Annotated in this window: 48 protein-coding genes and 2 pseudogenes (1 of these 50 only partly in view); 36 read left to right on the forward strand and 14 right to left on the reverse strand. The window is 54.8% G+C overall.

The window, feature by feature from the left end; all coding sequences use genetic code 11:
* Positions 1-197: 197 nt before the first annotated feature.
* From iscR to sseB, 10 genes are all read left to right on the forward strand, one after another.
* Positions 198-689 carry a Fe-S cluster assembly transcriptional regulator IscR gene (gene iscR, locus OGV67_RS17885; RefSeq protein WP_012131246.1) on the forward strand — a complete coding sequence of 164 codons (492 nt, stop codon included), beginning with the start codon at positions 198-200 and terminating at the stop codon, positions 687-689.
* Positions 690-933: 244 nt separating this feature from the next.
* A complete protein-coding gene (iscS, locus tag OGV67_RS17890; protein WP_115614560.1) occupies positions 934-2,148 on the forward strand; it encodes a cysteine desulfurase in 1,215 nt (404 codons plus the stop codon).
* 27 nt (positions 2,149-2,175) lie between these two features.
* Complete coding sequence (gene iscU / locus OGV67_RS17895) at positions 2,176-2,562, forward strand: Fe-S cluster assembly scaffold IscU (protein WP_002913991.1); 387 nt, start codon at positions 2,176-2,178, stop codon at positions 2,560-2,562.
* Positions 2,563-2,579: 17 nt separating this feature from the next.
* Positions 2,580-2,903, forward strand: a complete 324-nt coding sequence (iscA, locus tag OGV67_RS17900; protein ID WP_004104506.1) for an iron-sulfur cluster assembly protein IscA — start codon at positions 2,580-2,582, stop codon at positions 2,901-2,903.
* A gap of 95 nt (positions 2,904-2,998) precedes the next feature.
* Positions 2,999-3,514: a co-chaperone HscB gene (hscB, locus tag OGV67_RS17905; protein WP_115614561.1), complete on the forward strand. Its 516-nt coding sequence runs from the start codon at positions 2,999-3,001 to the stop codon at positions 3,512-3,514.
* Positions 3,515-3,529: 15 nt separating this feature from the next.
* The gene (gene hscA / locus OGV67_RS17910) at positions 3,530-5,380 is read left to right on the forward strand and encodes a Fe-S protein assembly chaperone HscA (protein ID WP_115614562.1); all 1,851 of its coding nucleotides are present in this window, start codon (positions 3,530-3,532) and stop codon (positions 5,378-5,380) included.
* 1 nt (position 5,381) lies between these two features.
* Positions 5,382-5,717: an ISC system 2Fe-2S type ferredoxin gene (gene fdx / locus OGV67_RS17915; RefSeq protein ID WP_012131251.1), complete on the forward strand. Its 336-nt coding sequence runs from the start codon at positions 5,382-5,384 to the stop codon at positions 5,715-5,717.
* A gap of 11 nt (positions 5,718-5,728) precedes the next feature.
* Positions 5,729-5,929 (forward strand): Fe-S cluster assembly protein IscX, encoded by a 201-nt coding sequence (iscX, locus tag OGV67_RS17920; protein WP_049010617.1) that lies wholly within the window; start codon positions 5,729-5,731, stop codon positions 5,927-5,929.
* Between the two features lie 59 nt (positions 5,930-5,988).
* The gene (gene pepB, locus OGV67_RS17925) at positions 5,989-7,272 is read left to right on the forward strand and encodes an aminopeptidase PepB (RefSeq protein WP_049010618.1); all 1,284 of its coding nucleotides are present in this window, start codon (positions 5,989-5,991) and stop codon (positions 7,270-7,272) included.
* 94 nt (positions 7,273-7,366) lie between these two features.
* Positions 7,367-8,143, forward strand: coding sequence for an enhanced serine sensitivity protein SseB (sseB, locus tag OGV67_RS17930; RefSeq protein WP_012131255.1), 777 nt, complete (start codon positions 7,367-7,369; stop codon positions 8,141-8,143).
* 90 nt (positions 8,144-8,233) lie between these two features.
* On the opposite strand, the gene sseA is transcribed toward sseB, so the two are convergent.
* A complete protein-coding gene (gene sseA / locus OGV67_RS17935) occupies positions 8,234-9,076 on the reverse strand; it encodes a 3-mercaptopyruvate sulfurtransferase (RefSeq protein ID WP_024130118.1) in 843 nt (280 codons plus the stop codon).
* A gap of 210 nt (positions 9,077-9,286) precedes the next feature.
* On the opposite strand from sseA, the gene OGV67_RS17940 reads away from it, so the two are divergent.
* The 12 genes from OGV67_RS17940 to OGV67_RS17995 all read left to right on the forward strand — a co-directional run bounded on the left by OGV67_RS17940 (position 9,287) and on the right by OGV67_RS17995 (position 28,013).
* The gene (locus OGV67_RS17940; protein WP_115614563.1) at positions 9,287-14,221 is read left to right on the forward strand and encodes an alpha-2-macroglobulin family protein; all 4,935 of its coding nucleotides are present in this window, start codon (positions 9,287-9,289) and stop codon (positions 14,219-14,221) included.
* Positions 14,222-16,534, forward strand: a complete 2,313-nt coding sequence (gene pbpC / locus OGV67_RS17945) for a peptidoglycan glycosyltransferase PbpC (RefSeq protein ID WP_115614564.1) — start codon at positions 14,222-14,224, stop codon at positions 16,532-16,534.
* Positions 16,535-16,682: 148 nt separating this feature from the next.
* A complete protein-coding gene (ndk, locus tag OGV67_RS17950; RefSeq protein WP_012131261.1) occupies positions 16,683-17,114 on the forward strand; it encodes a nucleoside-diphosphate kinase in 432 nt (143 codons plus the stop codon).
* A gap of 285 nt (positions 17,115-17,399) precedes the next feature.
* Positions 17,400-18,566 carry a dual-specificity RNA methyltransferase RlmN gene (gene rlmN, locus OGV67_RS17955; protein ID WP_012131263.1) on the forward strand — a complete coding sequence of 389 codons (1,167 nt, stop codon included), beginning with the start codon at positions 17,400-17,402 and terminating at the stop codon, positions 18,564-18,566.
* Positions 18,567-18,856: 290 nt separating this feature from the next.
* Positions 18,857-19,870, forward strand: coding sequence for a cytoskeleton protein RodZ (gene rodZ / locus OGV67_RS17960; protein WP_115608968.1), 1,014 nt, complete (start codon positions 18,857-18,859; stop codon positions 19,868-19,870).
* A 26-nt stretch (positions 19,871-19,896) separates the two neighbouring features.
* Positions 19,897-21,015 carry a flavodoxin-dependent (E)-4-hydroxy-3-methylbut-2-enyl-diphosphate synthase gene (ispG, locus tag OGV67_RS17965; protein WP_012131265.1) on the forward strand — a complete coding sequence of 373 codons (1,119 nt, stop codon included), beginning with the start codon at positions 19,897-19,899 and terminating at the stop codon, positions 21,013-21,015.
* Between the two features lie 109 nt (positions 21,016-21,124).
* Positions 21,125-22,399, forward strand: a complete 1,275-nt coding sequence (gene hisS, locus OGV67_RS17970) for a histidine--tRNA ligase (protein WP_024130119.1) — start codon at positions 21,125-21,127, stop codon at positions 22,397-22,399.
* Between the two features lie 13 nt (positions 22,400-22,412).
* Positions 22,413-23,033: a YfgM family protein gene (locus OGV67_RS17975; RefSeq protein WP_012131267.1), complete on the forward strand. Its 621-nt coding sequence runs from the start codon at positions 22,413-22,415 to the stop codon at positions 23,031-23,033.
* Between the two features lie 10 nt (positions 23,034-23,043).
* The gene (gene bamB / locus OGV67_RS17980) at positions 23,044-24,222 is read left to right on the forward strand and encodes an outer membrane protein assembly factor BamB (RefSeq protein WP_286465848.1); all 1,179 of its coding nucleotides are present in this window, start codon (positions 23,044-23,046) and stop codon (positions 24,220-24,222) included.
* 118 nt (positions 24,223-24,340) lie between these two features.
* The gene (gene der, locus OGV67_RS17985; RefSeq protein WP_047462015.1) at positions 24,341-25,813 is read left to right on the forward strand and encodes a ribosome biogenesis GTPase Der; all 1,473 of its coding nucleotides are present in this window, start codon (positions 24,341-24,343) and stop codon (positions 25,811-25,813) included.
* A 300-nt stretch (positions 25,814-26,113) separates the two neighbouring features.
* Positions 26,114-27,667, forward strand: coding sequence for a peptide MFS transporter (locus OGV67_RS17990; RefSeq protein ID WP_286465849.1), 1,554 nt, complete (start codon positions 26,114-26,116; stop codon positions 27,665-27,667).
* A gap of 130 nt (positions 27,668-27,797) precedes the next feature.
* Complete coding sequence (locus tag OGV67_RS17995) at positions 27,798-28,013, forward strand: zinc ribbon domain-containing protein (RefSeq protein ID WP_058669111.1); 216 nt, start codon at positions 27,798-27,800, stop codon at positions 28,011-28,013.
* Here OGV67_RS17995 and xseA read toward each other — a convergent pair.
* Positions 28,010-29,383, reverse strand: a complete 1,374-nt coding sequence (gene xseA / locus OGV67_RS18000; protein WP_104868347.1) for an exodeoxyribonuclease VII large subunit — start codon at positions 29,381-29,383, stop codon at positions 28,010-28,012. The two genes, OGV67_RS17995 and xseA, sit on opposite strands and share 4 nt — an antisense overlap.
* A 161-nt stretch (positions 29,384-29,544) precedes the next feature.
* Between xseA and guaB the strand changes: the two genes are divergently transcribed.
* Positions 29,545-31,011: an IMP dehydrogenase gene (gene guaB / locus OGV67_RS18005; RefSeq protein WP_012131273.1), complete on the forward strand. Its 1,467-nt coding sequence runs from the start codon at positions 29,545-29,547 to the stop codon at positions 31,009-31,011.
* A gap of 68 nt (positions 31,012-31,079) precedes the next feature.
* Positions 31,080-32,657, forward strand: a complete 1,578-nt coding sequence (gene guaA, locus OGV67_RS18010; RefSeq protein ID WP_058667885.1) for a glutamine-hydrolyzing GMP synthase — start codon at positions 31,080-31,082, stop codon at positions 32,655-32,657.
* Between the two features lie 150 nt (positions 32,658-32,807).
* Here the strand turns inward: guaA and OGV67_RS18015 are convergent, their stop codons facing one another.
* On the reverse strand, positions 32,808-32,999 hold the full coding sequence (locus OGV67_RS18015) for a YfgG family protein (RefSeq protein WP_012131276.1): 192 nt from the start codon (positions 32,997-32,999) through the stop codon (positions 32,808-32,810).
* 119 nt (positions 33,000-33,118) lie between these two features.
* On the opposite strand from OGV67_RS18015, the pseudogene OGV67_RS22200 reads away from it, so the two are divergent.
* A pseudogene (locus OGV67_RS22200) lies at positions 33,119-33,187 on the forward strand (hypothetical protein); the annotation flags it as partial.
* Between the two features lie 164 nt (positions 33,188-33,351).
* Positions 33,352-35,601 (forward strand): annotated as a pseudogene (locus tag OGV67_RS18020) (sensor domain-containing phosphodiesterase).
* Between the two features lie 7 nt (positions 35,602-35,608).
* Here the strand turns inward: OGV67_RS18020 and ppx are convergent.
* The 4 genes from ppx to purM form a co-directional block, all read right to left on the reverse strand.
* Positions 35,609-37,150: an exopolyphosphatase gene (gene ppx / locus OGV67_RS18025; RefSeq protein ID WP_049008620.1), complete on the reverse strand. Its 1,542-nt coding sequence runs from the start codon at positions 37,148-37,150 to the stop codon at positions 35,609-35,611.
* Positions 37,151-37,154: 4 nt separating this feature from the next.
* The gene (gene ppk1, locus OGV67_RS18030; RefSeq protein ID WP_012131280.1) at positions 37,155-39,221 is read right to left on the reverse strand and encodes a polyphosphate kinase 1; all 2,067 of its coding nucleotides are present in this window, start codon (positions 39,219-39,221) and stop codon (positions 37,155-37,157) included.
* 220 nt (positions 39,222-39,441) lie between these two features.
* Positions 39,442-40,077 carry a phosphoribosylglycinamide formyltransferase gene (gene purN / locus OGV67_RS18035; protein WP_104869114.1) on the reverse strand — a complete coding sequence of 212 codons (636 nt, stop codon included), beginning with the start codon at positions 40,075-40,077 and terminating at the stop codon, positions 39,442-39,444.
* Positions 40,077-41,114 carry a phosphoribosylformylglycinamidine cyclo-ligase gene (gene purM / locus OGV67_RS18040; protein ID WP_104868358.1) on the reverse strand — a complete coding sequence of 346 codons (1,038 nt, stop codon included), beginning with the start codon at positions 41,112-41,114 and terminating at the stop codon, positions 40,077-40,079. Before purM ends, purN begins: the two co-directional genes overlap by 1 nt.
* A 292-nt stretch (positions 41,115-41,406) precedes the next feature.
* On the opposite strand from purM, the gene OGV67_RS18045 reads away from it, so the two are divergent.
* From OGV67_RS18045 to OGV67_RS18060, 4 genes are all read left to right on the forward strand, one after another.
* Positions 41,407-42,837 carry a 6-phospho-beta-glucosidase gene (locus OGV67_RS18045; protein ID WP_012131285.1) on the forward strand — a complete coding sequence of 477 codons (1,431 nt, stop codon included), beginning with the start codon at positions 41,407-41,409 and terminating at the stop codon, positions 42,835-42,837.
* Between the two features lie 183 nt (positions 42,838-43,020).
* Positions 43,021-43,647 carry a uracil phosphoribosyltransferase gene (gene upp, locus OGV67_RS18050; RefSeq protein WP_012131286.1) on the forward strand — a complete coding sequence of 209 codons (627 nt, stop codon included), beginning with the start codon at positions 43,021-43,023 and terminating at the stop codon, positions 43,645-43,647.
* Between the two features lie 87 nt (positions 43,648-43,734).
* Positions 43,735-45,024 carry a uracil permease gene (gene uraA / locus OGV67_RS18055; protein ID WP_012131287.1) on the forward strand — a complete coding sequence of 430 codons (1,290 nt, stop codon included), beginning with the start codon at positions 43,735-43,737 and terminating at the stop codon, positions 45,022-45,024.
* Positions 45,025-45,119: 95 nt separating this feature from the next.
* Positions 45,120-45,821: a DnaA inactivator Hda gene (locus OGV67_RS18060; RefSeq protein ID WP_213164963.1), complete on the forward strand. Its 702-nt coding sequence runs from the start codon at positions 45,120-45,122 to the stop codon at positions 45,819-45,821.
* A gap of 35 nt (positions 45,822-45,856) precedes the next feature.
* On the opposite strand, the gene OGV67_RS18065 is transcribed toward OGV67_RS18060, so the two are convergent.
* From OGV67_RS18065 to celB, 3 genes are read right to left on the reverse strand one after another with little or no spacing between them, the layout of a single operon-like run.
* On the reverse strand, positions 45,857-47,287 hold the full coding sequence (locus OGV67_RS18065) for a leucyl aminopeptidase family protein (protein ID WP_115614566.1): 1,431 nt from the start codon (positions 47,285-47,287) through the stop codon (positions 45,857-45,859).
* Positions 47,284-48,243: a glycosylasparaginase gene (locus OGV67_RS18070; RefSeq protein ID WP_012131290.1), complete on the reverse strand. Its 960-nt coding sequence runs from the start codon at positions 48,241-48,243 to the stop codon at positions 47,284-47,286. Before OGV67_RS18070 ends, OGV67_RS18065 begins: the two co-directional genes overlap by 4 nt.
* 3 nt (positions 48,244-48,246) lie before the next feature.
* Positions 48,247-49,566: a PTS cellobiose transporter subunit IIC gene (gene celB, locus OGV67_RS18075; RefSeq protein ID WP_286465851.1), complete on the reverse strand. Its 1,320-nt coding sequence runs from the start codon at positions 49,564-49,566 to the stop codon at positions 48,247-48,249.
* Between the two features lie 159 nt (positions 49,567-49,725).
* On the opposite strand from celB, the gene OGV67_RS18080 reads away from it, so the two are divergent.
* Positions 49,726-50,571 carry a helix-turn-helix domain-containing protein gene (locus tag OGV67_RS18080; RefSeq protein ID WP_115614568.1) on the forward strand — a complete coding sequence of 282 codons (846 nt, stop codon included), beginning with the start codon at positions 49,726-49,728 and terminating at the stop codon, positions 50,569-50,571.
* On the opposite strand, the gene arsC is transcribed toward OGV67_RS18080, so the two are convergent.
* Both arsC and bepA read right to left on the reverse strand, forming a co-directional pair.
* Positions 50,568-50,927 carry an arsenate reductase (glutaredoxin) gene (arsC, locus tag OGV67_RS18085; protein WP_104868362.1) on the reverse strand — a complete coding sequence of 120 codons (360 nt, stop codon included), beginning with the start codon at positions 50,925-50,927 and terminating at the stop codon, positions 50,568-50,570. The genes OGV67_RS18080 and arsC overlap by 4 nt on opposite strands.
* 72 nt (positions 50,928-50,999) lie before the next feature.
* On the reverse strand, positions 51,000-52,463 hold the full coding sequence (bepA, locus tag OGV67_RS18090) for a beta-barrel assembly-enhancing protease (protein WP_104869115.1): 1,464 nt from the start codon (positions 52,461-52,463) through the stop codon (positions 51,000-51,002).
* A gap of 225 nt (positions 52,464-52,688) precedes the next feature.
* On the opposite strand from bepA, the gene OGV67_RS18095 reads away from it, so the two are divergent.
* The 4 genes from OGV67_RS18095 (at position 52,689) to iadA (ending at position 56,223) form a co-directional block, all read left to right on the forward strand.
* Positions 52,689-53,750, forward strand: coding sequence for an AI-2E family transporter (locus tag OGV67_RS18095; protein WP_012131296.1), 1,062 nt, complete (start codon positions 52,689-52,691; stop codon positions 53,748-53,750).
* A gap of 175 nt (positions 53,751-53,925) precedes the next feature.
* Positions 53,926-54,585, forward strand: coding sequence for a nucleoside recognition domain-containing protein (locus tag OGV67_RS18100; RefSeq protein ID WP_024130126.1), 660 nt, complete (start codon positions 53,926-53,928; stop codon positions 54,583-54,585).
* Position 54,586: 1 nt separating this feature from the next.
* Positions 54,587-55,048 carry a YjiG family protein gene (locus OGV67_RS18105; RefSeq protein ID WP_047462074.1) on the forward strand — a complete coding sequence of 154 codons (462 nt, stop codon included), beginning with the start codon at positions 54,587-54,589 and terminating at the stop codon, positions 55,046-55,048.
* Between the two features lie 11 nt (positions 55,049-55,059).
* Positions 55,060-56,223 (forward strand): beta-aspartyl-peptidase, encoded by a 1,164-nt coding sequence (gene iadA / locus OGV67_RS18110; protein WP_115614569.1) that lies wholly within the window; start codon positions 55,060-55,062, stop codon positions 56,221-56,223.
* A gap of 115 nt (positions 56,224-56,338) precedes the next feature.
* On the opposite strand, the gene bcp is transcribed toward iadA, so the two are convergent.
* On the reverse strand, positions 56,339-56,809 hold the full coding sequence (gene bcp / locus OGV67_RS18115; protein ID WP_012131300.1) for a thioredoxin-dependent thiol peroxidase: 471 nt from the start codon (positions 56,807-56,809) through the stop codon (positions 56,339-56,341).
* Positions 56,809-57,381, reverse strand: coding sequence for a glycine cleavage system transcriptional repressor (locus tag OGV67_RS18120; RefSeq protein WP_286465855.1), 573 nt, complete (start codon positions 57,379-57,381; stop codon positions 56,809-56,811). Before OGV67_RS18120 ends, bcp begins: the two co-directional genes overlap by 1 nt.
* Positions 57,382-57,526: 145 nt before the next feature.
* On the opposite strand from OGV67_RS18120, the gene dapA reads away from it, so the two are divergent.
* Positions 57,527-57,671 carry the start of a 4-hydroxy-tetrahydrodipicolinate synthase gene (dapA, locus tag OGV67_RS18125; protein WP_012131302.1) on the forward strand. It continues 734 nt past the right edge of the window, so the window shows 145 of its 879 coding nt (coding positions 1-145); its start codon is at positions 57,527-57,529; its stop codon lies off the right edge, out of view.

Here is a 57,671-nt window from a genome sequence, read left to right on the forward strand (position 1 = left end):
GCCGAATATTGTAGGCCGGATAAGCGAAGCGCCATCCGGCAAACAGAAACGGCACTGAAGGTTAAATACCTGACTAAATTAGTCAAGTAAATAGTTGACTGATTTAGTCGGGAATGTCAGACTTGACCCTGCTATGCAATACCCCCATTTTACAATAAAAAACCCCGGGCAGGGGCGAGTTTGAGGTTAAGTAAGACATGAGACTGACATCTAAAGGGCGTTATGCCGTGACCGCAATGTTGGACGTTGCGCTCAACTCCGAAGCGGGCCCGGTACCGTTGGCTGATATTTCTGAACGTCAGGGAATTTCCCTTTCTTATCTGGAACAGCTGTTTTCACGTTTGCGTAAAAATGGTCTGGTTTCCAGCGTACGTGGCCCAGGCGGTGGTTATCTGTTGGGTAAAGACGCAGGTAGCATCGCGGTTGGCGAAGTGATTAGCGCTGTTGACGAGTCGGTAGATGCGACCCGTTGTCAGGGCAAAGGCGGCTGTCAGGGCGGCGATAAATGCCTGACGCATGCGCTGTGGCGTGATTTGAGTGACCGTCTGACCGGTTTCCTCAACAACATTACCTTAGGCGAACTGGTGAATAACCAGGAAGTTCTGGATGTGTCTGATCGTCAGCACACCCATGACGCGCCACGTAGCACCCGCACGCAAGACGCAATCGACGTCAAACTGCGCGCGTAATTTACCCGCCCTGTTTCGGGGCGCTGCTGCGTTGGCCGCGCTTGTTCATCCCGGTCACTTACTTATGTAAGCGCCTGGGCTTCACAAGCTTGTCGCCTTGCTGCACCGCAAAACAGTTAGGGTAAAAAATTATAATAGATTTCAGAATCAGGCCGGGGCGTTTACTCGCCCCGTGTACTCGGTCGTACATCCAGCCGGTTGCCTGATTCCTTGCATTGAAGCGATGTACGGAGTTTATAGAGCAATGAAATTACCGATCTATCTCGATTACTCCGCAACCACGCCGGTGGACCCGCGTGTTGCCGAGAAAATGATGCAGTTTTTGACCCTGGACGGAACCTTTGGTAACCCGGCCTCTCGTTCACACCGTTTCGGCTGGCAAGCTGAAGAAGCGGTAGATATCGCCCGCAACCAGATCGCAGAACTGGTTGGCGCCGATCCGCGTGAAATCGTCTTTACCTCCGGTGCGACTGAATCCGACAACCTGGCGATTAAAGGTGCGGCCAACTTTTATCAGAAAAAAGGCAAGCACATCATCACCAGCAAAACCGAGCATAAAGCCGTGCTGGATACCTGCCGTCAGCTTGAGCGCGAAGGGTTTGAGGTTACTTACCTGGCGCCGCAGAGCAACGGCATTATCGATCTGAAAGAACTTGAAGCGGCGATGCGTGATGACACCATTCTTGTGTCCATCATGCACGTTAACAACGAAATCGGCGTGGTGCAGGATATCGCGACCATCGGCGAAATGTGCCGTACGCGTGGCATTATCTACCACGTTGACGCCACCCAGAGCGTGGGCAAACTGCCTATCGACCTGAGCCAGCTGAAAGTAGACCTGATGTCCTTCTCCGGCCACAAAATCTATGGCCCGAAAGGGATTGGCGCGCTGTATGTGCGTCGTAAACCGCGTATTCGTATCGAAGCGCAGATGCACGGCGGCGGTCACGAGCGCGGTATGCGTTCCGGTACGCTGCCTGTACACCAGATCGTCGGTATGGGCGAAGCTTACCGTATCGCGAAAGAAGAGATGGAAACCGAGATGGCGCGTCTGCGCACGCTGCGTAACCGTCTGTGGAACGGCATCAACGATATCGAAGAAGTTTACCTGAACGGTGACCTGGAACAGGGCGCGCCGAACATTCTCAACGTCAGCTTTAACTACGTTGAAGGCGAATCCCTGATTATGGCGCTGAAAGATCTGGCGGTGTCTTCAGGTTCCGCCTGTACGTCCGCAAGTCTGGAACCGTCCTATGTGCTGCGCGCACTGGGCATGAATGACGAGCTGGCGCATAGCTCTATCCGTTTCTCTTTAGGTCGTTTCACTACTGAAGAAGAGATCGACTACACCATTGAGCTGGTGCGCAAATCCATCGGTCGTCTGCGTGACCTTTCCCCGCTGTGGGAAATGTTCAAACAGGGCGTGGATTTGAACAGCATCGAATGGGCTCATCATTAATCGGTATCGGAATCAGGAGAATTTATAATGGCTTACAGCGAAAAAGTAATCGATCATTACGAGAATCCACGCAACGTGGGTTCCTTTGACAACAGCGACGAAAACGTAGGCAGCGGCATGGTGGGTGCACCGGCTTGCGGCGACGTGATGAAGTTGCAGATTAAAGTCAACAATGAAGGTATCATTGAAGACGCGCGTTTCAAGACTTACGGCTGCGGTTCCGCTATCGCGTCCAGCTCCCTGGTCACCGAATGGGTGAAAGGGAAGTCTCTGGACGAAGCGCAGGCGATTAAAAATACCGATATCGCAGACGAGCTTGAACTGCCTCCGGTGAAAATTCACTGCTCCATTCTGGCAGAAGACGCAATTAAAGCCGCTATTGCGGATTACAAAAGCAAACGTGAAGCAAAATAAGAAGAGTTGAGGTTGTTATGTCGATTACACTTAGCGACAGTGCTGCAGCGCGAGTAAATACCTTTCTGGCAAACCGTGGTAAAGGGTTTGGCCTGCGCCTGGGGGTGAGAACTTCCGGCTGTTCAGGTATGGCTTATGTACTGGAATTTGTTGATGAACCGGCGGCAGAAGACACCGTGTTTGAAGACAAAGGCGTAAAAGTCGTGATCGACGGTAAGAGCCTGCAATTTCTGGACGGTACGCAGTTAGACTTCGTAAAAGAAGGTCTGAACGAAGGGTTTAAATTCACCAACCCGAACGTAAAAGACGAGTGTGGTTGCGGCGAAAGCTTCAACGTGTAACGTGCTTACCGATAACCCCACCGTGGTCACCTGCGCGTGGGGTTTGTTTTACCTGACTCCCTGAAACATCAGAGAGTCGATGCCCTGAGAATGTTATGGACTACTTCACCCTCTTTGGCTTGCCAGCCCGCTATCAACTCGATACCCAGGCGCTGAGCCTCCGTTTTCAGGATCTTCAACGTCAGTATCACCCTGATAAATTCGCCAGCGGTACACAGGCTGAGCAACTCGCCGCCGTACAACACTCCGCGACCATTAATCAGGCCTGGCAAACGCTGCGTCACCCTTTGACGCGCGCCGAATATTTACTGTCACTACACGGCTTTGATCTGGCCAGCGAGCAGCATACGGTGCGCGATACCGCGTTTTTGATGGAACAGCTGGAACTGCGTGAAGAGCTTGATGAAATAGAACAGGCAAAGGACGAAGCGCGACTGGAAAGTTTCATCAAGCGCGTGAAAACAATGTTTGATACCCGCCATCAGCTGATGGTGGAACAGTTGGACAACGAGACGTGGGACGTGGCGGCGGACACCGTGCGTAAACTGCGTTTTCTCGATAAACTGCGAAGCAGCGCCGAACAACTCGAAGAAAAGCTGCTCGATTTTTAATTCCCGGAAGCGAATATGGCCTTATTACAAATTAGTGAGCCTGGTCTGAGCGCTGCGCCGCACCAGCGTCGTCTGGCGGCAGGCATCGATTTAGGTACTACCAACTCATTGGTTGCGACCGTTCGCAGCGGCCAGGCAGAAACGCTGGCCGATCACGACGGTCGCCATCTGTTGCCGTCAGTCGTTCACTATCAGCAGCAGGGCCACACGGTCGGTTACGCGGCGCGTACGAACGCGGCGCAGGACACGGCTAACACCATCAGCTCGGTAAAACGCATGATGGGCCGCTCGCTGGCGGATATTCAGACGCGCTATCCCCATCTGCCGTATCAGTTCCAGGCCAGTGAAAATGGTCTGCCGATGATTGAAACGGCGGCAGGTCTGCTCAACCCGGTACGTATTTCTGCCGATATCCTGAAAGCGCTGGCGGCGCGGGCGACGGAAGCGTTGTCGGGCGAGCTGGATGGCGTGGTTATTACCGTGCCCGCTTACTTTGACGATGCACAGCGTCAGGGAACGAAAGACGCGGCGCGTCTGGCGGGGCTGCACGTCTTGCGTCTGCTCAATGAACCTACGGCGGCGGCGATCGCCTACGGTCTGGACTCCGGCAAAGAAGGCGTTATCGCGGTTTACGACCTCGGCGGCGGCACCTTCGATATCTCTATTTTGCGCCTGAGTCGCGGCGTGTTTGAAGTGCTGGCGACCGGCGGTGATTCCGCGCTCGGCGGCGACGACTTCGACCATCTGCTGGCCGATTACATCCGTGAGCAGGCGGGCATTGCCGATCGCAGCGATAACCGCGTCCAGCGTGAACTGCTGGATGCCGCCATCGCGGCAAAAATCGCGCTGAGCGATGCCGATTCCGTTAGCGTCAATGTGGCGGGCTGGCAGGGCGACATCACCCGTGAACAGTTTAATGACCTTATCGCCGCTTTAGTTAAACGTACTCTGATGGCCTGTCGCCGCGCATTGAAAGATGCGGGCGTTGAGGCGCAGGAGGTGCTGGAAGTGGTGATGGTCGGCGGCTCCACCCGTGTGCCGCTGGTGCGCGAACGCGTGGGCGAATTTTTTGGTCGTCCGCCGCTGACGGCAATCGACCCGGATAAGGTCGTCGCCATTGGCGCGGCGATTCAGGCGGATATCCTCGTCGGCAACAAGCCGGACAGCGAAATGCTGCTGCTGGACGTGATTCCGCTGTCGCTGGGGCTGGAAACCATGGGTGGCCTGGTGGAGAAAGTGATCCCGCGTAACACCACCATTCCGGTGGCGCGCGCGCAGGACTTTACCACTTTTAAAGATGGTCAGACCGCGATGTCGATCCATGTCATGCAGGGCGAGCGCGAGCTGGTGCAGGATTGCCGTTCGCTGGCGCGCTTCGCGCTGCGCGGGCTCCCGGCGATGCCAGCGGGCGGGGCGCATATCCGCGTCACCTTCCAGGTGGATGCCGATGGCCTGCTGAGCGTCACCGCGATGGAGAAATCCACCGGCGTTGAGGCGTCTATCCAGGTCAAACCGTCTTACGGTCTGACGGACAGCGAAATCGCCACCATGATTCAGGATTCAATGAGCTTTGCCGAGCAGGATGTAAAAGCCCGTATGCTGGCAGAGCAAAAAGTGGAAGCGGCGCGCGTGCTGGAAAGCCTGACCGGCGCGCTCGCTGCTGATGCCGCGCTGCTAAGCGCCGCAGAACGTCAGGTCATTGATGATGCCGCCGCGCACTTGAGCGAGGTTGCGCAGAGCGATGATGTTGACGCGATAGAACAAGCCATTAAAAACGTAGACAAACAAACCCAGGAATTCGCCGCTCGTCGCATGGACAAATCTGTTCGTCGCGCGCTGCAAGGCCATTCCGTGGACGAGGTTTAATATGCCAAAGATTGTTATTCTGCCTCATCAGGATCTCTGTCCCGATGGCGCAGTTCTGGAAGCTGAGACCGGCGAAACCATTCTTGACGTTGCCCTGCGTAACGGTATCGAGATTGAACACGCCTGTGAAAAATCCTGTGCCTGCACGACCTGCCACTGCATCGTGCGTGAAGGTTTCGATTCCCTGCCGGAAAGCACGGAAGACGAAGACGATATGCTGGATAAAGCCTGGGGTCTGGAGCCGGAGAGTCGTTTAGGCTGTCAGGCGCGCGTCACCGATGAAGATTTGGTGGTCGAAATCCCACGTTACACAATCAACCATGCACGCGAGCATTAACAGAGGGTAGTATGGGACTGAAGTGGACTGATAGCCGCGAAATCGGCGAGGCGCTGTACGACACGTTCCCCGATCTCGATCCTAAGACCGTTCGTTTCACCGACCTGCATCAATGGATTTGCGATCTTGAGGATTTTGATGATGACCCGCAGGCATCAAATGAAAAGATCCTTGAGGCTATCCTGCTGGTCTGGCTGGACGAAGCTGAATAAATAAACGGGCTGCCCACGGGTGGCCCGTTTTCCTGTATGCGCGAAGAAGGAAAAGAACAATGACTGAAGCGATGAAAATTACGCTCTCCACCCAACCGGCTGACGCTCGCTGGGGAGACAAAGCCACATACAGCATCAATAACGACGGCATTACCCTGCACCTGAACGGTAAAGATGACTCCGGTTTAATCCAGCGCGCGGCGCGTAAAATTGACGGACTGGGCATTAAACACGTACAACTGACCGGCGCTGGCTGGGATGTGGAGCGTAGCTGGGCATTCTGGCAGGGTTACAAAGGGCCGAAAGGCAGCCGCAAGGTCGAGTGGCCAGATCTTGACGATGAGAAGCAGAAGGAACTGGACAACCGTCTGGCGATCATTGACTGGGTGCGTGACACCATTAACGCGCCGGCGGAAGAGCTGGGGCCGGAACAGCTGGCGCAGCGTGCCGTTGATCTGCTGTGCAGCGTCGCGTGCGATCACGTCTCTTACCGCATTACCAAAGGCGAAGATCTGCGCGAGCAAAACTACATGGGGCTGCATACCGTTGGCCGGGGTTCCGATCGCGCGCCGGTGCTGCTGGCGCTGGATTACAACCCAACCGGCGATAAAGACGCGCCGGTTTACGCCTGTCTGGTGGGCAAAGGCATTACCTTTGACTCCGGCGGTTACAGCATCAAGCAAAGCGCATTTATGGACTCGATGAAGTCCGATATGGGCGGTGCGGCAACGGTAACGGGCGCGCTGGCATTTGCGATTACCCGTGGTCTGAACAAACGCGTGAAGCTGTACCTGTGCTGCGCGGATAACCTGATCAGCGGCAACGCGTTTAAACTGGGCGATATTATTCATTATCGCAACGGTAAGAACGTGGAAGTGATGAACACTGACGCGGAAGGGCGCCTGGTGCTGGCGGATGGCCTGATCGACGCCAGCGCGCAAAAACCAGAGCTGATCATCGATGCGGCGACGCTGACCGGCGCCGCGAAAACCGCGCTGGGTAACGACTACCACGCGTTGTTCAGTTTTGATGACGCGCTGGCGGGGCGTCTGTTGGCGAGTGCGGCAGAAGAAAACGAACCGTTCTGGCGTCTGCCGCTGGCGGAGTTCCACCGCAATCAGTTGCCTTCTAACTTTGCGGAACTGAACAATACCGGTAGCGCGGCGTATCCTGCCGGGGCGAGCACCGCAGCGGGCTTCCTGTCGCACTTTGTCGAAAACTACCAGCAGGGCTGGCTGCACATTGACTGCTCTGCAACCTACCGTAAAGCGCCGGTTGAGCAGTGGTCGGCAGGGGCGACCGGTTTGGGTGTGCGCACCATCGCTAACCTGTTAACAGCATAATTATGTAGGCCGGATAAGCGTTAGCGCTATCCGGCAAGATAACGGCGGGGGCGCTTCGCTTACCCGCCCTACACGCATCTCTATTGTGATCCTTATGTCCGAAACAAAAAACGAATTAGAAACCCTGCTGGAGAAGGCGGCGACTGAACCCGCGCATCGTCCGGCATTTTTCCGTACCTTACTGGAGTCCACCGTCTGGGTGCCAGGCACAGCGGCTGAAGGCGAAGCGATTGTTGACGATAGCGCGCTGGATTTGCAGCACTGGGAAAAAGAAGACGGCACGACGGTCATCCCGTTTTTTACCTCTCTGGAAGCCTTGCAGCAGGCGGTAGAAGACGAGCAGGCATTCGTGGTGATGCCGGTGCGCACGTTATTTGAAATGACGCTCGGCGAAACGCTCTTCCTGAACGCAAAACTGCCTACCGGTAAAGAGTTTATGCCGCGTGAGATCAGCCATCTGATCGGCGAAGAGGGCAATCCGCTGAGTACACAGGAAGTGCTGGAAGGCGGTGAATCGCTGATTCTGTCTGAGGTGGCGGAACCACCTGCGCAGATGATCGACTCCCTGACCACGCTGTTTAAAACCATCAAACTGGTTAAGCGCGCCTTTCTTTGCACTATTAAAGAGAGCAATGACGCTCAGCCGAATCTGTTGATTGGCATCGAAGCGGATGGCGACATCGAAGAGATCATTCATGCGGCGGGCAGCGTGGCGACTGATACCTTGCCCGGCGATGAACCGATTGATATCTGTCAGGTGAAAAAAGGTGAGCAGGGCATCAGCCACTTTATTACCGAGCACATCGCGCCGTTCTACGAGCGCCGCTGGGGCGGGTTCCTGCGCGATTTTAAACAGAATCGGATTATCTGATCCCGGTAGCCGGATGGCGTTAACGTCATCCGGGACAACCCGCACTGTAGGCCGGATAAGCGCAAGCGCCATCCGGCACATTACAAAACGTTAGGCCGGCTCTACCGGTAAATCATTACGCGCGCCCCATTCGCTCCATGCGCCGTCATACAACGCGACATTGGGCACATCCAGCGTGGCGAGCGCCAGCACCACGACCGCCGCGGTGACACCTGAACCGCAGCTGGCGATAATCGGTCTGTCAAAACTGACGCCGTGACTGAAGAAAATGACGTCCAGTTCATCGGTCGTTTTTAATTCCCCTTCACGCACCAGCTCTGTCCAGGGCACGTTCAACGCGCCGGGAATATGGCCACGCTTCAGACCCGGACGCGGTTCATCGGCTTCGGCATTAAACCGTGGCGCCGGGCGGGCATCAACGATTTGCGCGGTTCTTTCATGGCTCGCCAGGAGTACATCGGTCAGACGCACAACCTTCTCCGCCGTGAATTTAACGTCAAATTCCCCTTCCGGGAGTTCCACTTCGCCTTCCTGAAGCGGCAGCTCATCGCGCTGCCAGCCTGCCAGACCACCGGCAAGAATTGAGACGTTTTCTACGCCAAACGTTCGCAGCATCCACCACGCGCGCGGGGCGGAAAACAGGTTGCCTTCATCGTAGACCACCAGATGTCTGTCCTGGTGTACGCCCAGTTCACGCATCGCCACGGCGAAGGCTTCCGGGCGCGGCATCATGTGCGGCAGCGGCGAGGTGTGATCGGAGAGCGCTTCAATATCGAAAAAGAGTGCTCCGGGGATGTGGCCTGAACGATATTCACCCGCAACATCCCTGTCTTCCTGTCCGGGAGGCGCCATGCGGGCGTCGATAATTTGAATTTGCGGATCGTCGATATGCTCTGCCAGCCAGTCGGCGGCGACAAACCAGGAGGTGGACATAGGCGTCTCCATCTTTTGCCATAATAATGCCAAATTGTCGGACGTTTACCGCAAAGGGACAAGTAAAAGAGGCTGATTTGGCTGGTGAAACCACATTTCTGATGAAAAAATCAGAACTTATATAACGAATACTGGCTTTCACAACGGGAAATCTCACGCATAATAGTTACTCTACGTTGCTAACGGGCCACTGTGGCCAGGGATGAAAGAATGAAACACATACGCGTAGCCGCTTGCATGCTTATGCTGGCGTTGGCGGGGTGCGATAACAACGATAACGCGCCAACGGCGGTGAAAAATGATGAGACGCCCGCCGCGCAATCCGCTCCGACGAAAGATCCGGCACAACTGCAAAAGCTGGCGCAACAGAGCGAAGGTAAAGAACTGACGCTGCTGGACGCCTCCGAAGTCCAGTTGGACGGCGCGGCGACGCTGGTGCTGACGTTCTCCATTCCGTTAGATCCTGAACAAGATTTTGCCCGAACCGTGCATGTGGTCGATAAAAAAAGCGGCAAGGTTGATGGCGCCTGGGAGCTGTCGCCGAATCTGAAAGAGCTGCGCTTGCGCCACCTGGAACCCAACCGCGATCTGGTGGTGTCCGTTGAACGTGATTTAACGGCGCTGAATAAAACCGCTTTTGGCCGCGCGTATGAAAAAACCATTACCACGCGGGACGTTCAGCCGAGCGTCGGCTTTGCCAGCCGTGGCTCGCTGCTGCCGGGAAAAGTGGTGGAAGGTTTGCCGGTCATGGCGCTGAACGTGAACGACGTGGATGTAAACTTCTTTCGCGTGAAGCCTGAGTCGCTGGCGGCATTCGTCAGCCAGTGGGAATACCGCAATGCTCTTTCGAACTGGGAATCTGACAACCTGCTCAAAATGGCGGATCTGGTCTATACCGGGCGTTTTGATCTCAATCCTGCGCGTAATACGCGTGAAAAACGCCTGCTGCCGCTGAGTGACATTAAGCCCCTGCAACAGGCGGGCGTGTACATTGCGGTAATGAATCAGGCCGGACATTACAACTACAGTAATCCTGCCACGCTCTTTACCCTCAGCGACATTGGCGTTTCCGCCCACCGTTATCACAATCGCCTTGATATCTTTACGCAGAGTCTGGAAAACGGCGCGGCGCAGCAGGGGGTTGAGGTTGCTCTGCTTGATGAGAAAGGTCAGACGCTGGCGCAAGCCGCCAGCGATGCGCAGGGGCATGTACAGCTGGAAAATAGTCAGCAGGCGGCGCTGTTGCTGGCGCGAAAAGACGGGCAAACCACGCTGTTGGATCTGAAACTGCCCGCGCTGGATCTGGCGGAGTTCGCGATTGCGGGCGCGCCGGGCTACAGCAAGCAGTTCTTTATGTTCGGCCCGCGTGATCTGTATCGTCCTGGGGAAACGGTGATCCTCAACGGACTGCTGCGCGACAGCGACGGTAAAACCTTGCCCGATCAGCCCGTCAAACTGGAAGTGGTAAAGCCGGACGGTCAGGTGCTGCGCACCGTTGTCAGCCAGCCTGAAAACGGGTTATACCGCTTTACGTATCCGCTGGATAGCGGTGCGCCAACCGGCATGTGGCACATCCGCGCGAACACGGGCGATAACCAGCCCCGGATGTGGGATTTCCATGTCGAAGATTTTATGCCGGAGCGAATGGCGCTTAATCTCAGCGCGCAGAAAACGCCGTTAGCCCCGTCGGAGGAAGTGACGTTCTCCGTTGTTGGTTACTACCTGTACGGAGCGCCTGCCAATGGCAACACGTTACAGGGGCAACTCTTCCTGCGCCCGCAGCGTGAAGCGGTACAGGCGCTGCCGGGCTTCCAGTTTGGTGATATTGCGGAAGAAAACCTTTCCCGCAGCCTGGACGAAGTCCAGCTTACGCTGGATGAAAATGGCCGTGGCGACGTCTCCGCCAACAGCCAGTGGCAGGAAGCGCATTCGCCGTTACAGGTGATCCTACAGGCAAGCCTGCTGGAATCAGGCGGTCGCCCGGTCACTCGCCGTGCGGAACAGGCTATCTGGCCTGCCGATACCTTGCCGGGTATTCGTCCGCAATTCGCCTCTAAAGCGGTGTATGACTATCGTACTGACGCCACGGTTAACCAACCCATCGTGGATGAGGGCGGTAACGCCGCCTTTGATATTGTCTACGCCGATGCGCAAGGCAATAAAAAAGCCGCTTCGGGTTTGCAGGTTCGTTTGATCCGTGAACGGCGCGATTACTACTGGAACTGGTCGGAAAGCGAAGGCTGGCAGTCGCAGTTTGATCAAAAAGATCTGGTTGAAGGGGAGCAGACGCTGGATCTCAGCGCCGATGAAACGGGCAAGGTGAGCTTCCCGGTTGACTGGGGATCGTATCGTCTCGAAGTGAAAGCCCCGAACGATGCGATCAGCAGCGTGCGCTTCTGGGCAGGTTACAGCTGGCAGGATAACAGCGACGGCAGCGGCGCGGCGCGCCCGGATCGCGTCACCCTGAAGCTGGATAAACCCACCTATCGTCCTGGGGACACCATCAAACTGCATGTCGCCGCGCCGGTGGCGGGTAAAGGCTACGCGATGGTGGAATCAAGCGACGGCCCGCTCTGGTGGCAGGAAATAGATGTACCTGCCGAGGGCCTCGACCTGTCAATTCCCGTCGATAAAGCCTGGAATCGACACGATCTCTACCTGAGCGCGCTGGTTGTGCGTCCGGGCGATAAGTCGCGTTCAGCGACGCCGAAACGCGCGGTTGGGCTGCTGCACCTACCGTTGGGGGATGAAAATCGTCGTCTGGATCTGACGCTGGAAAGCCCGGCTAAAATACGTCCAAACCAGCCGCTGACGGTGAACGTCAAAGCCAGCGCTAAACATGGCGAAACGCCAAAACAGATCAACGTACTGCTCTCTGCGGTGGACAGCGGAGTGTTGAATATCACCGATTACGTTACGCCAGATCCGTGGCAGGCATTCTTCGGGCAAAAACGCTATGGCGCGGATATTTATGATATCTACGGTCAGGTGATTGAAGGGCAGGGACGTCTGGCGACGCTGCGTTTTGGCGGCGACGGCGATGAACTCAAACGCGGCGGCAAACCGCCGGTCAACCATGTCAACATCGTGGCGCAGCAGGCGCTGCCGGTCACGCTTAATGAGCAGGGCGAAGGTTCCGTTACGTTACCGATTGGTGATTTTAACGGCGAGTTACGCGTTATGGCCCAGGCATGGACGGCAGAGGACTTCGGCAGCAGTGAAAGCAAGGTGATTGTTGCCGCTCCGGTTATTGCGGAGCTGAATCAGCCGCGCTTTATGGCGGGCGGCGATACTTCGCGCCTGACGCTGGATGTCACTAACCTGACAGACAAACCGCAGACGTTGACGATTGAACTCGCCGCCAGTGGGTTACTGGAACTGGTGAGTCAGCAACCTGCTCCGGTAAACCTGGCGCCGGGCGTGCGTACGACCTTGTTTATCCCGGTACGCGCAAAAGAAGGGTTTGGCGAGGGAGAATTGCAGGCCACGCTGACCGGCCTGAACCTGCCTGGCGAGACGCTTCCCGCCCAGCATAAGCAGTGGAAAATTGGCGTGCGTCCGGCCTGGCCTGCGCAGACGGTAAATAGCGGAACGGTGCTTCAGGCGGGGGAAACCTGGCATGCGCCCGCCCAAAATCTGGAGAACTTCTCGCCGGTAACGTTGCAGGGGCAGTTGTTGCTTAGCGGCAAACCGCCGCTGAACCTGGCGCGCTATATTCGGGAGCTGAAGGCTTATCCGTATGGTTGTCTGGAGCAAACTGCCAGCGGCCTGTTCCCGTCGCTCTATACCAACGCGGCGCAACTGAAGACGTTGGGGATCGCGGGTGATACCGATGAAAAACGCCGTGCGGCAGTTGACACGGGGATCTCCCGGATGCTGCAAATGCAGCGTGATAACGGCGGTTTTGCCCTGTGGGATAACAACGGGCCGGAAGAATACTGGCTTACCGCATACGCGATGGATTTCCTCGTGCGCGCTGGCGAGCAAGGGTACAGCGTTCCGGCCGATGCGATTAACCGGGGAAATGAACGCCTGCTGCGCTATTTGCAGGACCCGGGCATGATGTCGGTTCGCTATAGCGACGATACCCAGGCCAGCAAATTTGCCGTTCAGGCGTATGCGGGACTGGTGCTGGCGCGTCAGCAAAAAGCGCCGCTTGGCGCGCTGCGTGAAATCTGGGAACGCCGGAGTCAGGCCGCGTCGGGCTTGCCGCTTCTGCAACTGGGCATTGCGCTGAAAAATATGGGCGATGCCAGCCGCAGTGAACAGGCGCTGACGCTGGCGCTGAACACGCCGCGCCGTGACGCGCAGCAATGGATGGCGGATTACGGTAGCCCGTTGCGTGATAACGCGCTCATGCTGTCGCTGCTGGAGGAAAATAAACTGCAACCCGAGGCGCAAAATACGCTGCTGACGACGCTTTCTGAACAGGCATTTGGTCAGCGCTGGCTTTCGACGCAGGAGAGTAATGCGCTGTTCCTTGCTGCGCGCACGCTACAGGATCTGCCGGGGACATGGCAGGCGCAGACTTCGCTCGCTGATCAGCCGTTGACGGGCGATAAAGCGCAAACGCGTAATCTGGATGCCGATCGGCTTTCCGTGTTGCAGGTGACCAACAGCGGCGACCAACCGCTGTGGCTGCGTCTGGACAGCAGCGGATACCCGCAAACGGCGCCCGTACCTGCCAGTAATGTGTTGCACATCGAGCGCCAGATTCTGGGAACCGATGGTCAGAGTAAATCGCTCAGTTCCCTGCGCAGCGGTGAGCTGGTGCTGGTCTGGCTCGAAGTGAAAGCGAGTCAAAACGTGCCAGACGCGCTGGTGGTCGACCTGCTGCCTGCCGGTCTGGAGCTGGAAAACCAGAACCTGGCAAACAGCAGCGCCAGCCTGCAGGACAGCGGCAGTGAAGTGCAAAACCTGTTAAATCAGATGCAGCAGGCGGATATTCAGCATATGGAATTCCGTGACGATCGCTTTGTCGCGGCGGTGGCGGTTAACCAGGGGCAGCCGGTGACGCTGGTGTATCTGGCGCGCGCGGTGACGCCAGGAACCTATCAGGTTCCTGTCCCGCAGGTGGAGTCAATGTATGTTCCACAGTGGCGGGCGACGGGATCAACCGAGGGGCTTTTGATTGTCACGCCATAAATGATCGTCCTGCGCAGTCTACGCGGTGGCTGGCGCTGGCTGGCCATCGCTCCATTTCTGATGATTCTGACAGTCTGGGCGGCGGACAAAATCTGGCCGCTGCCGCTGCATGAGGTCAATCCGGCACGGGTGGTGGTGGCGCATGACGGCACACCGCTGTGGCGCTTTGCCGATGCGGAGGGGATCTGGCGCTATCCCGTGACGATTGAAGACGTTTCTCCCCGCTATCTTGACGCGTTAATTAATTATGAGGATCGCTGGTTCTGGCAGCATCCGGGCGTGAATCCGTTTTCGGTACTGCGTGCCGCCTGGCAGGATCTGTCGTCAGGACGCGTGATTTCCGGCGGCAGTACGTTGACCATGCAGGTGGCGCGACTGCTGGACCCGCATCCGCGAACCTTTGGCGGTAAATTTCGCCAGCTCTGGCGCGCGCTCCAGCTGGAGTGGCACCTGTCCAAGCGCGATATTCTGACGTTGTATCTGAACCGTGCGCCGTTTGGCGGAACGTTGCAGGGCATCGGCGCCGCCAGTTGGGCTTATCTGGGTAAACCACCAGCGCAACTGAGCTATTCGGAAGCGGCGTTGCTGGCGGTTTTACCGCAGGCGCCGAGCCGCTTGCGTCCCGATCGCTGGCCGGAACGCGCGCAAGCGGCGCGCAATAAAGTGCTGGAGCGGATGGCGGCGCAGGGCGTATGGTCGGCCCGGCATGTTCAGGAGGCCCGCGAAGAACCCGTCTGGCTGGCGCCCCGACAAATGCCGCAACTGGCGCCGCTGTTCTCACGCATGATGCTGGGCAAAAGCAACAGTGACAAAATCGTCACCACGCTGGATGCCGGGTTGCAGCGTCAGCTTGAAGAGCTGGCGCAAAACTGGAAGGGGCGGCTTCCGGCGCGCAGTTCGCTGGCGATGATCGTTGTCGATCATACCGATATGAGCGTGCGTGGTTGGGTTGGATCGGTGGATATGAATGATGACAGTCGTTTTGGTCATGTGGATATGGTCACTGCGATCCGATCGCCGGGATCGGTGCTTAAACCCTTTGTCTATGGGCTGGCGCTGGATGACGGGTTGATCCATCCCGCCTCGCTGTTACAGGATGTGCCGCGCCGTACCGGCGATTATCGTCCGGGAAACTTTGACAGCGGGTTTCATGGCCCCGTCAGCATGAGCGAAGCGCTGGTGCGTTCGTTAAATTTGCCTGCGGTACAGGTACTGGAAGCATATGGCCCAAAACGTTTTGCGGCAAAACTGCGTAACGTTGGCCTGCCGCTGTATCTGCCTGCGGGCGCGGCCCCTAATCTTTCCCTGATTCTGGGCGGCGCGGGCGCAAGGCTTGACGAGATGGTGGCGGCATACAGTGCGTTCGCCCGTCATGGCAAGGCGGCAACATTGCGCTTGCAGCCAGAGGATTCGTTGCAGGAGCGTCCGCTGATGTCGCCGGGCGCGGCCTGGATCATCCGGCGGGTGATGGCCGATGAAGCGCAGCCGTTGCCGGATAGCGCCCTGCCGCGCGTAGTGCCGCTCGCCTGGAAAACCGGCACCAGCTATGGCTATCGCGACGCATGGGCGATAGGCGTTAGCTCCCGCTATGTGACTGGCATCTGGACGGGCAGGCCCGACGGCACACCCGTTGCCGGACAGTTTGGTTTTGCCAGCGCGGTGCCGCTGCTTAATCAGGTGAATAATATGCTGATGGCGCGCGCCGCGACGCAGCCTGAAGATCCGCGTCCGGCGTCGGTGAGCCGGGGCGTTATCTGCTGGCCGGGCGGACAGGCGCTTTCGGCGGGAGACAATAACTGCCGCCGTCGACTGGCGACCTGGCTGCTGGAAAACAGCCAACCACCGACGCTGCTGTTACCTGAACAGGAAGGGATTAGCGGCATTCGTTTTCCTGTCTGGCTGGATAATGACGGAAAACGCGTCGCCGCCGATTGCGCCCAGGCGCGGGAGCAGACGTTGATTGTCTGGCCGTTGCCGCTGGAGCCCTGGTTGCCCGCTGCTGAACGCCGCGCTGCGCGACTACCGACGGCTTCGACGACCTGCCCGCCGCTGGGGCAGGATGCGCCTTTACCTCTACAGTTAACGGGCGTGCGTGATGGCGCGATAGTGAAACGGTTACCTGGCGCTTCCGGGGTGGATTTATCGATTCAGAGCAGTGGTGGCGCGGGGGCGCGCTGGTGGTTCCTCAATGGTGAGCCGTTGGGAGAACGCGAGCGGAATATTACGTTACATCTTGCCGAAAAAGGCGAGTATCAATTACTGGTTATGGATGCCGCTGGACAGATTTCTGCGCTGCGATTTACTCTGCAATAGACCTGATAGCAACAGTTTGTTGCTAATACTCATCTTATTTTAAAAAAATGTTACCTTCATCCATAGGCAATAACCCGGATGCTCTTTATAATCCGCGCCAGGTCGTACAAGCATATATACAACAGCAGAACACATTACAGAGGTAATCATGGCGATTGAACGTACTTTTTCCATCATCAAACCAAATGCGGTGGCAAAAAACGTTATTGGCAACATCTTTGCGCGCTTTGAAGCAGCAGGGTTCAAAATTGTCGGTACGAAAATGCTGCACCTGACCGTTGAGCAGGCGCGCGGTTTCTATGCCGAGCACGATGGTAAACCGTTCTTCGACGGTCTGGTCGAGTTCATGACCTCTGGCCCGATCGTGGTTTCCGTACTGGAAAGCGAAAATGCCGTGCAGCGTCACCGCGACCTGCTGGGCGCAACCAACCCGGCTAACGCGCTGGCGGGCACCCTGCGTGCCGACTACGCGGACAGCTTCACCGAAAACGGCACCCACGGTTCAGATTCTCTGGAATCCGCTCAGCGTGAAATCGCCTATTTCTTTGGTGAAGGCGAAGTGTGCCCGCGCACTCGTTAATAAATCAGTGATGTAGTATGTAGGCCTGATAAGACGCATCTGCGTCGCCATCAGGCAGTCGCGCAATGCCGGATGGCGCTGACGCTTATCCGGCCTACGACTTATCAGGTCTACGACGCTGCTCTGCCTTTACACATTATTTTCGCTAATGTCCCGCGCAGGCGTGGCATCCTTGCGATAGAATTTGTACAATGCAGCGCCCCAGGACGAGCACCGCTCACTGGGGCGCTTCTTTTTTCAACCCTCCAGGGGCCATAACGTGTAATAACGAGGCCGGAATAGAATATGTCTGAACAAATTGTCACGTCTGAAATCATCACCCCGGTTGTTCCTGATAAAAATGGAAAAATTAACCTGCTGGATCTGAACCGTCAGCAGATGCGGGAGTTTTTTAAAGAATTAGGTGAAAAACCCTTCCGCGCCGATCAGGTGATGAAGTGGATGTACCACTATTGCAGCGATAACTTTGATGAGATGACCGACATCAACAAAGTGTTACGTGGCAAACTGAAAGAGGTGGCGGAAATCCGCGCGCCAGAGGTGGTGGAAGAACAGCGTTCTTCAGATGGCACCATCAAATGGGCGATTGCCGTTGGCGATCAGCGCGTGGAAACGGTCTACATCCCGGAAGACGATCGCGCCACGCTGTGCGTCTCTTCACAGGTTGGTTGCGCGCTGGAGTGTAAATTCTGCTCGACTGCGCAGCAGGGCTTTAACCGTAACCTGCGCGTCTCTGAAATTATCGGCCAGGTGTGGCGTGCGGCGAAAATTGTCGGCGCAGCGAAAGTCACCGGGCAACGTCCGATCACCAACGTGGTGATGATGGGCATGGGTGAACCGCTGCTGAACCTGACCAACGTCGTACCGGCGATGGAAATCATGCTGGATGATTTCGGTTTCGGTCTGTCTAAACGCCGGGTTACGCTGTCGACGTCAGGCGTTGTTCCGGCTCTGGATAAACTGGGCGACATGATTGACGTTGCGCTGGCGATCTCTTTGCATGCGCCGAACGATGAAATTCGCGATGAAATTGTACCGATCAACAGAAAGTACAACATCGAAACGTTCCTCGACGCGGTTCGCCGTTATTTGCAGAAATCCAATGCGAATCAGGGACGCGTCACAATTGAATACGTCATGCTGGACCACATCAACGATGGAACGGAACATGCGCATCAGCTGGCGGAACTGCTGAAAGATACGCCGTGTAAGATTAACCTGATTCCGTGGAACCCGTTCCCGGGCGCGCCGTATGGCCGGAGTTCCAACAGCCGCATCGATCGTTTTTCTAAGGTGTTGATGAGCTATGGTTTCACGACCATTGTGCGTAAAACACGCGGCGACGATATTGATGCCGCTTGTGGTCAGCTTGCCGGAGATGTGATTGACCGTACCAAACGTACTCTGCGTAAGCGTATGCAAGGTGAGGCTATCGACATTAAGGCGGTCTGATACGGCTTGCGCCATTGTGTGTTTTGTGTACAGTGGCGCAATGTTGGTTGAATGATGCCTCAAGTTGTACTTATCTGGTCAATATTAACGGTGCGTTTTTGTCAACTTTAGGGCAGTATGTAGCGGTGCAACAATAGTTTAGCCTTAAGGATTAAGCTGTTTTGTCATAAGTAGCCTGACAGTCTTATACTGTCCAACTAAGGTTAACTGACCAGATGTTTCGCGGTGCGGGTGGGCATTGTGTCTCACCGGCGCCTGAACCCCAATTTACGTACCAGCAGCTGTAGCGAATGAATACTGAAGCCACGCACGACCAAAATGAAGCACAATCCACCGGCGTTCGTCTGCGCAATGCCCGTGAACAACTCGGACTCAGCCAGCAGGCGGTTGCAGAGCGACTTTGCCTGAAGGTTTCCACGGTACGCGATATTGAAGAAGATAAGGCCCCGGCCGATCTCGCTTCAACGTTTCTGCGCGGGTATATCCGCTCTTATGCGCGTCTGGTGCACATCCCTGAAGAAGAACTGCTGCCCGGTCTGGAAAAACAGGCGCCGGTTCGTCCTTCCAAAGTCGCGCCGATGCAGAGCTTCTCTTTAGGTAAGCGTCGTAAAAAGCGCGATGGCTGGTTGATGACGTTCACCTGGCTGGTGCTGTTTGTGGTGGTTGGCCTGACGGGGGCCTGGTGGTGGCAAAACCATAAGGCGCAGCAGGAAGAACTCACCACGATGGTCGATCAATCCTCTGCTGAACTGAATGCCGGCGGCGATAGCGCCCAGAGCGTACCGCTGGACACCAGCGAAGCCGCAAGCCAGGATTCGACGCCAGCGCCAACTGCGCCTGTTGACTCTACGGCGACAAACGCCGTGCCGCAGACGCCGGATGCGTCCGCGACGACCACGGCGCCTGCCGCAGACGCTCAGCAGAATGCGGTCGTTGCGCCTTCTCAGGCGAATGTGGATACCGCAACCACGGCGCCTGCCGCGCCGGGTGATGCGGCGTCATTGCCGACCGATCAGGCGGGCGTGGCTACGTCAGCGGTCGATCAGAACGCGCTGGTGATGAACTTTACCGCCGATTGCTGGCTGGAAGTCACCGATGCGACAGGTAAAAAACTGTTTAGCGGAATGCAGCGTAAAGATGGCAATTTAAACCTAACCGGTCAGGCGCCTTATAAGCTTAAAATTGGCGCCCCGGCTGCGGTACAGATCCAGTATCAAGGAAAACCTGTCGATCTGAGCCGTTTTATCAGAACTAACCAGGTTGCGCGTCTGACCCTTAATGCCGAACAATCACCGGCGCAGTAACAGACGGGCAACGCGGGAGATTTTTCATGCATAACCAGGCTCCAATTCAACGTAGAAAATCGAAACGTATTTACGTTGGGAATGTGCCGATTGGCGATGGCGCCCCCATCGCCGTACAGTCAATGACCAATACGCGCACGACGGATGTGGAAGCGACGGTCAATCAAATTAAAGCGCTGGAACGTGTTGGCGCGGATATCGTCCGCGTCTCCGTGCCGACAATGGATGCCGCAGAGGCGTTTAAGCTTATCAAGCAGCAGGTTAATGTCCCGCTGGTTGCTGATATCCACTTCGACTATCGCATTGCGCTGAAAGTGGCGGAATATGGCGTGGATTGCCTGCGAATCAACCCAGGCAACATCGGTAACGAAGAGCGTATTCGTACCGTTGTTGACTGCGCCCGCGATAAAAATATCCCTATCCGTATCGGCGTAAACGCCGGATCGCTGGAAAAAGATCTACAGGAAAAGTACGGTGAGCCAACGCCGCAGGCGCTGCTGGAATCGGCGATGCGCCATGTGGATCATCTCGATCGCCTGAACTTCGATCAGTTTAAAGTCAGCGTGAAAGCCTCGGATGTTTTCCTCGCGGTAGAATCCTATCGTCTGTTGGCGAAACAGATCGAACAACCGTTGCATCTTGGGATCACCGAAGCAGGCGGCGCGCGCAGCGGCGCTGTGAAATCGGCGATCGGCCTCGGTTTACTGCTGTCGGAAGGCATTGGCGATACGCTGCGCGTCTCTCTGGCGGCCGATCCGGTAGAAGAAATTAAAGTGGGCTTCGATATTCTGAAATCGCTGCGCATTCGTGCGCGTGGGATCAACTTTATCGCTTGCCCAACCTGTTCCCGTCAGGAGTTCGACGTCATCGGCACGGTCAACGCGCTGGAACAACGCCTTGAAGACATCATCACGCCAATGGACGTTTCCATCATCGGCTGTGTGGTGAACGGGCCGGGCGAAGCGCTGGTTTCGACGCTGGGCGTAACGGGCGGCAACAAAAAAAGCGGCCTGTATGAAGACGGTGTGCGTAAAGACAGACTCGACAACGATGATATGATTACGCAGCTTGAAGCCCGTATCCGCGCGAAGGCCAGCATTATGGACGAAGCGCGTCGAATCGACGTGCAGCAGGTTGAAAAATAATAACGCGATGGGAAGCGGCGCGCTTCCCGTGTATGATTGAACCCGCATGGCTCCCGTATCGTTTGGGAAGCGCTGAGGGTTCATTTTTATATTCAGAAAGAGAATAAACGTGGCAAAAAACATTCAAGCCATTCGCGGCATGAACGATTATCTGCCTGGCGAAACCGCCATCTGGCAGCGCATTGAAGGCACACTCAAAAACGTGCTCGGCAGCTACGGTTACAGTGAAATCCGTTTGCCGATTGTAGAGCAGACCCCGTTATTCAAACGCGCTATCGGTGAAGTCACTGACGTGGTTGAAAAAGAGATGTATACCTTTGAGGATCGTAATGGCGACAGCCTGACGTTACGTCCTGAAGGGACGGCGGGTTGCGTACGCGCCGGTATCGAACATGGTCTCCTGTACAATCAGGAACAGCGCTTGTGGTATATCGGGCCGATGTTCCGCCATGAGCGTCCGCAGAAAGGGCGTTATCGTCAGTTCCATCAGTTGGGTGTCGAAGCCTTCGGTCTGCAAGGGCCGGATATTGATGCGGAGCTGATTCTGCTGACCGCGCGCTGGTGGCGTGCGCTGGGTATTGCTGAACATGTGAATCTGGAGCTGAACTCCATCGGTTCGCTTGACGCGCGCGCCAACTATCGTGATGCGCTGGTGGCATACCTTGAACAGCATAAAGAGAAGCTGGACGAAGACTGCAAACGCCGCATGTATACCAACCCGCTGCGCGTGCTGGATTCCAAGAACCCGGACGTTCAGGCGCTGCTCAACGATGCGCCTGCTCTGGGCGACTATCTGGATGACGACTCCCGCGAGCACTTTGCCGGTCTGTGCAAACTGCTGGAAGCGGCGGGTATCGCTTACACCGTCAACCAGCGTCTGGTTCGCGGCCTTGATTACTACAACCGCACCGTATTTGAATGGGTAACCAACAGTCTGGGTTCTCAGGGCACAGTGTGCGCCGGTGGTCGTTATGACGGTCTGGTGGAGCAACTTGGCGGTCGCGCAACCCCGGCGGTGGGCTTTGCGATGGGTCTGGAACGACTTGTTTTGTTAGTTCAGGCAGTTAATCTGGAATTTAATGCCGATCCTGTTGTCGATATATACCTGGTAGCCTCAGGCGCGGATACGCAGTCTGCGGCGATGACACTGGCGGAGCGCCTGCGTGATGAAAATCCGGGCGTGAAACTGATGACTAACCACGGCGGCGGCAACTTTAAGAAACAGTTTGCCCGTGCCGATAAATGGGGCGCCCGCGTTGCACTGGTGCTGGGTGAGTCCGAAGTGGCTGACGGCACCGTTGTAGTGAAGGATTTGCGCTCTGGTGAGCAAACGGCAGTCGCACAGGATAGTGTGACCGCACATTTGCGCACGTTATTGGGTTAAGGAGAAGGACAGCGTGGAAATTTACGAGAACGAAAACGACCAGGTTGATGCGATTAAACGCTTCTTTGCTGAAAATGGCAAAGCGCTGGCTGTTGGGGTGATTTTAGGGGTTGGCGCGCTGCTCGGTTGGCGCTACTGGACCAGTCATCAGACGGAGTCCGCACGCTCTGCTTCTCTGGCATATCAAAATGCGGTGACCGCGGTGAGCGCGGGCAAACCGGATAGCATCTCCGCTGCGGAGAAATTCGCCACGGAGAATAAAAATACCTACGGCGCGTTAGCTTCTATGGAACTGGCGCAGCAGTTTGTTGATCAAAATGAACTTGAGAAAGCCGCAGCCCAGCTACAGCAAGGACTGGCGGCCACCAGCGATGAGAACCTCAAAGCGGTGATTAATCTGCGTCTTGCCCGCGTTCAGGTGCAGCTCAAGCAGGCCGATACCGCGCTGAAAACGCTCGATACCGTAAAAGGTGAAGGATGGGCTGCGATTGTCGCCGATCTGCGTGGCGAAGCGTTGTTGAGCAAAGGCGATAAACAAGGCGCGCGTAGCGCATGGGAAGCAGGCGTGAAAAGCGATGCCAGCCCGGCGCTGAGTGAAATGATGCAGATGAAAATCAATAATTTGTCCATCTGAGAGGGACCCGATGCAATTGCGTAAATTACTTCTGCCAGGACTGCTTTCTGTTACGTTATTGAGCGGTTGTTCACTGTTTAGTGGCGAAGAAGATGTTGTCAAAATGTCCCCGTTGCCGACGGTGGAAAACCAGTTTACGCCGTCTACCGCATGGAGTACGTCTGTAGGTAGCGGTATCGGCGAGTTTTATTCCAACCTGCACCCGGCGTATGCCGATAACGTGGTCTACGCGGCTGACCGTAAAGGCACCGTAAAAGCGGTAAACGCGGATGACGGGAAAGAAGTCTGGTCCGTGAACCTGGCGGAGAAAGACGGCTGGTTCTCCAGAGCGCCTGCGTTGCTGTCTGGCGGCGTAACGGTCTCCGGCGGCCATGTCTATATTGGCAGCGAAAAAGCGCAGGTTTATGCGTTGAACGCGGCTGACGGTACGACGGCGTGGCAGACGAAAGTCGCCGGTGAAGCGTTATCTCGCCCGGTTGTTAGCGATGGCCTGGTGCTTATTCATACCAGCAACGGTCAGTTGCAGGCGCTGAATGAGGCGGACGGCGCGATCAAATGGACCGTGAACCTCGACATGCCGTCGCTTTCGCTGCGCGGTGAGTCCGCTCCGGCTACCGCGTATGGCGCCGCCATTGTGGGTGGTGATAACGGTCGCGTCAGCGCCGTGCTGATGCAGCAGGGCCAGATGATTTGGCAACAGCGTATTTCCCAGGCGACCGGTTCGACTGAAATCGACCGTCTGAGCGATGTCGATACCACGCCGGTTATCGTCAATGGCGTCGTTTACGCGCTGGCTTATAATGGTAACCTGACGGCGCTGGATCTGCGCAGTGGTCAGATTATGTGGAAACGTGAGCTGGGCTCGGTGAATGATTTCATCGTTGACGGCGATCGTATCTACCTGGTGGATCAGAACGACCGTATTCTGGCATTGACCACCGACGGCGGCGTGACGCTGTGGACGCAAAGCGATCTGCTGCACCGTCTGCTGACATCGCCTGCGCTGTATAATGGCAATCTGGTGGTAGGCGATAGCGAAGGCTATATGCACTGGATTAACGTTGAGGACGGTCGTTTTGTGGCTCAGCAAAAAGTGGATAGCTCCGGCTTCCTGACCGAACCGGCCTCTGCCGATGGCAAACTGCTGATCCAGGCGAAAGACGGTACGCTGTACTCTATTACGCGTTAATCGTCACGACCGCACGCTTTGAAAAACGGCTCCTGGTGCAGGGGCCGTTTTACTGTTTTTAACAACGGCGCAAAAATCGCGCGCGTTGTTTGATGATTTTTTAAATGAGGCTTTAAACATGGTACCTGTGGTCGCGCTTGTCGGGCGCCCTAACGTCGGAAAATCCACGTTATTTAACCGTCTAACTCGCACCCGAGATGCGCTGGTTGCGGATTTCCCGGGTCTGACTCGTGACCGTAAGTACGGTCGTGCGGAGATTGAAGGCCGTGAGTTTATCTGTATTGATACCGGCGGTATTGATGGCACCGAAGACGGTGTGGAAACCCGCATGGCGGAACAGTCGCTGCTGGCGATTGAAGAGGCTGATGTTGTGCTGTTCATGGTGGATGCGCGTGCTGGCCTGATGCCAGCGGATGAAGCGATCGCCAAACATCTGCGCTCCCGCGAAAAACCCACGTTCCTTGTGGCAAACAAAACTGACGGGCTCGATCCCGATCAGGCGGTTGTCGACTTCTATGCGCTGGGTTTAGGTGAAATTCACCCGATTGCAGCTTCTCACGGTCGTGGCGTGCTCAGCCTGCTGGAGCATGTTCTGCTGCCGTGGATGGACGACGTCGCCCCGCAGGAAGAGGTGGACGAAGACGCCGAATACTGGGCGAAACTGGCAGCGGAAGAGAACGGGGAAGAGGAGCCGGAAGATGACTTCAACCCTCAGGATCTGCCAATCAAACTGGCGATTGTCGGCCGTCCGAACGTAGGTAAGTCCACACTGACTAACCGTATTCTGGGTGAAGACCGCGTAGTGGTCTATGACATGCCGGGAACGACGCGCGACAGTATCTATATTCCGATGGAACGCGATGAGCGTGAATACGTGCTGATTGATACCGCAGGCGTACGTAAGCGTGGGAAAGTCACCGATGCGGTAGAAAAATTCTCCGTCATTAAAACGTTGCAGGCGATTGAAGATGCCAACGTGGTGATGCTGGTTATTGATGCGCGCGAAGGGATTTCCGATCAGGACCTGTCACTGCTGGGCTTTATCCTTAATAGTGGGCGCTCACTTGTCATCGTCGTGAACAAATGGGACGGTCTGACCCAGGAAGTGAAAGAGCAGGTGAAAGAGACGCTGGACTTCCGTCTGGGCTTTATCGACTTTGCGCGCGTACACTTTATCTCTGCGCTGCATGGCAGCGGCGTGGGCAACCTGTTTGAGTCCGTACGTGAAGCGTATGACAGTTCAACCCGTCGCGTCAGCACCGCCATGCTGACCCGCATCATGACTATGGCGGTTGAAGATCACCAGCCGCCGCTGGTTCGCGGTCGCCGCGTGAAGCTGAAATATGCCCACGCCGGGGGATATAACCCGCCAATCGTGGTGATTCACGGCAACCAGGTGAAAGACCTGCCGGACTCTTACAAGCGCTATCTGATGAACTACTTCCGCAAATCGCTGGACGTGATGGGAACGCCTATCCGTATTCAGTTTAAAGAAGGGGAAAACCCGTATGCGAATAAGCGCAATACGCTGACCCCGACCCAGATGCGTAAGCGTAAACGTCTGATTAAGCACATTAAGAAAAGCAAATAATCGTCGCTGACGTTGATAAAACCCGCGCCTGTCGCGGGTTTTTTTGTTTTGCTCCAGCCGATGGTTTCCCTGTGTGATGTCAATGACTATTCGTTTTCTTCCAACTTTAAATCTAAGAAAGTAGACAATTGTCGAATTTTCATCTTAAAGTCCAGGGGTTGGTACTAGACAAAACTGGCTCCAGGTTATCAAATGGTTAAATAACCCTTCGCCGCATGTAAAAAAATCGGCCAGATACGTAACTGGTCGGCGTGCATTGCGGTGTTTATAAGCACAACGACATACCTTTTCGGGAGAATTATGCAATCCTCTGTTAATCAAAAAGAAAGCCGAACGTTCTTCGGCCATCCTTATCCGCTCGGTTCGCTGTTCTTCACCGAGATGTGGGAACGTTTCTCGTTTTACGGCATCCGTCCGTTACTGATCCTGTTTATGGCTGCGACCGTCTATGACGGGGGCATGGGACTGGCGCGTGAAAACGCCTCCGCGATTGTCGGTATCTTTGCCGGTACGATGTATCTCGCGGCGTTGCCGGGCGGCTGGCTGGCGGATAACTGGCTCGGCCAGCAGAAAGCGGTCTGGTACGGCTCGATTCTGATTGCGCTCGGCCACCTGTCGATTGCGCTCTCTGCCGTGATGGGCGACAACCTGTTCTTTATTGGCCTGATGTTTATCGTGCTCGGTTCTGGCCTGTTCAAGACCTGTATCTCGGTCATGGTGGGGACGCTGTATAAAAAAGGCGATGCGCGTCGTGACGGCGGTTTCTCGCTGTTCTATATGGGCATCAATATGGGGTCGTTCATTGCGCCGCTGATCTCCGGCTGGCTGATTAAAAGCCACGGCTGGCACTGGGGCTTTGGTATCGGCGGCATCGGGATGCTGGTGGCGTTGATCATCTTCCGCGTGTTTGCCGTTCCGGCAATGAAACGCTACGACAGCGAAGTGGGGCTGGACTCCACCTGGAACAGCCCGGTAGTGAAGAGAAACGGCGTGGGCGTATGGCTGCTGGCGCTGGCAGTAGGCGTGGTGGTTATCGTTGCGCTGATCGCTCAGGGCGTGATTGTGATTAACCCGGTCGCGGTAGCCAGCATGCTGGTGTACGTGATTGCGGCGTCTGTTGCGCTCTACTTTATCTACCTGTTTGTTTTTGCGGGCCTGAACCGTAAAGAGCGCGCACGACTGCTGGTATGCTTTATCCTGCTGGTTTCAGCCGCATTCTTCTGGTCTGCGTTTGAGCAAAAGCCGACCTCATTCAACCTGTTCGCCAACGACTACACTAACCGCATGATCGGCGATTTTGAGATTCCAGCCGTATGGTTCCAGTCGATCAACGCTCTGTTTATCATCCTGCTGGCGCCGGTGTTCAGCTGGGCATGGCCAAAGCTGGCGAGCATGAACATTCGCCCGAGCAGCATCACCAAGTTTGTTATCGGTATTCTGTGTGCGGCGGCGGGCTTTGGCCTGATGATGCTGGCGGCGCAGAACGTGCTGAATAACGGCGGGGCGGGCGTATCGCCGTTCTGGCTGGTAGGCAGCATTCTGATGCTGACGCTGGGCGAGCTGTGCCTGAGCCCGATTGGTCTGGCGACCATGACGTTGCTGGCGCCGGAAAGAATGCGCGGTCAGATGATGGGGCTGTGGTTCTGTGCGAGCGCGCTGGGTAACCTGGCTGCGGGCCTGATTGGCGGCCATGTGAAGGCCGATCAGCTCGATATGCTGCCGGACCTCTTCGCGCGTTGCTCCGTCGCCCTGCTGATTTGCGCTGCGGTGCTGATCGTGCTTATTGTTCCGGTTCGTCGTATGCTGGAAAATACACAGACTAAAAATGAGCAGAAGCCGGTCACTAACGCCTGATGCAACATTCGACCTGGCCGGGGCGTGAGTGACGCCCTGGCAGTTCAACGAATGAGACGGGAACAGGCGTTCAGGGATTTATTGGTCATGGGTTTTGATGCTCAGCTCGCAACATATCAAAGGAGTTACCGTGTCGATTACCTGCCCGGATTGCCATACAGAGCTGGAACCGCAAAACGGTGCGGCGCACTGCGACAGCTGCAATAAAGATATTGAACTTGAAGCGCGCTGCCCGGAGTGCCATAAGCCGCTCCAGGTGTTAAAAGCCTGCGGCGCGGTGGATTATTTCTGCCAGAATGGTCATGGGCTGATCTCTAAAAAGCGCGTGGAGTTTGTGCCGCTTTAATCCGTCTTTTTCCTGCGCGTTTTCTTCGCGGTCGTCACGCCTTTCACTTCGCTTTCCACCCAGCCGTCTGACAGCCGGGTGGTGAGCACATCACCGGCTTTCACCTGTCTGGTTTGCTTCAGCACCTTGCCGTCCGTCGCCGTGGTTACGCTATAACCACGCGCCAGCGTGGAGAGCGGGCTGACGGCTTCAAGATGCGTTACCGCATTGCCAAAGCGTTCGCGTGTGGCGCTCAGACGTGCGCGCACGTTCTCGGCCAGACGATACTCCAGCTGCTGAATACGCGTTTGCGCACGATAAATTCGCGGCTGCGGGTTTTGCTGGTTTAAACGCTGAAGGACACGTTGCTGGCGCGAGGCCGCGCGCTTGAGTTGATTATCCAGCGCGAAGTTCATCCGCTGGCGCAATCTTTCCAGCATTGTCTGCTGGCGCGCCAGGCGCAGTTGCGGGTGTTGCTGCTGTAACCGATGGAAAAGCTGCGTAAAACGGCGGTTGCGGTTTGCCAGATAGTAATCCATCGCCATCCCGAGGCGTTGTTGCGCGGACTGAATCTGGCGCAGCAACTCCTGCTGATTACGGCTGACTATCTCGGCGGCTGCGGAAGGCGTCGGCGCGCGCAGGTCGGCAACAAAATCGGCGATGGTGACGTCGGTTTCATGGCCGACGGCGCTAACGACCGGAATGCGGCTGGCGAAAATCGCCCGCGCGACGCGTTCATCGTTAAAACTCCACAGATCTTCCAGTGAACCGCCGCCGCGCCCGACGATCAGCACGTCGCATTCACTTCGGGCGTTAGCCCGTTCAATGGCGCGAACAATCTGGCCCGGCGCGTCATCACCCTGAACAGCGGTCGGGTAGATGATAACCGGCAGGGAGGGATCGCGGCGTTTCAGGACATGAAGAATGTCATGTAAAGCGGCACCGGTTTTTGAGGTGATCACCCCGACGCAGTGAGCGGGCGAGGGGAGCGGTTGTTTATACTGCTGATCGAACAGCCCTTCAGCCTGCAATTTTGCTTTCAGCAGCTCATATTTCTGCTGGAGCAGGCCTTCACCCGCAGGCTGCATGCTTTCAACGATGATCTGATAGTCGCCGCGTGGCTCATACAGGGTGATATTGGCGCGAACCAGCACCTGTTGCCCGTGCTGCGGGCGAAAAGTGACGCGGCGGTTGCTGTTACGGAACATCGCGCAGCGTACCTGGGCGGTGTCATCCTTTAGCGTAAAGTACCAGTGACCGGAGGCGGGCTGCGTGAAATTAGAGATTTCACCGCTGATCCATACTTGCCCCATTTCCTGCTCAAGCAGCAGACGAACCGTCTGATTAAGGCGGCTTACGGTAAAGATTGAGGAGGTCTGAGAGGATAACATGTGAGCGGGATCAAATTCTAAATCAGCAAGTTATTCAGTCGATAGTAACCCGCCCACAGGGGATCGCAAGCATTATTTGCAAAAAAGTGTGGATGCAATCGGTTTCGCTCTGTATAATGCCACGGCAATATTTGTCCACCCCCAGGTTAGAGATATTGCCCATGCTACGTATTGCTAAAGAAGCTCTGACGTTTGACGACGTCCTCCTCGTTCCCGCTCACTCCACCGTTCTGCCGAATACTGCCGACCTCAGCACGCAGTTGACGAAAACCATTCGTCTGAACATCCCTATGCTCTCCGCAGCAATGGATACCGTGACGGAAGCGCGCCTTGCAATCGCCCTGGCACAGGAAGGCGGCATCGGTTTTATCCACAAAAACATGTCTATCGAGCGTCAGGCGGAAGAAGTTCGCCGCGTGAAGAAACATGAATCCGGCGTGGTCACCGACCCGCAAACCGTTCTGCCAACCACCACGCTGCGTGAAGTGAAAGAACTGACCGAACGTAACGGTTTTGCTGGCTATCCGGTTGTCACCGAAGATAACGAGCTGGTCGGTATCATTACCGGTCGTGACGTGCGTTTTGTCACTGACCTGAGCCAGCCTGTCAGCGTGTATATGACGCCGAAAGAGCGCCTGGTCACGGTGCGCGAAGGTGAAGCGCGTGAAGTGGTTTTTGCCAAAATGCACGAAAAACGCGTTGAGAAAGCGCTGGTTGTGGATGACAGCTTCCATCTGATCGGCATGATCACCGTAAAAGATTTCCAGAAAGCGGAACGTAAACCGAACGCCTGTAAAGATGAGCAGGGTCGTCTGCGCGTTGGCGCGGCAGTCGGCGCGGGCGCGGGCAACGAAGAGCGCGTTGACGCGCTGGTTGCCGCAGGCGTTGACGTACTGCTGATCGACTCCTCTCACGGCCACTCCGAAGGCGTTCTGCAACGCATTCGTGAAACCCGTGCCAAATACCCGGATCTGCAAATCATCGGCGGCAACGTAGCAACTGGCGCAGGCGCGCGCGCGCTGGCAGACGCTGGCGTCAGCGCGGTGAAAGTGGGTATCGGTCCAGGCTCTATCTGTACGACCCGTATCGTCACTGGCGTAGGCGTTCCGCAGATTACCGCGGTTTCTGACGCGGTTGAAGCGCTGGAAGGTCTGGGCATTCCGGTTATCGCCGATGGTGGTATTCGTTTCTCCGGCGATATCGCCAAAGCGATCGCCGCAGGCGCAAGCGCGGTAATGGTCGGTTCCATGCTGGCGGGTACTGAAGAATCCCCGGGTGAAATCGAACTGTACCAGGGCCGTTCTTACAAATCCTACCGTGGTATGGGTTCTCTGGGCGCGATGTCCAAAGGCTCCTCTGACCGTTATTTCCAGAGCGATAACGCGGCAGACAAACTGGTGCCGGAAGGTATCGAAGGCCGCGTAGCGTATAAAGGCCGCCTGAAAGAGATCATTCACCAGCAGATGGGCGGCCTGCGCTCCTGTATGGGTCTGACCGGCTGTGGTACTATCGACGCGCTGCGTACCAAAGCGGAGTTTGTACGCATCAGCGGTGCGGGTATTCAGGAAAGCCACGTTCATGACGTGACCATCACCAAAGAGTCCCCGAACTACCGTCTGGGCTCCTGATTTTCTTCGCCCGACCTCGTGTCGGGCGATTTATTTAATCTGTTTCACTTGCCTCGGAATTAGCGTCAATGACGGAAAATATTCATAAACATCGCATTCTCATCCTGGATTTTGGTTCTCAGTACACTCAGCTGGTTGCGCGTCGCGTGCGTGAACTCGGCGTTTACTGCGAACTGTGGGCGTGGGATGTTACGGAAGCACAAATTCGCGAATTCAACCCAAGCGGTATTATTCTTTCCGGCGGCCCGGAAAGCACCACTGAAGAAAACAGCCCGCGCGCGCCGGAGTATGTGTTTGAAGCTGGCGTGCCGGTATTCGGCGTGTGCTACGGCATGCAGACGATGGCGATGCAACTGGGCGGCCATGTTGAAGCATCCAATGAACGTGAATTCGGTTACGCGCAGGTGGAAGTGAGAACCGACAGCGCGCTGATTCGCGGCATTGAAGACTCCCTGACCGCAGACGGCAAGCCGCTGCTGGACGTGTGGATGAGCCACGGCGATAAAGTTACCGCTATCCCGTCTGACTTTGTCACCGTTGCCAGCACCGAAACCTGCCCGTTCGCCATTATGGCTAACGAGGAAAAACGTTTTTACGGCGTGCAGTTCCACCCGGAAGTCACACACACCCGTCAGGGTATGCGCATGCTGGAACGCTTTGTGCGTGATATCTGCCAGTGTGAAGCGCTGTGGACTCCGGCGAAGATCATCGACGATGCGGTAAATCGCATCCGTGAACAGGTTGGCGACGACAAAGTGATCCTCGGCCTGTCTGGCGGCGTTGACTCTTCCGTTACCGCGATGCTGCTGCACCGTGCCATCGGTAAAAACCTGACCTGCGTATTTGTTGATAACGGCCTGCTGCGTCTGAACGAAGCCGAGCAGGTAATGGACATGTTCGGCGATCATTTTGGTCTCAACATTGTTCACGTTCCGGCGGAAGAACGTTTCCTGACCGCGCTGAAAGGCGAAAACGATCCAGAAGCGAAACGTAAGATCATCGGTCGCGTATTCGTTGAAGTCTTCGATGAAGAAGCGTTCAGACTGGAAGACGTGAAATGGCTGGCGCAGGGCACTATCTATCCTGACGTTATCGAGTCCGCCGCTTCCGCCACCGGTAAAGCGCACGTCATCAAATCTCACCACAATGTGGGCGGCCTGCCGAAAGAGATGAAGATGGGTTTGGTTGAGCCGCTGAAAGAGCTGTTCAAAGACGAAGTGCGCAAGATTGGTCTGGAACTGGGCCTGCCGTACGACATGCTGTACCGTCACCCGTTCCCGGGGCCGGGTCTGGGCGTACGCGTGCTGGGTGAAGTGAAGAAAGAGTACTGCGACCTGCTGCGTCGTGCGGATGCTATCTTCATCGAAGAGTTGCACAAAGCGGATCTGTACAACAAAGTGAGCCAGGCGTTCACCGTGTTCCTGCCGGTTCGCTCCGTTGGCGTAATGGGCGATGGCCGTAAATACGACTGGGTTGTCTCCCTGCGTGCGGTAGAAACCATCGACTTTATGACCGCGCACTGGGCGCACCTGCCGTATGATTTCCTCGGCCGCGTCTCTAACCGCATCATCAACGAAGTCAACGGCATCTCCCGCGTGGTGTATGACATCAGCGGTAAGCCGCCAGCAACGATTGAGTGGGAATAATCTCCCGCTTCATGACTACTGCGTTGTAATGAATAAAGACCCTCTGCCTGTGCAGGGGGTTTTTCTTTACCAGACTGAGGCACAGCGCTATCTGTCCGGCGAATGCATATGCAATCCAGAAAACAGTATGTTTATGTGAGCAGGAAAAGTTTAGCGTTGAGCAGGCGTCTCGACTGAGAGAGTGGACTGTTGAGCTTCTTTTTTATCCTGATGATGATGCCAGGCACCGATAGAAGAGTAGACGAAGCGTCCGAAGAAGAAGAGAAAACTGATAAACAGTACGATACGGGTCATTCGACTGTTAAATCGATGTCGTTTTCGCATACTGGTTGCCTGACTCACAAAAGGTTCCTTAGGGTATGCCCAGCATAGTGGGCGATGGGTACATTAAGGCACATTGTAAAGGAATGGTCAATTGTCGATTATGTAAAAATACGTCAGTTGATTTATCTCTTATTGTTATGGAAGATAATTTTAGTATTTACATTAATAATAAATTAATGATAACGAAGCAGAAAAAACGTAATTATTAGTTAATGAGAAGGAAATTGATTGATATATATCAAATGTTGCTTCCCGTTGATAACTAGAATCAAGACACATATTGTGACGTTGTTTTTATTATTATTTTAAAGTCAGGTGGGATGCCTGTCTGAAGCACCTTGCAGGAAGCGAGGGTTTTTGCTGAGCATCTATGAAACTAAATCAGACCTATATCAAAATCAGAGATAAATGGTGGGTGCTACCTCTCATTTTACCCTCTTTGCTGTTGCCCATATTAAGCATTGCCAATACCTACGCACATACCAATACGGGTTCCGGTAATGTCACGCTTTTTTACCTTCCTCTGGCATTCACTATCAGCCTGATGTCATTTTTTGACTAGGCGGCATTACCGGGCATTGCGGTCGCAATCTTCTGGAATCGCTATCCGATAGTGGGATTGTATGAGACGCTCTCCATTATCGGACATTTCATTATCCCGGTCGTGCTCTGCTGGGGCGGGTATCGCGTGTTTACTCCCCGGCGTAATCAGGTGTCTCATGGCGATGCTCATCTGATGTTTCAGCGGATGTTCTGGCAGGTGTTTTGCCCGGCGACGTTATTTCTGGTACTCTTTCAATTTGCCGCCTTCCTGGGAATGTATGCGAGCAAATCAAGCATGATGGGCGTAATGCCTTTTAATATCAATACATTGATTAACTATCAGGCTTTGCTGGTGGGAAATCTTATCGGCGTTCCGCTGTGTTATTTTATTATTCGCACTGTCCGCAATCCGCTATATCTGCGTGGATATTATGCGCAGCTGAAACAACAGTTTGATAAGAAAGTCACAAAGAAAGAGGTTGTTATCTGGTTGCTCGTGCTGACATTGCTCATGACAATGCTTTGCATGCCATTGAATGAAAATAGTTCAATATTTAGCACTAACTATACCTTGTCATTATTATTGCCGGTAATGCTATGGGGAGCGATGCGCTACGGTTATCGATTTATTTCGCTGATATGGTCGGCTGTTCTCATTACCGCAATTCATTATTACCAGAGCTACATGCCTTATTATTCCGGGTATGACACACAACTCACTATTACGTCTTCAAGCTACCTGGTTTTCTCTTTTATTGTGAGCTATATGGCGGTGCTGGCGACGCGCCAGAGAATCGTCAGCGGTCGGGCGCGTCGGCTCGCGTATCTTGATCCCGTCGTACATCTGCCTAACCTGCGGGCGCTAAATCGCGCGCTGAAAAATTCGCCCTGGTCAGCACTCTGTTTTTTACGCGTGCCCGGCCTGGAATTACTGGGGAAGAACTATGGCGTTATGCTGAGAATTCAGTACAAGCAAAAGCTCTCCCACTGGATAAACACCTTACTGGCGCCCGGTGAATGCGTGTATCAGCTGTCGGGGCATGATTTGATTCTGCGTCTGAATATGGAGTCGCATCAACAGCGCATTGAAGCGCTGGACAACCATATCAAGCAATTCCGTTTCATGTGGGATGATATGCCGCTCCAGCCGCAGGTTGGGGTCAGCTACTGCTATGTGCGCTCTCCGGTCAGCCATATCTATCTGTTATTAGGCGAATTAAGCACCATCGCCGATCTTTCCCTGATGACCAACAAACCGGAGAATATGCAGCGGCGTGGCGCAATGCATTTGCAGCGGGACCTGAAAGATAAAGTGGCGATGATGAACCGCTTGCAGTATGCACTGGAGCACGATCATTTTTGCCTGATGGCGCAGCCGATTTCAGGCATTCGCGGCGATGTTTACCATGAAATACTGCTGCGACTGAAAGACGATAATGGCGGCATGATCAATCCCGATGGTTTTCTGCCCGTTGCTCACGAATTTGGCCTGTCGTCCAGCATCGATCTGTGGGTGATTGAAAATACCCTGCGCTTTATGGCGCAGAACCGGGATAAGCTGCCAGCCCACCGTTTTGCCATAAATCTGTCACCAACGTCGGTATGCCGCGCCCAGTTTCCGATTGATGTCAGTAACCTGCTGAGCCAGTATGAAGTTGAAGCGTGGCAGCTGATCTTTGAAGTGACCGAAAGCAATGCGTTCTCCAATGCCGAACAGGGTCAGGCAACGTTGTCACAGTTGCAACAGTTAGGTTGCCAGATAGCGATTGATGATTTTGGAACCGGTTATGCCAGTTATGCGCGGCTGAAAAATGTGAGCGCGAATATTCTCAAGATCGATGGCAGCTTTATTCGCAATATCGTCTCTAACAGTCTCGATTACCAGATTGTGGCGTCCATTTGCCATCTGGCGCGAATGAAGAATATGCAAGTGGTGGCGGAATATGTGGAAAGCGAAGAAATTCGTAGCGCGGTGAGCGCGTTGGGGATCGATTACCTTCAGGGCTATTTGCTTGGCGAACCCAGGCCGCTGGCGGCGACTCTGGAAGAGGTGCAGGCACCATTGTCTGGTGCCTGAGGCGAAATTACGCCGCGATAGTGGGCGAACTCTCTTCTTCGATTTTGAGACGCCAGCCCGTGACCGCTTCCCAGTATTGCTGCTCTTTTTCCAGATCGAGCAGGACGAGCGCGTTTTGGCTAAACCAGTCATGCGGGAAGCGCAACGTCCAGTGATTGTCGTCAGTTTTAAGCCGTAGCGTTGGCGGCGTTGTGGTGGCCTGGCGCTGATTATTCAGCAGAACGCCCAGGCGCAATAGCTGAATCAACGGCAGGAATTGTTTTTTCTTGAACAGCGTAAAGCGGGGCAAGTCATCCAGTTTAACGGCTTTACGATGATAACGGACTAATGTCGCCATCATCAGTTGCTGTTCCTGGTTAAAACCCGGCAAATCGCTGTTTTGCAGAATATAGGCAGAGTGGCGGTGCAGGCCGCTGTGGTTGATGTTCAGCCCCACCTCATGCAGCATTGCAGCCCACTTCAGTAACGCTTCCAGCTGTGGATGTGCCAGCTTTGGCTGTTGCATCTGCCACTGTTCATACATCTGCATGGTTGTTTCCAGCACGCGCCGGGCCTGATCGCTGTCGATGTTATACTGATTCGCCAGGCTTTTGGCCGTACGGCTGCGCACATCCTGATGACGGAAGCGGCCTTCCATTTCGTACAGCACGCCTTCGCGCAGCGCCCCGTCGGAAAGGCGGAGTTCGCGGATTGCCAGCGCATCAAAAACGCCGCACAGAATGGCCAGACCCGGTACAAAGACCGCTTTTCGCTCTTCAGACAGACCCGGCAGGCTCAGCGCTTCAAAGGAGCGGTGCCTGAGCACTTCAGCCATCAGTTTATCCAGCCGTTCTGGCGTAATGAAGCCGTCCTTCTCACCCATTTCCAGCAGCACTTCATGGGCGGCTTTGATGGTGCCGGACGCGCCCAGCGCGACGTTCCAGCCCTGAATGCGGAACTGCCAGGTTAACGTCTCCAGTTTTTGCGCAGCGGCCATTCGGGCGCGCTGGAAATTTTCCGGGCTGATGGCGCCGCCAGGAAAATAGATCTGTGCGAAACTGACGCACCCCATGCGACGGCTTTCGACCAGTTTTGGCTCGAAGTTTTCGCCGATGACTAACTCCGTCGAACCCCCGCCGATATCGATCACCAGCTTGCGGCCTTTTTCCGGCTGCGTATGCTCCACGCCCATAAAAATCAGGCGGGCTTCTTCGTTACCGGAAATGATTTCGATCGGGTAGGGGATGACCTTCTCCGCGCGCTTCAGAAAATCGGTGGCGTTCAGCGCCTGGCGCAGGGTATGGGTGCCTACGATACACACGCTTGACGGGGAGAATCCCTGTAGGCGTTCGGCGAATAACGATAAGCAGCTTAACCCGCGTTCTATCGCTTCTTCACTTAACATATTGTCTTCGCCGAGACCATCCGCCAGATGTACGCGCTGTTTCAGCCGACCGATGATCTGCATGGCGCCATCCACCACGCGGGCAATGACCATATGAAAACTGTTCGAACCGAGGTCGACCGCCGCGAACTCCTGCGGCCGGGGTGTCTTGTCATGTATTGGCATAGCGTTAGTCAGGTTGCTCGAGTGATTTGATGTAGTCGTAAATCGCCAGTTGCGACTGCACCTTGCGACGATTTCCGCGCGGCACGTAGCGATTACTCAGTTCTTTATCTATGTAGCGGGCTTTTACCGTGTCGCTAAACAGGATGTCAATAATATCCAGCACGCGTTGCTTAAGACACGGGTCGAGCAGCGGCGCAGCAACTTCGATACGGTAATCGATATTTCTCGTCATCCAGTCAGCGGAGGAAAGATACACCTGCTTATCGCCGCCGTTGGTAAAAATATAAACCCGGTCATGTTCGAGATAGCGATCCACGATACTGATCACGCGGATATTGTCGCTAATGCCTTCCAGATTTGGAATCAGCGAACACATCCCACGAACCAGCAGATTGACCGGCACACCCGAGCTGGATGCAGCGTACAGACGGTCGACCAGCCCCTTGTCCACCAGGTTATTCAGCTTCAGCGTAATGCCGGAGGGGAGACCTTGCTGGGCGTTGGCGATTTCTTTATCGATCATCTCGTACAGCAAGCGTCGTGAATTCTGCGGAGAGACCAGCAAATAGTCGAACGTCACCGGGCGGTAAGGGTTCTCGATAAAGTTGAACACGCGACGGACTTCGTTCGTGATACGCGCATCGGCGGTCAGTAAGGAATAGTCGGTGTACAGGCGTGCCGTTTTTTCGTTGAAGTTCCCTGTGCCGATGTGCGCATAACGCACCACCTCATCGCCTTCTTTACGCGAGATGAGGAACAGTTTGGCGTGAATTTTCAGGCCTGGCGCCGAGAAGATCACATGTACGCCTGCTTCGGTCAGCCGCTTCGCCCAGTGGATATTCGCCTCTTCATCGAATCGCGCCTGCAATTCTACCACCACGGTGACTTTCTTGCCGTTATGGGCGGCGTGAATCATCGAGTCGATGATGCGTGAATCCTTCGCCACACGGTAGATGTTGATTTTGATCGCCAGCACGCTGGGGTCAAAGGAGGCCTGGCGCAGCAATTCCAGCACATGTTCGAAAGTGTGGTACGGATAATAGAGCAGAACGTCGCGCTCGCGAATGGCGTCGAACCCGTTGCGGAACTTCTCTTTATCGAACCAGAGATGGCGCAGTCGCGGCAGCGGCTTGTTCACCAGATTGGCTTTGCCCACGTTGGGGAAGCTAATGAAGTCTTTGAAGTTGTGATACCGGCCGCCGGGTACGATGGAGTCGTAGCGGGAGATGGTCAGCTTTTCACGCAGCACTTCCACCAGCGCGTTTGGCATATCGCGCTGATAAACAAAACGCACCGGCTCGGCGGTCAGGCGTTGTTTCAGGCTGGAGGACATCAGCTCCATCAGGCTCGATTCCATCTCGTGCACCAAATCGTATTCGGCATCACGGGTCATCTTCATTGAGTAGGCATTCAGCGCGTCGTAGTCAAAGAAGCCTTTGAAGATGTCGTCCAGGCAGTAGCGCAAAATGTTATCCAGCAGGATCATCGGCTTACGGCGACGCGGCGCTTCCGGCGGCAGATTCACAAAACGCGGCACTTTGTCGGATGGAATTTCCAGCAGCGCGTAGCGGATAGCATCGCCGCGAATAATCTCTACGGCCAGATAGGTGTAATCATCTTTCAGAAACTGAACTAAATCCGTTTCGCGATTGATCAGAATTGGCGTGATGTGTTGGCGTAAGTAATGTTTAAAATAATGCCGCAGCCAGCTTTGCTGGTTGGCCGACAGTTGGCGTTCGTTGATTAAGAAGATCTGATTACGCGCCATTTCCAGCAGCAATTCGTTGTACAGGCTGTCGAATTCCTGGTCGGCTTTTAGTACCCGGGACTGGATCTTACCTAGCAGATGGCGAGAATGAGAATTAGAACCCTGTTCTTCGCTGATTATGATGCGACGTTTCAGTTCGGCGAAACGAACTTTATAGAACTCGTCAAGGTTATTGGAATAGATGCCCAGGAAGCGCATGCGTTCAATAAGCGGATTTGATTTATCCGCAGCTTCCTGGAGCACGCGTTCGTTGAACGCTAACCAACTTAGCTCTTTCTCGATGTATAGTTTTTCCTGACCCATTACAACTCACACTCCGTTTTATTCACGGGACACTGCCTGATTATTATGGCGAGCATTGCGCTCAGATGTCCAACTGTGCCAGAAAAATATGACAATAAACCGTCAGATAAGCAAAGAGATGAGGGGAATTCCTGAGGCGTAGGCCGGATAAAGCGTTGACGCGCCACCCGGCATTGAAACGTTGGATTGCCTGATGGCGCCGTCCTGCGAGGGAATGTTATTACTCGGCGGCATAGCCTTGCGGCGGCAGGCGATTGCCATCCAGCCAGGCGGCGTTATCACGCATTTCCAGACGGCCATCCACAAACCAACTGATGACCAGCGGATAGATAGCGTGTTCCTGCGTCTGAACGCGGGCCGTAATTTCATCTTCGCTGTCGCCTTCAAAGACCGGAATCTTCGCTTGCAGAATAACCGGGCCGCCGTCGAGTTCATCGGTAACAAAATGGACAGAGGTTCCGTGTTCTTCATCGCCGTTTTCCAGCGCCTGACGGTGCGTATGCAACCCCGGGTATTTTGGCAGCAGGGAAGGGTGAATATTGAGTAGACGCCCCTCATAGTGGGCGACGAACGCGGGGCTCAGGATGCGCATATAGCCCGCCAGCACCACGAGATCGGGGGCGTAAGCGTCTATTTCACGCATCAGTTCGCGGTCAAACGCTTCACGGCTGGCGAATTGATCGGCCGTTAACGCATGTGCCGGAATTCCGGCCTCACGCGCGCGTTCAAGGCCGAACGCGTCGGCCTTGTTGCTGAATACTGCCCGAAGGGTGCCTTTGATTTTTTTCTCTTTGCAGGCATCGATAATCGCCTGCAAATTGCTTCCGTTGCCGGAAATAAGCACCACAAGATTCATCATTGAATAACCACGCGCTGTTCGGAATCAGAGGCTTTAATGATACCGATTTTCCAGGCGTTTTCACCTTTTGCTTTCAGCAGGGCGAGGGCGTTATCCACTTCCGCTTCCGGCAGGGCGATCACCATCCCGACGCCGCAGTTGAAGGTGCGATACATTTCATGCTGGCTGACGTTGCCTGCGGTTTGCAGCCAGTTGAAGACGGCTGGCCATTGCCAGGAAGATTCGTCAATCACCGCCTGGGTGTTGTCCGGCAATACGCGAGGAATATTTTCCCAGAAACCGCCGCCGGTCAGGTGGGCGATGGCGTGCACATCGACTTTTTCAATCAGTTCCAGAATGGACTTCACATAAATGCGGGTTGGCGCCAGCAGGTGATCGGCTAACGGTTTGCCTTCCAGCTCGGTGTTTTCCGGGTCGCAACCGCTGACTTCAACGATCTTGCGCACCAGAGAATAGCCGTTGGAGTGCGGGCCGCTGGAGCCAAGGGCAATCAGCACATCGCCATCGGTCACTTTGGAACCGTCGATAATTTCTGATTTTTCCACCACGCCGACGCAGAAACCGGCGACATCGTAATCTTCGCCATGATACATCCCTGGCATTTCAGCGGTTTCGCCGCCGACCAGCGCGCAGCCTGATTGCAGACAACCTTCGGCAATACCATTGATCACGCTGGCGGCGGTATCGACGTCCAGCTTGCCGGTCGCGTAGTAATCCAGGAAGAACAGCGGCTCCGCGCCCTGAACGACCAGATCGTTGACGCACATCGCCACCAGGTCGATCCCGATGGTGTCGTGGCGTTTCAGATCCATCGCCAGACGCAGTTTTGTCCCTACGCCGTCAGTGCCGGAAACCAGTACAGGCTCACGATATTTTTGCGGCAATGCGCACAGCGCGCCGAAGCCACCCAAACCACCCATGACTTCCGGGCGGCGAGTTTTCTTCACTACGCCTTTGATTCGATCAACCAGAGCATTACCAGCGTCAATATCAACACCGGCATCTTTATAGCTAAGAGAGGTTTTGTCGGTCACTGCTTAGGTCCCCACGCGTTACTTGCGGTGAAAATTAAATTCGGCGCAATTCTAACAGGGAAAGCAAACGTTTGCGAGCCTGCTCTGCATCCGTTTTTATCTGCCGAATTTTTCAGCGTTTTACCGTTGTGTACCCATTTGTTTGAACTGCTCCACGAAAATGAAACCGGGTTCATTACCGTGCTTGAAACCTGCGCCAGTTATGCACAGTATCGTACTGAAACCGGTTTCTGTTTTGCTTCGGGTTGTCAGCGTAGCGGCGTTAACATTGCAATTACAATGAGGGAAACGTATGTCTGGATTTAAAGCGAATTTCATGTGGGGCGGCGCCGTTGCCGCTCACCAGTTAGAAGGCGGCTGGCAGGAAGGCGGAAAGGGGATTAGCGTGGCGGATGTGATGACCGCCGGTGCGCATGGCGTTCCGCGGGAAATTACCGACGGCGTGATCGCCGGGAAAAATTATCCTAACCATGAGGCTATCGATTTCTATCACCGCTACAAAGACGATATTAAGCTCTTTGCCGAGATGGGCTTTAAATGTTTTCGCACCTCTATCGCCTGGACGCGCATTTTCCCGCAGGGGGATGAATTACAGCCGAATGAAGCGGGTTTGCAGTTTTATGATGCCCTGTTTGATGAATGTCTGAAGTACGGTATTGAACCGGTGATTACGCTGTCGCATTTTGAAATGCCTTACCATCTGGTCACGGAATATGGCGGCTGGCGTAACCGTAAGCTGATCGATTTCTTCGTGCGCTTCGCGAAAGTGGTATTTACCCGCTATCAGCACAAAGTGAAATACTGGATGACCTTCAATGAGATCAACAACCAGGCCAATTATCACGAAGATTTCGCGCCGTTCACCAACTCGGGGCTGAAATACCTGCCGGGCGAAGATCGTGAACCGGTGATGTATCAGGCGGCGCACTATGAGCTGGTCGCCAGCGCGCTGGCGGTGAAAGCGGCGCGGGAGATCAACCCGGCATTGCAGGTTGGCTGCATGATCGCCATGTGTCCGATCTATCCGCTGACCTGCGCGCCGGACGATATGATGATGGCGATGAACGCGATGCACCGTCGCTACTGGTTTACGGATGTGCATGTGCGCGGGAAATATCCGCAGCATATCCTCAACTACTTTGCGCGTCGGGGCTTTGCGCTGGATATCACCGATGAAGATCGCGCGGCGCTGTTACAGGGCTGTGTGGACTATATCGGTTTCAGCTATTACATGTCTTTTGCCACGAAAGCGACCGCAGATAACCCACAGCTCGATTACGACGAAACGAAAAGTCTGGTCTCCAATCCGTATGTGCAGAAGTCGGACTGGGGCTGGCAGATCGATCCTGTGGGGTTACGCTACTCGCTCAACTGGTTCTGGGATCACTACCAGCTACCGTTGTTTATTGTCGAGAACGGCTTTGGGGCGATAGATATTCAGCAGGCAGATGGTTCCGTTGACGATCGGTACCGTATCGACTATCTCGCAGCGCACATTCGTGAAATGAAAAAAGCCGTTGTGGAAGATGGCGTTGATTTGATGGGCTACACCCCGTGGGGCTGCATTGATTTGGTGTCGGCGGGGACGGGCGAGATGAAAAAACGTTATGGCTTTATCTATGTCGATAAAAATAATGACGGCAGCGGGACGTTAGCGCGCCATCCGAAGAAATCTTTTGCCTGGTATCAAAATGTGATTAAAAACAACGGAGAAAATATTTAAGATTCAATATGTTGTTATTCAGCCCCGCCATCTGTGCGGGGCGTGTTTTATACTCATTCTCCAGACGTATGTCACTTTGGTTGATCCATGTCAAGCATACGTTGTGTTGCGCCAGAGAGGAAAAGCGGTATAATCCGGCGATTTTTTTTGTGGTTGCCACTCGTCTGAGGAAAGGAGAAGAGTATGAAGATCGTGGAAGTCAAACACCCACTCGTCAAACACAAGCTGGGTCTGATGCGTGAAAACGACATTAGCACCAAACGCTTTCGTGAACTCGCCTCGGAAGTAGGCAGCCTGCTGACCTATGAAGCGACCGCAGACCTGGAAACCGAAACGGTAACCATCGACGGCTGGAATGGCCCGGTTGAAATCGAACAAATCAAAGGTAAAAAAATCACCGTGGTTCCTATCCTGCGTGCCGGTCTGGGCATGATGGAAGGCGTCCTGGAGCATGTGCCGAGCGCGCGTATCAGCGTGGTGGGCATCTACCGTAACGAAGAAACGCTGGAGCCCGTTCCGTACTTCCAGAAACTGGTATCCAACATCGATGAGCGTATGGCGCTGGTGGTTGACCCGATGCTGGCAACCGGCGGTTCAATGATTGCGACGATCGATCTGCTGAAAAACGCAGGCTGCCACAGCATTAAAGTGCTGGTGCTGGTTGCTGCGCCGGAAGGCATTGCGGCGCTGGAGAAAGCGCACCCGGATGTTGAGCTGTACACCGCATCGATTGATAAGGGACTTAACGAGCACGGATACATTATTCCGGGCCTCGGCGATGCCGGTGATAAGATCTTTGGTACGAAGTAAGTGAATGAATAATAAAGAGCCGACTTTAAGAGTCGGCTTTTTTTTGAATAAAACACCCATAACATACAACACTCAGAGGAAAACACTATGACGCGCCGTGCTATCGGGGTAAGTGAAAGACCGCCGCTTTTACAGACAATCCCGCTTAGTTTGCAGCATTTGTTCGCCATGTTTGGCGCAACCGTGCTGGTGCCAGTCCTGTTTCATATCAACCCGGCTACCGTTCTGCTGTTTAACGGCATCGGTACGTTGCTGTATCTCTTTATTTGTAAAGGTAAAATCCCTGCATATTTAGGGTCGAGCTTTGCCTTTATTTCGCCGGTTCTGCTGCTGTTGCCGCTGGGGTATGAAGTGGCGCTGGGCGGTTTTATCATGTGCGGCGTGCTGTTCTGTCTGGTCTCTTTTATCGTGAAGAAAGCCGGAACCGGCTGGCTGGACGTGATGTTCCCGCCTGCGGCGATGGGCGCAATCGTTGCCGTTATCGGTCTGGAACTGGCGGGCGTGGCTGCGGGTATGGCCGGGTTACTGCCTGCTGAAGGGCAATCCCCGGATACCAAAACCATTACCATCTCCCTTGTGACCCTGGCGGTGACGGTCTTTGGCTCCGTGCTGTTCCGGGGTTTCCTGGCCATTATTCCGATCCTGATCGGCGTGCTGGCAGGCTATGCGCTGTCATTTGCGATGGGGGTAGTGGATACCGCGCCGATTGCCGAAGCGCACTGGTTCGCGCTGCCAACGTTCTATACGCCGCGCTTTGAATGGTTTGCCATTCTGACAATCCTGCCAGCGGCGCTGGTGGTGATTGCCGAACACGTAGGCCACCTGGTCGTGACGGCGAACATCGTTAAAAAGGATCTGGTTCGTGACCCTGGCCTGCATCGTTCGATGTTTGCCAATGGGTTATCAACGATGATTTCCGGGTTCTTCGGTTCTACGCCGAACACCACCTACGGTGAAAACATCGGTGTTATGGCGATCACCCGCGTGTACAGCACCTGGGTTATCGGCGGCGCGGCGATTTTTGCCATTCTGCTCTCCTGCGTGGGTAAACTGGCCGCTGCGATTCAGATAATCCCGCTGCCGGTAATGGGCGGCGTATCGCTGCTGTTGTACGGCGTGATCGGCGCATCCGGTATTCGCGTATTGATTGAATCAAAAGTCGATTACAACAAAGCGCAGAACCTGATCCTGACTTCGGTGATTTTGATCATCGGCGTCAGCGGCGCGAAAGTGCATATTGGCGCGGCGGAACTGAAAGGAATGGCGCTGGCGACCATCGTTGGGATCGGCCTGAGCCTGATCTTCAAACTGATCAGCGTTCTGCGCCCGGAAGAAGTGGTGCTGGATGCGAAAGACGCGGATACGCCGCAGCAATAATCCTGAAACCGGGCAGTGCTGCTGCCCGGTTCTATCGTGATGGAATTCTGTGGTAAACTCATCGCGATTTTATGGAATCCTGGATTGAGGTATCTCTGAACACTCCGGCACAGCTCTCTCTGCCACTTTATCTTCCTGACGACGAAACTTTCGCAAGTTTCTGGCCGGGGGATAACGCCTCTTTACTGGCTGCACTGCAAAACGTGCTGCGTCAGGAACATAGCGGATATATTTATCTCTGGTCGCGTGAAGGCGCGGGCCGTAGCCATCTGCTGCACGCGGCGTGTGCTGAACTGTCGCAACGCGGCGACGCGGTAGGCTATGTGCCGCTGGATAAGCGCACCTGGTTTGTACCGGAAGTGCTTGACGGCATGGAACATTTGTCGCTGGTGTGTATTGACAATATTGAATGTGTCGCCGGAGATGAACTATGGGAAATGGCGATCTTTGATCTCTATAACCGCATCCTTGAGTCGGGAAAAACGCGCCTGCTGATCACCGGCGATCGCCCTCCACGTCAGTTAAAGCTGGGATTACCCGATCTGGCTTCTCGTCTGGACTGGGGGCAAATCTACAAGCTGCAACCTCTCTCTGATGAAGACAAACTCCAGGCGTTACAACTGCGCGCCAGACTGCGTGGGTTTGAACTGCCGGAAGATGTCGGGCGTTTTCTGTTGAAGCGGCTGGATCGTGAGATGCGTACGCTATTTATTACGCTGGATCAGCTCGATCACGCCTCAATCACCGCACAGCGTAAACTCACCATTCCGTTCGTTAAAGAGATTCTGACGCTGTAACGCTGCCGTTTTTGCCCGGTGGCCGGGCAAAAAACTCAGGCAATATCTTCCAGTAAGTGCTCAACCAGCAGTGGAATCGGCCTGCCGGACGCGACGCTTCTGCCGTTTTCTCGCCATAGCGCCGTACCGCTAATGTCCAGATGTGCCCACGGGATATCCGACGGGCAAAAATGATGCAGTAACCAGGCTGCGGAAGCGCTGATTGCCGCATTGTTCGTCGGCGTATTACAGAGATCGGCTATGGCGCTTTTGGTCTGCTTTTTCAGTCGTGCATCCAGAGGTAAAGACCAGACTTCATCTCCGCTCTGCCGTCCAGCCTCTGTTAGCGCCTGTCTTAACGCATCGTCCTGAGTCATCAGCCCGCTGAGTTCGTAGCCAAGCGCTTTCACCACCGCACCGGTCAAGGTTGCCATGTCGATGATATAACGGGCCTGCGGCTGTCGTTGGCTCGTCCATGCAATGGCGTCGGCCAGCACCAGTCGTCCTTCAGCGTCGGTGTTATTGATTTCCACTGTCATACCGTTGCAGGCGCGAGCAACGCTGCCAGGCTGCATTGCGTTCGGGCCGATCGCGTTTTCAGCCAGCGCCAGCACGCCCATTATGCGTACGGGCAGTTTTAACTCCGCAACCGTCAGGAGCAGTCCCAACACGTTGGCTGCGCCACACATGTCATATTTCATGGTGTACATACCCGCGCCCTCTTTCAACCACAGGCCACCGGTATCAAACGTTATCCCTTTACCTATGTAGCAGCGTACCGGGCCGTCACTTATGCCGTTGTAATGAATGGCAAGCAAACGCGGTGGACAGGTCGCTCCTTTGCCAACCGCATGGAGCAGTCCGAGACCTTGTTCAACAATTTGTTGTTCATCAAGGACTTCACAGTGCAGCGCAGGAAAAGAGGCGCACAGGGTTTGTGCCTCGTTGACCACGAACTGCGGCGTACAGCAATCGGAGGGGGTATCCGCCAGCCGCCTTGCAGTGATCATGCCGTTGGCAATGGCCTGCTGCTGCCTGAACATTTTTTCACGTTTCTCGTATTGTTCTGGCTGGCAGAACGCGGTGATATGGCGGATGCGAGTGGCGGTGGCATCCGTTTTTTTCAATTGTAAATCATTGAGCGTATACGCCTGATTGAACAGAAAACGCAGCAGCAGCGCCAGTACAGTGTCATTTATTTCGGTGACATCAATCAGCACATTTTCGCTGACTGGCGAGGCCAGCAGCGGTCGTATCGCATTGAGTAAACCTTCGGTCAGGCTGTCCTGCCAGAGCGCATCAGGCAACAGGGTAATTCGCGTAAAAGGCGCGCAGCCAAAGCGGGTATCCGCTACTTTATCTTGCGCCAGTACGCGCATTTCCGCGAGCAGAGCGGAATCCCGCAATAAAGAACAGCCAGGAGGCGCGATAAGATGGCCTTGTGGTTGAACCTCTGCGGGTGAGCAAATCAGTTGGTATGAAATCATTTCTCTTCCTCGACTGGAGCACGTATCCGTGCGGCATAGTCTTGCATCCATTCTTCATCGACGGGGTGATAATGGGTTTTCTCGTGCTGGCGTTCGGCGCGAAATACGGTGAGCGGTTGGCGTGCGGTAGCGACAACGAACGAGAATGTTTTGATGTTAGTGGCTGCGCCAAACTCGCCTTTACGGTTCATGCAGACCACCGAGAGGTCGCCTGTGCGACCAAATCGCGACATCAATTTATCTTCCAGCTCAAACACGACAGAATCAGCCGCTTGTTGCGGTGTCATTCCCTGCGCCATGCGACGAACAATTTCATAGCTGGCGCAGCCTTTCATCAGATCTTCACCAACGCCCGTTGCCGTTGCCGCGCCGACTTCACTGTCGCAATAGAAGCCGGAACCAATAACCGGAGAGTCGCCAATGCGTCCGCGTTTTTTCATAAACAGGCCGCTGGTGGAGGTGGCAACGCTCATCGACCCCAGTTTATCCAGACCAATAATGCCAACCGTATCGTGGCCGTTATATGGACTTAAGCCTTTATCCAGCGTCTCCCGGCAGCGTTTTTGATAGTGCTGGATGGCTCTGTCGGTGAGCATGGTTTTATCCGCAAATCCCTGGCTCAGTGCCCATTCACGCGCACCCTGGCCAACCAGCAGACAGTTATAGCGCTGACGGCTTAACGCATGTGCGACGCGCACCGGGTTGGCAATATCCACCAGATTCCCGACCGCCCCAAACGCCAGGGTATCGCCGTCCATATAGGCGGCATCCAGTTCGACCTCGCCATTTTCAGTAGGCAGTCCGCCATAGCCCACGGATTTATAAAACGGAAAGTCCTCAACGGTTGCGACGGCGTCTACCACCGCCATTGCGACCGGGTTTCCCGCAGCCAGTGCAGACGCGGATTCCGCCACACCTTCAAGCGCCATTCGCCAGGTTGCGATAATTCCCCACATGGTTTACTCCTGTTTTGCAAGTGGTGCATCGGGCTGCGTTACGGCAGCCCGTTCCGCCGCGCGGTACTGTTTATCGACGATCCGCATAAAGGGCAGATACAGCATTGCGCCAATCAGCAGGTTAATGAGCTGCATGACGCTGCCGCTAATATGTCCGGTAACGATAAAACCGCTAATGACTGGCGGCAGCGTCCACGGAATAAAGACGCCCGTGGTGACGGCGACCGCGCCGAGCTTCATCGCGGTATACTGTACGGTGACCAGCACCAGCGGCACCAGGTTGAAGGGGATCAGCATTATCGGATTCATTATCACCGGCAGACCGAACAGAATCGGTTCGTTGATGTTGAACACGGACGCTCCGGCACCGAGCCGCGCCACTTCCCGCATGTTTTTACTGCGCGCAAAGAAAAGCATGGCTAACACCAGCGACAACGTTGCGCCCGCGCCGCCCATCCAAATCATGTCAAAAAACTGTTCCGTAATGATGTGTGTGGGGGGGGTGCCAGCCTGAATAGCCGCAATGTTGTCGGTCTGGTTTTCCATCCACAGCGGGCGGATGATGCCGTTAACCATTGAGCCGGAGTTAATACCGACCGACCACAAAATAGTGATGCTGAACACTGTCATCAGCGCGCCAAAGTAAGAGGTGCCGTAATGACGAACCGGTGTGGCGACCACTTCGTAAATAAACTGATGGATGGTCTGGTAATGGGTGTTTTCAAACAAGATGCGAATGCTCAGTACCAGTATCATGACCAGTAAGGCGGGGATCAGCGCGGCAAAAGATTCTTGCACCGCCGGTGGCACACCTTCTGGCATTTTGATCACCAGATTTTTACGCTTTAGCCAGCAGAAAAGTTCAGTCCACAGCAGCGAACCGATCATCGCGACGAACAACCCTTTTGTGCCAATCCACTCTACGGGGATCACGGTAATACCGCCGTTTTCCGCCACTTTGATAAACGGTGTAAGGATCAGAAAACAGACCAGCGCCAGAATGCCGCAGGAGATGCGATCTTCGCCGTAGTGTTCCGCCAGACGAAATGCGACCAGGAAACTGATAAACAGCGACATCGTTGAGAACACCGCGTTAAACGGGATCTCAATAATTGCACTCCAGCTCTCGCCAAAAGCCTGAGACATAAACTGCTGATAGTTTTGATTCGGAAACGAAGAGATCACCAGCAGAATAGAGCCGACGATAATAAACGGCATAAACGAAACGTATGCGCCACGAATCGCGCCGAGATGCCGCTGCTGAGCGGTTTTCGCCGCCAGAGGCATCAGTTTTGCTTCAAGAAATCCCAGAACATTGTTCATTGTGAACTCCGTACAAGATTAACTCACGTTGTGTGTGCTATGCATGAGGATTATCTGCGAAGGCGTGTGAACGAAAGGTGAAATAGCTCACAATGTGATCGCGATTAACATATAAATCTCATAAGATTAATTATCTGAAAATCGACAGGGATTCTTGCGATGGAAATAAAATTGCACGCCAATGCCACTACCACACCGCGTATTCGTCGCTATCTTCAGCAGTCTGAAAAAAGCGACAGAGAGCTTGCCGCCGAGCTTGGGATTTCTGTTACGACAGTGAGGCGATGGCGACATCGTGATCGGGTTAGTGATGGGCAAACTACGCCGAAGACGATATACAAAGCGATGAGACAAGAGCAGGTTGTTTTGGTGAACGCCTTGCGCGACGCAACAGGTGCGCCGCTGGATGACCTCTTATTGTTGGTGAACGAGGTGCTGGGCATTGTTGTGTCGCGCGCGACGTTGAATCGTTATCTTAAACCGGCGACACCTCGGCGACAGCGGGCGTCGTTACAAGGGAAAAAAGCGTTAAAATCCGGGATGCTGCCGAATCATCTGGCGCTGTATCACCTTCCACTCTCGTTACATATGGACGACGGTGGCGAACATCATTTGTTCTGGGCGCGCGAGCCGATGAGCGGCTGGTGCTTTGCCCGACTGTATGCGGGTATTTCACCGCAGCGGGTCGTGGTCTGGCTGGATGAATTGCTGGAAACCTGCCCGGCTGATATACAATCTATTGAGACAAATATTTCTGATCGCATATGCCCGCAGCTAAAAACGCACCTGGCGACGCGCGGCATGTCATGCCAAATAACCGGTACGATTCCCGGTTGGGTGCCGGTGACAATACCGCTGAATGAGATTGTTCCCCGGCTAAATAGTGAATCTGCCAGCGAGTTGCTTATCCGCTTATGTGAATGCTACAACCGTGGTAAGACGCAGAAAAAACTGGGGGATTGTACGCCGCAGGACTTTCTGGAAGCGCTGCGGCGCATGGATTAGCTCACGATTTCCAGCACCTGCTCCGGCGGGCGGCCAATACGAGCCTGACCGTTGGCGACGACAATCGGTCGCTCCATCAGTTTCGGGTTTTCCACCATCGCCTGAATCAGCGCCTCTTCGCTCAGATGGCTGTCGGCCAGATTGAGAGACTTGTAGAGATCTTCTTTCTGGCGCATCAGTTCGCGTGCGCTGGACATCCCTAACATACGCAGCAGTTCATGCAGCGTCGCTGCGTCGGCAGGTGTTTCCAGGTAAAGCACCACTTCCGGTTCAACGCCGTTGGATTTCAGCAGGCTCAGCGTGTCGCGGCTCTTTGAACAACGCGGGTTGTGGTAGATTTTTACTGCATCAGACATGATTTCTCCTTTCGCGCGAACTGTAGGCCGGATAAAACGCGATAGCGTCGCCACCCGGCAACAGAACGAATACTACATTTTGGTGTATGGCTTAAAGCGTTCCTGCAACTGGCGCAGCTGGTCGATACGGGCATCGTAACGCGCCTGTTGCTGGCTGCCCAGCTTGACCTGAGAACTTGCACTGCTGAGCATAGAGATCGCCTGATCCAGTCGCCCGGCCAGCGCATAGCCTTCGGCGCGCGCCGCCAGCTCCTGATCGCGGTTATTGAGCGCCGCTTCAGCCTGCGCCAGGAGATCCCAGCCGTTGCCGTCGTCTTTATTGTTGAAAGTGTAGCGATTGAGGATGGTCGTGGCTTCTCTGGCTTGCCCGCCCTGTAAATAAGCATTCGCCAGGTTTAGCTGCAATACCGGGTTTGCGCGCAGATCGCGGGCATTTTTCAGACGGTTAATCGCTTCGCTGGTTTTCTTCTGCCCCAGATCGATATCGGTCGCCAGGTCGAGATACCACGCGTTATTCGGTTCAGCCGTCAGCAACGGTTGCAGCGCTTTGCGAGCTTCGTCGTACTTGCTGGCTTCCATTGCCTGTAGCGCCCGGCCATATTGCGCCGCACGCTGTTGGCGCACGTTTCCTTTTTCCCATGCGTCGAGCAGGTCGCTGGTAAGCTGATTACGGCCAGAATTGTACATCCCCAGCGTACGCGCCTTCGCCAGATAAAAATCTTCAGACGACTCCACTACCACCGGGCGCATCTGGTTTGCACGGTTGCGGGCATCCGCCAGACGGCTTTCCGGCAGGGGGTGCGTCAGCAAAATTTCGGGAGGACGCGTGGAGTAGCGCGCCTGGTCGAGCAGTTTTTCCAGGAACGTCGGCATCGCTTGCGGATCGAACCCTGAACGTTGCAGCACCTGAATACCGATTCGATCTGCTTCCTGTTCGTTTTGTTGGGTGAAGCTGATCATCCCCTGACGCGTTCCCGCCAGCGTACCGGTCAGCGCCGCCATACCGGCCTGCGGGCTGGCCATCGCCAGAAGAATAGAGCCTAAGGCACCGACCCAGGTCAGCGGAGCGCTGCGCTTTTGATCTTCCATCGCGCGCGCCAGATGGCGTTGGGTTACGTGGGAAATTTCGTGCGCCATCACCGAGGCTAACTGACTTTCGTTATCGGAATAGCGAAAGAGCGCGGAATGCAGCACAACGTTGCCGCCGAAAAAGGCGAAGGCGTTGATTTCGTCGTTGTTAATCAAAAAGAAATGGAACGGCGTTTTCACGGAGTCTGCATGAGAGACTAAACGCATCCCCAGCGCGTTGATGTACTGACTCAACAGCGGATCGTTGATCAACGGCGCGCTGCCGCGCAACTGGCGAACGTAATAGTCGCCCATTTGCATTTCCTGACCGATAGAAAGCGTGCTTCCTGCTGAGGTCCCCATATCCGGTAGCGTGTCTGCGGAATCTGCAAACGCGGGGGCTATCTGACCGATAGTCAGCGCAGCGATGAGGGTAGCAACCAGGTTTTTCTTCAACAGCCTGAACATAGACCTCTGTCCTGTTTTCTTTAATATAGCCATTTGACCGATGCCGCGACGTATCGTTCCGCCACGCCAGCACAGGGAGTGTAACTGCGAAACCCGGTGGTGAATACCCCGCTCAAATGACTTTTCAGTTTCCTGAATCAGCAACAAAAAGCGAAGTCTTTTTTGTGACATTTAGATACAATTCGGGATCGCAATCCCGCTATTGAGGTTCAGGGAACGGTTTCTATGCTTGAGATGTTGATGCAGTGGTATCGCCGTCGTTTTAGCGACCCGGAGGCGATCGCCTTGCTGGTTATCCTGGTTGCCGGTTTTGGCATCCTTTTCTTTTTCAGTGGGCTTCTGGCGCCGTTGCTGGTGGCTATTGTCCTCGCTTACCTGCTGGAGTGGCCTACGGTCCGTCTGGAGGCGATTGGCTGCTCCCGGCGTTGGGCCACCTCAATCGTACTGATTGTTTTTGTCGGCATTTTACTGCTGATGGCGTTTGTCGTGATGCCGGTGGCCTGGCAGCAGGGGATCTATTTGATTCGCGATATGCCGGGTATGCTCAATAAGCTCTCTGATTATGCCGCCACGTTACCCCGTCGTTACCCGGCGCTGATGGATGCCGGGATCATTGATGCGATGGCGGAAAACATGCGCACCCGGATGCTGACGTTAGGTGATTCGGTCGTGAAATACTCCCTGGCCTCTCTGGTCGGGTTGTTGACGCTGGCGGTGTATCTGGTGCTGGTGCCGCTGATGGTCTTCTTCCTGATCAAAGATAAAGAGCAGATGCTGAATGCCGTGCGCCGGGTTCTGCCGCGCAATCGCGGTCTGGCCGGGCAGGTCTGGATGGAGATGAACCAGCAGATCACCAACTATATTCGTGGCAAAGTGCTGGAGATGGTGGTGGTTGGCGTGGCGACCTGGCTTGGCTTCCTGCTCTTTGGTCTCAACTACTCGCTGCTGCTGGCGGTTCTGGTTGGATTCTCGGTATTAATCCCCTACATCGGCGCGTTCGTGGTGACCATTCCGGTGATTGGCGTGGCGTTATTCCAGTTTGGCCTCGGAACGGAGTTCTGGAGCTGCTTCGCCGTGTATCTGATCATTCAGGCGCTGGATGGAAACCTGCTGGTGCCGGTACTGTTTTCAGAAGCCGTCAACCTGCACCCGCTGGTGATTATTCTGTCGGTGGTGATTTTCGGCGGCCTGTGGGGCTTCTGGGGCGTGTTCTTCGCCATCCCGCTGGCGACGTTAATTAAAGCCGTGGTACATGCCTGGCCGGACGGACAGGTCAGCGACGGTTAAGCACGATTATCACTCTGCCCGGTGGCGCAACGTCATCGGGCGTTCCACGTTTTATCCGCTTTCTCCTTTCCTGAACGTTTTCCGAATGTGCTGTCCCGCCCTCCTTTTTTGCTTTCAACTTACCGGTATAGATGGTTTTTTAATCTCACAAGGACAAGACCAACCGGAGAAAAAAATGGGTCATCAGATGCACACGCAGCAAAAAGTGGGGTGGGGCGGTTATCTCGCCTTTTTTATTACCATTATCCTTTTTTCAGGCATGTTCGCGAAAAGTACGGAATGGTGGCGAGTGTTTGATTTTACCGTGCTCAATGGCGCGTTTGGCCTGGTTAACGCGGCAGGCGACACGGCGGTTTCATTTCGCGGCACTGGCGGTACCGGGGCGAGAGACGGCTTTTTATTCGCACTGGAGCTGGCGCCATCGGTTATTTTATCGCTCGGCATTATTTCCGTGACGGAAGGGCTGGGCGGACTGCGCGCCGCACAGCAGTTGATGACGCCGATACTCAGGCCGATCCTGGGCATCCCCGGCATTTGCTCTCTGGCGCTTATCGCCAATTTACAAAATACGGATGCCGCCGCCGGGATGACCAAAGAGCTGGCGGAAGAGGGGGTGATTACCGAACAGGAACGGGCTATTTTCGCCTGCTGGCAGACAAGCGGCAGCGCGATTCTGACGAACTACTTCTCATCAGGCGCCGCGCTATTTGCCACGATAACCGTACCGGTTATTACGCCGCTGGCGGTCATTTTAGTCTTCAAATTTATCGGTGCGAACCTGTTGCGGGTGTGGATCGCGCAGCTTGAACATCGTCGTATGAAACAGGAGGCCTGAAATGAGCGCACAGGTACGTAAAAATGTTATGGATCTGTTTATCGACGGCGCGCGGCGCGGTTTTACCATCGCCACCACCAGCCTGTTGCCCAACGTCGTCATGGCCTTTGTCATTATTCAGGCGCTGAAGGTGACGGGGTTGCTGGATATCGTCGGGCGAGTGTGTGAACCGGTAATGGCGCTATGGGGGTTGCCGGGAGAATCGGCGACCGTTCTGCTGGCTGCGGTGATGAGTATGGGCGGCGGCGTGGGCGTCTGCGCCAGCCTGGTGGTTACTGGCGCGCTGTCCGGTCACGATGCCACTGTGCTGTTACCCGCCATTTACCTGATGGGCAACCCGGTTCAGAATGTAGGGCGCTGCCTGGGAACGGCGGGCGTTCATCCGCGTTATTACCCGCATATTATTGCGGTGTGCGTGATTAATGCCCTGGTCTCTATTTGGGTAATGCAGGCTATTGTTTAAAAAGGACTATCATGGACTGTTCCATTCTTAATCTGACGCTTTTTCAGCGCGGACACGTATATGCCCCGGACGATCTGGGCCAGCAGGACATTCTGGTTGCCAACGGCAAAATTGTCGCTATTGCGCCGACTATCGCTGCGGAAGACTTCCCCGGTTGCCAGCAGGTCGATCTCCACGGTGATATCGTCTGCCCGGGATTTATCGATCAGCATGTTCATCTCATCGGCGGTGGCGGCGAAGCCGGGCCGCATACCCGTACGCCAGAGGTGCGGCTGTCACGGTTGGTTGAAGCCGGTATTACCTCCGTTGTCGGGCTGCTGGGAACGGACGGCATCACCCGTCATCCTGAATCTCTGCTGGCGAAAACACGCGCGCTGGAATATGAAGGGATCAGCGCATGGATGTTAACGGGGGCGTATTCTCTGCCTTCGCCAACCATCACCGGGAGCGTCGATCGCGATGTGGCGTTGATCGATAAAGTGATTGGCGTGAAATGCGCCGTCTCCGATCATCGTTCTTCGGCGCCGAATTCCGCCGCGCTGGCGACAATGGCGGCGCAGTCCCGCGTGGGGGGATTACTGGGCCAGAAGCCGGGAATCAGCGTCTTTCATATGGGCGACAGCCCACACATGCTGGAACCGCTGTACGATATTCTCGCCAATGCCGATGTCCCCATCACGAAACTGCTGCCGACGCATGTTAACCGCGCCGAACCGCTGTTCCAGGCGGCGCTGGAGTACGCGCTTGATGGTGGCTACATCGATATTACCAGCAGCATTGATGAACCGATCGATCCGGCGACGGCCATCGTGACAGCCTTGCGCCATGAGGTTCCGCTGTCGCGCATTACCCTGAGTTCTGATGGCAACGGCAGCCAGCCGGAATTTGATGAGCATGGAAATTTGACGGGCATTGGCGTGGCGGGTTTTGAGTCGCTGATCGGCACGCTGCGTCAGTTAGTTACGCAGCATAAACTGCCGCTGGAGCAGGCGCTGCGCCCGCTTACCCGCACTGTCGCGGAATTTCTTGGCTTTGAGCATAAAGGACGTCTGGCGGCAGGCTGTGACGCCGACATTCTGGTGCTGAATCAGGCGCTGGAAGTCAGCCATCTGTGGGCGAAAGGCAAAGCGGTGGTGAAAGACGGTAAAGCGTGCGTGAAAGGAACGTTTGAATAAACGACGCGTATGCCGGATAGCGGCGTAAACGCCTTATCCGGCCTACGGGGTTGTGCGAATCAGGCCTGATAAGACGCGTTAGCGTCGCATCAGGCTTTATCCGGCAAAACGCAAATCAGGCGTTTTCTTTCAGCCAGTTCAGCACTACATCGTGGTGGTTACTGGTTTTAAAGTCGTCAAATACGTGTTCGATCTTGCCGTCAGCGTCGATCAGGAAGCTGATGCGATGGATGCCGTCGTAGGTTTTCCCCATAAAGGATTTTTCCCCCCAGACGCCGAATTGCTCGCAGACCTGATGATCCTCATCGGACAGGAGCGTAAAGTTAAGCAGCTCTTTTTCGGCGAAACGAGACAGTTTTTCAGGTTTATCGGTGCTGATCCCCAACACGTCTACGCCTGCTTTTTTCAGATCGTCCATGTTATCGCGTAAACCACAGGCCTGTACGGTACAGCCGGGCGTCATGGCTTTAGGGTAGAAATACACCAGTACGCGCTGTCCCTGGAAGTCGGTCAAATTTACTTGTTCTCCGTCTTGATCCGGCAAGCTAAATTTCGGTGCGATGTCACCGGCTTTCAGTGGATTCATTACTTAACTCCATCCTGTTCATCATGTTGTGAGTAAGTAACAACGTTAATACTGCCTTGCGCATTGAGTTCTGTACATAGTGCTTTAAAGGCATGCTCAATATTTACGGCATCATGAGATGCCGGACTGTGCGCGGTGATTTGAACAAACAGCTGTGCAGCCTTTTCATTTTCAGCAGGTTGCGTGCGGGAGACCAGCTCAGCGATGTTCATCTGATGGCTGTCGAAAAGCGCGGTAAAACGTTCAATTAAATGCGGAGAATCTTCCACCTCGACCTGTACCCATACCGTTGCGGGCATGGCCGGACGGGGGCGAGCGGTGGTGCGCTTCATCACAATCAACAAATCCAGCTCTGCGCCTTTCAACGGCAAGGTTGATTCAATCAGGGTGATGGCGTTCCAGGAGCCAGACAGCAGCATGATAAACGTGAATTCATCGCCCAACATGGCCAGTCGGCTGTCTTCGATATTACAGCCGCAGCTGCTGACATGGCGGGTGATAGTATTCACAATTCCCGGGCGATCGGCACCCAGCGCAGTGATAACCAGGTAATGTTGTGATGACGATGTCAAACCGGTTCTTCCTTTGAGAGGTGAGGTAATCATAAGGAAAGCATAAAAAAAACCTGCATACAATAATCAGAAGGGCTATGGTCTCTTGCTTTTATTGTCGTACCAAACGTACCATTGAGAAACTTGTTTGCACAGAGGATGGCCCATGTTCACGGGAAGTATTGTCGCGCTTGTTACACCGATGGATGAAAAAGGTAATGTCTGCCGGTCAAGCCTGAAAAAACTGATTGATTATCATGTCGCCAGCGGTACCTCGGCGATTGTTTCTGTTGGCACCACCGGCGAATCCG

The organism is Citrobacter sp. CK188 (genome assembly GCF_030333525.1).
GTDB classification, from domain to species: domain Bacteria; phylum Pseudomonadota; class Gammaproteobacteria; order Enterobacterales; family Enterobacteriaceae; genus Citrobacter_B; species Citrobacter_B koseri.

What these genes read in the sequence shown, in the direction of transcription:
- iscR (WP_012131246.1), top strand. Translation starts at nt 198, where the DNA reads ATGAGACTGACATCTAAAGGGCGTTATGCCGTGACCGCAATGTTGGAC.
- iscS (WP_115614560.1), top strand. Translation starts at nt 934, where the DNA reads ATGAAATTACCGATCTATCTCGATTACTCCGCAACCACGCCGGTGGAC.
- iscU (WP_002913991.1), top strand. Translation starts at nt 2,176, where the DNA reads ATGGCTTACAGCGAAAAAGTAATCGATCATTACGAGAATCCACGCAAC.
- iscA (WP_004104506.1), top strand. Translation starts at nt 2,580, where the DNA reads ATGTCGATTACACTTAGCGACAGTGCTGCAGCGCGAGTAAATACCTTT.
- hscB (WP_115614561.1), top strand. Translation starts at nt 2,999, where the DNA reads ATGGACTACTTCACCCTCTTTGGCTTGCCAGCCCGCTATCAACTCGAT.
- hscA (WP_115614562.1), top strand. Translation starts at nt 3,530, where the DNA reads ATGGCCTTATTACAAATTAGTGAGCCTGGTCTGAGCGCTGCGCCGCAC.
- fdx (WP_012131251.1), top strand. Translation starts at nt 5,382, where the DNA reads ATGCCAAAGATTGTTATTCTGCCTCATCAGGATCTCTGTCCCGATGGC.
- iscX (WP_049010617.1), top strand. Translation starts at nt 5,729, where the DNA reads ATGGGACTGAAGTGGACTGATAGCCGCGAAATCGGCGAGGCGCTGTAC.
- pepB (WP_049010618.1), top strand. Translation starts at nt 5,989, where the DNA reads ATGACTGAAGCGATGAAAATTACGCTCTCCACCCAACCGGCTGACGCT.
- sseB (WP_012131255.1), top strand. Translation starts at nt 7,367, where the DNA reads ATGTCCGAAACAAAAAACGAATTAGAAACCCTGCTGGAGAAGGCGGCG.
- sseA (WP_024130118.1), bottom strand. Translation starts at nt 9,076, where the DNA reads ATGTCCACCTCCTGGTTTGTCGCCGCCGACTGGCTGGCAGAGCATATC.
- OGV67_RS17940 (WP_115614563.1), top strand. Translation starts at nt 9,287, where the DNA reads ATGAAACACATACGCGTAGCCGCTTGCATGCTTATGCTGGCGTTGGCG.
- pbpC (WP_115614564.1), top strand. Translation starts at nt 14,222, where the DNA reads ATGATCGTCCTGCGCAGTCTACGCGGTGGCTGGCGCTGGCTGGCCATC.
- ndk (WP_012131261.1), top strand. Translation starts at nt 16,683, where the DNA reads ATGGCGATTGAACGTACTTTTTCCATCATCAAACCAAATGCGGTGGCA.
- rlmN (WP_012131263.1), top strand. Translation starts at nt 17,400, where the DNA reads ATGTCTGAACAAATTGTCACGTCTGAAATCATCACCCCGGTTGTTCCT.
- rodZ (WP_115608968.1), top strand. Translation starts at nt 18,857, where the DNA reads ATGAATACTGAAGCCACGCACGACCAAAATGAAGCACAATCCACCGGC.
- ispG (WP_012131265.1), top strand. Translation starts at nt 19,897, where the DNA reads ATGCATAACCAGGCTCCAATTCAACGTAGAAAATCGAAACGTATTTAC.
- bamB (WP_286465848.1), top strand. Translation starts at nt 23,044, where the DNA reads ATGCAATTGCGTAAATTACTTCTGCCAGGACTGCTTTCTGTTACGTTA.
- der (WP_047462015.1), top strand. Translation starts at nt 24,341, where the DNA reads ATGGTACCTGTGGTCGCGCTTGTCGGGCGCCCTAACGTCGGAAAATCC.
- OGV67_RS17990 (WP_286465849.1), top strand. Translation starts at nt 26,114, where the DNA reads ATGCAATCCTCTGTTAATCAAAAAGAAAGCCGAACGTTCTTCGGCCAT.
- xseA (WP_104868347.1), bottom strand. Translation starts at nt 29,383, where the DNA reads ATGTTATCCTCTCAGACCTCCTCAATCTTTACCGTAAGCCGCCTTAAT.
- guaB (WP_012131273.1), top strand. Translation starts at nt 29,545, where the DNA reads ATGCTACGTATTGCTAAAGAAGCTCTGACGTTTGACGACGTCCTCCTC.
- guaA (WP_058667885.1), top strand. Translation starts at nt 31,080, where the DNA reads ATGACGGAAAATATTCATAAACATCGCATTCTCATCCTGGATTTTGGT.
- ppx (WP_049008620.1), bottom strand. Translation starts at nt 37,150, where the DNA reads ATGCCAATACATGACAAGACACCCCGGCCGCAGGAGTTCGCGGCGGTC.
- ppk1 (WP_012131280.1), bottom strand. Translation starts at nt 39,221, where the DNA reads ATGGGTCAGGAAAAACTATACATCGAGAAAGAGCTAAGTTGGTTAGCG.
- purN (WP_104869114.1), bottom strand. Translation starts at nt 40,077, where the DNA reads ATGAATCTTGTGGTGCTTATTTCCGGCAACGGAAGCAATTTGCAGGCG.
- OGV67_RS18045 (WP_012131285.1), top strand. Translation starts at nt 41,407, where the DNA reads ATGTCTGGATTTAAAGCGAATTTCATGTGGGGCGGCGCCGTTGCCGCT.
- upp (WP_012131286.1), top strand. Translation starts at nt 43,021, where the DNA reads ATGAAGATCGTGGAAGTCAAACACCCACTCGTCAAACACAAGCTGGGT.
- uraA (WP_012131287.1), top strand. Translation starts at nt 43,735, where the DNA reads ATGACGCGCCGTGCTATCGGGGTAAGTGAAAGACCGCCGCTTTTACAG.
- OGV67_RS18065 (WP_115614566.1), bottom strand. Translation starts at nt 47,287, where the DNA reads ATGATTTCATACCAACTGATTTGCTCACCCGCAGAGGTTCAACCACAA.
- OGV67_RS18070 (WP_012131290.1), bottom strand. Translation starts at nt 48,243, where the DNA reads ATGTGGGGAATTATCGCAACCTGGCGAATGGCGCTTGAAGGTGTGGCG.
- celB (WP_286465851.1), bottom strand. Translation starts at nt 49,566, where the DNA reads ATGAACAATGTTCTGGGATTTCTTGAAGCAAAACTGATGCCTCTGGCG.
- OGV67_RS18080 (WP_115614568.1), top strand. Translation starts at nt 49,726, where the DNA reads ATGGAAATAAAATTGCACGCCAATGCCACTACCACACCGCGTATTCGT.
- arsC (WP_104868362.1), bottom strand. Translation starts at nt 50,927, where the DNA reads ATGTCTGATGCAGTAAAAATCTACCACAACCCGCGTTGTTCAAAGAGC.
- bepA (WP_104869115.1), bottom strand. Translation starts at nt 52,463, where the DNA reads ATGTTCAGGCTGTTGAAGAAAAACCTGGTTGCTACCCTCATCGCTGCG.
- OGV67_RS18095 (WP_012131296.1), top strand. Translation starts at nt 52,689, where the DNA reads ATGCTTGAGATGTTGATGCAGTGGTATCGCCGTCGTTTTAGCGACCCG.
- OGV67_RS18100 (WP_024130126.1), top strand. Translation starts at nt 53,926, where the DNA reads ATGGGTCATCAGATGCACACGCAGCAAAAAGTGGGGTGGGGCGGTTAT.
- OGV67_RS18105 (WP_047462074.1), top strand. Translation starts at nt 54,587, where the DNA reads ATGAGCGCACAGGTACGTAAAAATGTTATGGATCTGTTTATCGACGGC.
- iadA (WP_115614569.1), top strand. Translation starts at nt 55,060, where the DNA reads ATGGACTGTTCCATTCTTAATCTGACGCTTTTTCAGCGCGGACACGTA.
- bcp (WP_012131300.1), bottom strand. Translation starts at nt 56,809, where the DNA reads ATGAATCCACTGAAAGCCGGTGACATCGCACCGAAATTTAGCTTGCCG.